Source organism: Lebetimonas sp. JS085 (assembly GCF_000523295.1).
Lineage (GTDB): Bacteria > Campylobacterota > Campylobacteria > Campylobacterales > Nautiliaceae > Lebetimonas.
In genome coordinates, this window is record NZ_ATHR01000003.1 from 1 (window position 1) to 40,513 (window position 40,513).

At 32.0% G+C, this 40,513-nt stretch carries 47 protein-coding genes; 36 read left to right on the forward strand and 11 right to left on the reverse strand.

Annotated elements, in window-relative coordinates; all coding sequences use genetic code 11:
• Positions 1-81 precede the first annotated feature (81 nt).
• Positions 82-354, reverse strand: a complete 273-nt coding sequence (locus DZ68_RS0109120) for a putative sulfate exporter family transporter (protein ID WP_024788289.1) — start codon at positions 352-354, stop codon at positions 82-84.
• A gap of 97 nt (positions 355-451) precedes the next feature.
• Here DZ68_RS0109120 and DZ68_RS0109125 point away from each other — a divergent pair, with 97 nt between their 5' ends.
• Genes DZ68_RS0109125 through DZ68_RS0109135 form a run of 3 tightly spaced genes read left to right on the forward strand, consistent with a single transcriptional unit; the run spans position 452 to position 2,219 of the window.
• Positions 452-1,324, forward strand: coding sequence for a LysR substrate-binding domain-containing protein (locus tag DZ68_RS0109125; RefSeq protein ID WP_024788290.1), 873 nt, complete (start codon positions 452-454; stop codon positions 1,322-1,324).
• On the forward strand, positions 1,321-1,743 hold the full coding sequence (locus DZ68_RS0109130; protein WP_024788291.1) for a hypothetical protein: 423 nt from the start codon (positions 1,321-1,323) through the stop codon (positions 1,741-1,743). Before DZ68_RS0109125 ends, DZ68_RS0109130 begins: the two co-directional genes overlap by 4 nt.
• A complete protein-coding gene (locus tag DZ68_RS0109135; RefSeq protein ID WP_024788292.1) occupies positions 1,740-2,219 on the forward strand; it encodes a permease in 480 nt (159 codons plus the stop codon). The genes DZ68_RS0109130 and DZ68_RS0109135 overlap by 4 nt, the downstream gene beginning before the upstream one ends.
• Here the strand turns inward: DZ68_RS0109135 and DZ68_RS0109140 are convergent.
• Positions 2,216-3,175, reverse strand: coding sequence for a radical SAM protein (locus DZ68_RS0109140; RefSeq protein WP_035907612.1), 960 nt, complete (start codon positions 3,173-3,175; stop codon positions 2,216-2,218). The genes DZ68_RS0109135 and DZ68_RS0109140 overlap by 4 nt on opposite strands.
• Positions 3,176-3,242: 67 nt before the next feature.
• On the opposite strand from DZ68_RS0109140, the gene DZ68_RS0109145 reads away from it, so the two are divergent.
• Genes DZ68_RS0109145 through DZ68_RS0109170 form a run of 6 tightly spaced genes read left to right on the forward strand, consistent with a single transcriptional unit; the run spans position 3,243 to position 6,676 of the window.
• Positions 3,243-3,596 (forward strand): diacylglycerol kinase, encoded by a 354-nt coding sequence (locus tag DZ68_RS0109145; RefSeq protein ID WP_024788294.1) that lies wholly within the window; start codon positions 3,243-3,245, stop codon positions 3,594-3,596.
• 1 nt (position 3,597) lies between these two features.
• Positions 3,598-4,734 (forward strand): MFS transporter, encoded by a 1,137-nt coding sequence (locus DZ68_RS0109150; protein WP_024791046.1) that lies wholly within the window; start codon positions 3,598-3,600, stop codon positions 4,732-4,734.
• Positions 4,715-5,146, forward strand: coding sequence for a hypothetical protein (locus DZ68_RS0109155; protein ID WP_024791047.1), 432 nt, complete (start codon positions 4,715-4,717; stop codon positions 5,144-5,146). The genes DZ68_RS0109150 and DZ68_RS0109155 overlap by 20 nt, the downstream gene beginning before the upstream one ends.
• A gap of 31 nt (positions 5,147-5,177) precedes the next feature.
• Positions 5,178-5,444: a DUF2018 family protein gene (locus tag DZ68_RS0109160; protein ID WP_024788297.1), complete on the forward strand. Its 267-nt coding sequence runs from the start codon at positions 5,178-5,180 to the stop codon at positions 5,442-5,444.
• Entirely contained in the window at positions 5,437-5,814 is a 378-nt protein-coding gene (locus tag DZ68_RS0109165; RefSeq protein WP_024788298.1) for a hypothetical protein, read from the forward strand. The genes DZ68_RS0109160 and DZ68_RS0109165 overlap by 8 nt, the downstream gene beginning before the upstream one ends.
• 1 nt (position 5,815) lies before the next feature.
• The gene (locus DZ68_RS0109170) at positions 5,816-6,676 is read left to right on the forward strand and encodes a polyprenyl synthetase family protein (RefSeq protein ID WP_024788299.1); all 861 of its coding nucleotides are present in this window, start codon (positions 5,816-5,818) and stop codon (positions 6,674-6,676) included.
• On the opposite strand, the gene DZ68_RS0109175 is transcribed toward DZ68_RS0109170, so the two are convergent.
• Complete coding sequence (locus DZ68_RS0109175; protein WP_024788300.1) at positions 6,669-7,331, reverse strand: ParA family protein; 663 nt, start codon at positions 7,329-7,331, stop codon at positions 6,669-6,671. The two genes, DZ68_RS0109170 and DZ68_RS0109175, sit on opposite strands and share 8 nt — an antisense overlap.
• 110 nt (positions 7,332-7,441) lie before the next feature.
• Between DZ68_RS0109175 and ppk2 (DZ68_RS0109180) the strand changes: the two genes are divergently transcribed.
• The 5 genes from ppk2 (DZ68_RS0109180) to DZ68_RS0109200 all read left to right on the forward strand — a co-directional run bounded on the left by ppk2 (DZ68_RS0109180) (position 7,442) and on the right by DZ68_RS0109200 (position 11,799).
• The gene (gene ppk2 / locus DZ68_RS0109180) at positions 7,442-8,347 is read left to right on the forward strand and encodes a polyphosphate kinase 2 (RefSeq protein ID WP_024788301.1); all 906 of its coding nucleotides are present in this window, start codon (positions 7,442-7,444) and stop codon (positions 8,345-8,347) included.
• Positions 8,348-8,455: 108 nt separating this feature from the next.
• Positions 8,456-9,439: an anthranilate phosphoribosyltransferase gene (gene trpD / locus DZ68_RS0109185; protein WP_024788302.1), complete on the forward strand. Its 984-nt coding sequence runs from the start codon at positions 8,456-8,458 to the stop codon at positions 9,437-9,439.
• A 13-nt stretch (positions 9,440-9,452) separates the two neighbouring features.
• A complete protein-coding gene (gene tsaE, locus DZ68_RS0109190) occupies positions 9,453-9,866 on the forward strand; it encodes a tRNA (adenosine(37)-N6)-threonylcarbamoyltransferase complex ATPase subunit type 1 TsaE (RefSeq protein ID WP_024788303.1) in 414 nt (137 codons plus the stop codon).
• Positions 9,851-10,570 (forward strand): LPS export ABC transporter ATP-binding protein, encoded by a 720-nt coding sequence (gene lptB / locus DZ68_RS0109195; protein WP_024788304.1) that lies wholly within the window; start codon positions 9,851-9,853, stop codon positions 10,568-10,570. The genes tsaE and lptB overlap by 16 nt, the downstream gene beginning before the upstream one ends.
• Positions 10,567-11,799: an RNA polymerase factor sigma-54 gene (locus DZ68_RS0109200; RefSeq protein WP_024788305.1), complete on the forward strand. Its 1,233-nt coding sequence runs from the start codon at positions 10,567-10,569 to the stop codon at positions 11,797-11,799. The genes lptB and DZ68_RS0109200 overlap by 4 nt, the downstream gene beginning before the upstream one ends.
• Here the strand turns inward: DZ68_RS0109200 and ybeY are convergent.
• Entirely contained in the window at positions 11,782-12,195 is a 414-nt protein-coding gene (gene ybeY / locus DZ68_RS0109205; protein ID WP_024791048.1) for an rRNA maturation RNase YbeY, read from the reverse strand. The genes DZ68_RS0109200 and ybeY overlap by 18 nt on opposite strands.
• Positions 12,196-12,273: 78 nt before the next feature.
• Between ybeY and queC the strand changes: the two genes are divergently transcribed.
• From queC to DZ68_RS0109235, 5 genes are all read left to right on the forward strand, one after another.
• Complete coding sequence (gene queC / locus DZ68_RS0109210) at positions 12,274-12,945, forward strand: 7-cyano-7-deazaguanine synthase QueC (RefSeq protein ID WP_024791049.1); 672 nt, start codon at positions 12,274-12,276, stop codon at positions 12,943-12,945.
• A 104-nt stretch (positions 12,946-13,049) separates the two neighbouring features.
• On the forward strand, positions 13,050-13,889 hold the full coding sequence (argB, locus tag DZ68_RS0109220; protein ID WP_024788308.1) for an acetylglutamate kinase: 840 nt from the start codon (positions 13,050-13,052) through the stop codon (positions 13,887-13,889).
• A 9-nt stretch (positions 13,890-13,898) separates the two neighbouring features.
• Entirely contained in the window at positions 13,899-14,267 is a 369-nt protein-coding gene (gene fliW / locus DZ68_RS0109225) for a flagellar assembly protein FliW (protein WP_024788309.1), read from the forward strand.
• Positions 14,268-14,295: 28 nt separating this feature from the next.
• Complete coding sequence (locus DZ68_RS0109230; protein ID WP_024791050.1) at positions 14,296-16,320, forward strand: ATP-dependent helicase; 2,025 nt, start codon at positions 14,296-14,298, stop codon at positions 16,318-16,320.
• A 97-nt stretch (positions 16,321-16,417) separates the two neighbouring features.
• A complete protein-coding gene (locus DZ68_RS0109235) occupies positions 16,418-17,620 on the forward strand; it encodes an MFS transporter (RefSeq protein ID WP_024788311.1) in 1,203 nt (400 codons plus the stop codon).
• On the opposite strand, the gene DZ68_RS0109240 is transcribed toward DZ68_RS0109235, so the two are convergent.
• The gene (locus tag DZ68_RS0109240) at positions 17,606-17,944 is read right to left on the reverse strand and encodes a NifB/NifX family molybdenum-iron cluster-binding protein (protein WP_024788312.1); all 339 of its coding nucleotides are present in this window, start codon (positions 17,942-17,944) and stop codon (positions 17,606-17,608) included. The genes DZ68_RS0109235 and DZ68_RS0109240 overlap by 15 nt on opposite strands.
• 18 nt (positions 17,945-17,962) lie before the next feature.
• Positions 17,963-18,691: an NAD-dependent deacylase gene (locus DZ68_RS0109245; protein ID WP_024788313.1), complete on the reverse strand. Its 729-nt coding sequence runs from the start codon at positions 18,689-18,691 to the stop codon at positions 17,963-17,965.
• 39 nt (positions 18,692-18,730) lie between these two features.
• Here DZ68_RS0109245 and DZ68_RS0109250 point away from each other — a divergent pair, with 39 nt between their 5' ends.
• Complete coding sequence (locus DZ68_RS0109250) at positions 18,731-18,970, forward strand: hypothetical protein (RefSeq protein WP_024788314.1); 240 nt, start codon at positions 18,731-18,733, stop codon at positions 18,968-18,970.
• Here DZ68_RS0109250 and DZ68_RS0109255 read toward each other — a convergent pair.
• Positions 18,967-19,977, reverse strand: coding sequence for an NAD(P)-binding domain-containing protein (locus tag DZ68_RS0109255; protein ID WP_024788315.1), 1,011 nt, complete (start codon positions 19,975-19,977; stop codon positions 18,967-18,969). The genes DZ68_RS0109250 and DZ68_RS0109255 overlap by 4 nt on opposite strands.
• A 208-nt stretch (positions 19,978-20,185) precedes the next feature.
• On the opposite strand from DZ68_RS0109255, the gene DZ68_RS0109260 reads away from it, so the two are divergent.
• The 7 genes from DZ68_RS0109260 (at position 20,186) to DZ68_RS0109290 (ending at position 28,132) form a co-directional block, all read left to right on the forward strand.
• Positions 20,186-21,421 (forward strand): glutamate-5-semialdehyde dehydrogenase, encoded by a 1,236-nt coding sequence (locus DZ68_RS0109260; RefSeq protein ID WP_024788316.1) that lies wholly within the window; start codon positions 20,186-20,188, stop codon positions 21,419-21,421.
• Between the two features lie 102 nt (positions 21,422-21,523).
• A complete protein-coding gene (locus tag DZ68_RS0109265; protein WP_024788317.1) occupies positions 21,524-22,426 on the forward strand; it encodes a phosphatase in 903 nt (300 codons plus the stop codon).
• Between the two features lie 60 nt (positions 22,427-22,486).
• Complete coding sequence (locus DZ68_RS0109270; protein WP_024788318.1) at positions 22,487-24,184, forward strand: acetolactate synthase large subunit; 1,698 nt, start codon at positions 22,487-22,489, stop codon at positions 24,182-24,184.
• Positions 24,181-24,642, forward strand: coding sequence for an acetolactate synthase small subunit (ilvN, locus tag DZ68_RS0109275; RefSeq protein ID WP_024788319.1), 462 nt, complete (start codon positions 24,181-24,183; stop codon positions 24,640-24,642). The genes DZ68_RS0109270 and ilvN overlap by 4 nt, the downstream gene beginning before the upstream one ends.
• Before the next feature lie 103 nt (positions 24,643-24,745).
• Complete coding sequence (gene lpxD, locus DZ68_RS0109280; protein WP_024788320.1) at positions 24,746-25,714, forward strand: UDP-3-O-(3-hydroxymyristoyl)glucosamine N-acyltransferase; 969 nt, start codon at positions 24,746-24,748, stop codon at positions 25,712-25,714.
• Positions 25,715-25,796: 82 nt separating this feature from the next.
• Positions 25,797-26,969: a cysteine desulfurase family protein gene (locus DZ68_RS0109285; protein WP_024788321.1), complete on the forward strand. Its 1,173-nt coding sequence runs from the start codon at positions 25,797-25,799 to the stop codon at positions 26,967-26,969.
• A 197-nt stretch (positions 26,970-27,166) separates the two neighbouring features.
• Positions 27,167-28,132 (forward strand): iron-sulfur cluster assembly scaffold protein NifU, encoded by a 966-nt coding sequence (locus tag DZ68_RS0109290; RefSeq protein ID WP_024788322.1) that lies wholly within the window; start codon positions 27,167-27,169, stop codon positions 28,130-28,132.
• Between the two features lie 6 nt (positions 28,133-28,138).
• Here DZ68_RS0109290 and DZ68_RS0109295 read toward each other — a convergent pair whose 3' ends face one another.
• Positions 28,139-29,698: an L-aspartate oxidase gene (locus DZ68_RS0109295; RefSeq protein ID WP_024791052.1), complete on the reverse strand. Its 1,560-nt coding sequence runs from the start codon at positions 29,696-29,698 to the stop codon at positions 28,139-28,141.
• A gap of 42 nt (positions 29,699-29,740) precedes the next feature.
• Between DZ68_RS0109295 and DZ68_RS10560 the strand changes: the two genes are divergently transcribed.
• Genes DZ68_RS10560 through DZ68_RS0109315 form a run of 4 tightly spaced genes read left to right on the forward strand, consistent with a single transcriptional unit; the run spans position 29,741 to position 33,181 of the window.
• Positions 29,741-30,412 (forward strand): plasminogen-binding N-terminal domain-containing protein, encoded by a 672-nt coding sequence (locus DZ68_RS10560; RefSeq protein WP_024788324.1) that lies wholly within the window; start codon positions 29,741-29,743, stop codon positions 30,410-30,412.
• A 1-nt stretch (position 30,413) separates the two neighbouring features.
• The gene (locus DZ68_RS0109305; protein ID WP_024788325.1) at positions 30,414-31,796 is read left to right on the forward strand and encodes an FAD-binding oxidoreductase; all 1,383 of its coding nucleotides are present in this window, start codon (positions 30,414-30,416) and stop codon (positions 31,794-31,796) included.
• Positions 31,797-31,840: 44 nt separating this feature from the next.
• Positions 31,841-32,596, forward strand: coding sequence for an exodeoxyribonuclease III (xth, locus tag DZ68_RS0109310; RefSeq protein WP_024788326.1), 756 nt, complete (start codon positions 31,841-31,843; stop codon positions 32,594-32,596).
• 9 nt (positions 32,597-32,605) lie between these two features.
• Entirely contained in the window at positions 32,606-33,181 is a 576-nt protein-coding gene (locus DZ68_RS0109315) for a DedA family protein (RefSeq protein WP_024788327.1), read from the forward strand.
• Here DZ68_RS0109315 and DZ68_RS0109320 read toward each other — a convergent pair.
• From DZ68_RS0109320 to DZ68_RS0109330, 3 genes are read right to left on the reverse strand one after another with little or no spacing between them, the layout of a single operon-like run.
• Complete coding sequence (locus tag DZ68_RS0109320; RefSeq protein ID WP_024788328.1) at positions 33,174-34,076, reverse strand: hypothetical protein; 903 nt, start codon at positions 34,074-34,076, stop codon at positions 33,174-33,176. The two genes, DZ68_RS0109315 and DZ68_RS0109320, sit on opposite strands and share 8 nt — an antisense overlap.
• Positions 34,063-34,347 carry a Dabb family protein gene (locus tag DZ68_RS0109325; RefSeq protein ID WP_024788329.1) on the reverse strand — a complete coding sequence of 95 codons (285 nt, stop codon included), beginning with the start codon at positions 34,345-34,347 and terminating at the stop codon, positions 34,063-34,065. Before DZ68_RS0109325 ends, DZ68_RS0109320 begins: the two co-directional genes overlap by 14 nt.
• A complete protein-coding gene (locus tag DZ68_RS0109330) occupies positions 34,344-35,510 on the reverse strand; it encodes a pyridoxal phosphate-dependent aminotransferase (protein WP_024791053.1) in 1,167 nt (388 codons plus the stop codon). The genes DZ68_RS0109325 and DZ68_RS0109330 overlap by 4 nt, the downstream gene beginning before the upstream one ends.
• 87 nt (positions 35,511-35,597) lie before the next feature.
• On the opposite strand from DZ68_RS0109330, the gene ppk2 (DZ68_RS0109335) reads away from it, so the two are divergent.
• The 5 genes from ppk2 (DZ68_RS0109335) to DZ68_RS0109360 all read left to right on the forward strand — a co-directional run bounded on the left by ppk2 (DZ68_RS0109335) (position 35,598) and on the right by DZ68_RS0109360 (position 40,183).
• Positions 35,598-36,506: a polyphosphate kinase 2 gene (gene ppk2 / locus DZ68_RS0109335; RefSeq protein WP_024788331.1), complete on the forward strand. Its 909-nt coding sequence runs from the start codon at positions 35,598-35,600 to the stop codon at positions 36,504-36,506.
• A 508-nt stretch (positions 36,507-37,014) separates the two neighbouring features.
• The gene (locus DZ68_RS0109345) at positions 37,015-37,953 is read left to right on the forward strand and encodes a DNA adenine methylase (RefSeq protein ID WP_035907623.1); all 939 of its coding nucleotides are present in this window, start codon (positions 37,015-37,017) and stop codon (positions 37,951-37,953) included.
• A complete protein-coding gene (locus DZ68_RS0109350; RefSeq protein ID WP_024791054.1) occupies positions 37,925-38,821 on the forward strand; it encodes a type II restriction endonuclease in 897 nt (298 codons plus the stop codon). Before DZ68_RS0109345 ends, DZ68_RS0109350 begins: the two co-directional genes overlap by 29 nt.
• Positions 38,818-39,351, forward strand: a complete 534-nt coding sequence (locus DZ68_RS0109355; RefSeq protein WP_024791055.1) for a hypothetical protein — start codon at positions 38,818-38,820, stop codon at positions 39,349-39,351. The genes DZ68_RS0109350 and DZ68_RS0109355 overlap by 4 nt, the downstream gene beginning before the upstream one ends.
• Positions 39,344-40,183 (forward strand): site-specific DNA-methyltransferase, encoded by an 840-nt coding sequence (locus DZ68_RS0109360; protein WP_024788334.1) that lies wholly within the window; start codon positions 39,344-39,346, stop codon positions 40,181-40,183. The genes DZ68_RS0109355 and DZ68_RS0109360 overlap by 8 nt, the downstream gene beginning before the upstream one ends.
• The last annotated feature ends 330 nt before the right edge of the window (positions 40,184-40,513 follow it).

Below are 40,513 nucleotides of genomic sequence, written 5' to 3' on the forward strand. Positions count from 1 at the left end.
AGATGTGTATAAGAGACAGGATAATAAATGTAAAAGTTACAATCATAGTAGATGCGAAAATTCCAGGAATTCCTACAGCCGCTATGTTTGAAATGTGATTCTGAATCCGTAAAATATGATAGCGGCCCTAAGCAGGGTTTTTGTTGAAAAATTAATTCCAGGATTCCATTCTTGGGGCAGATGATTTCTCAAGGTATTTGCATAAAAAGCTCCTATAACTATACCTATAATCAAAGGTGAAAGTCCTAAATTTTTAAAAAAAGAAAAACTTGCAATATACCATGCTGCAGTTGAAAACAGCCCCACAAATAAAATTCCGTTTAGTGTATGGGGTAATTGGGTTTTTGTAAACATATAACTCCTTTTTTTTTGTGAAATTATAAATATTTGTTTTAGGTTTAAAAAATTAAAAAAATTTGTTAAAATAATTAAAAAAATTAATGGATAAAAAATGACCCTTAAAGAATTGAATATATTTTACGAACTTTGCAAATATAATTCTCCTAGTGCGGTTGCCAAAAGATTAAATATTTCTCAAAGTGCGGTATCACTTGCATTAAAATCCCTTGAAGAGGATTTGGGAGTTAATTTATTTAACAGAATCGGAAAAAAACTTGTTTTAAATGAATACGGCCGTGTTTTTAAAGAAAAAACATATAAAAATTATACCGAGTTAATAGATGCCAAGCATCTTTTCAATGAAAATAATTTAATAGGAGAAATGAATATTATTGCCAGTAAAACCATAGGAAGTTTTGTTTTACCTGAAATTATTTATAAATTTAAACAAAATTATCCCAAAATTTCAATAAATAAAAAAAATGAAAATTCAAAATTTATTGTTAATTCCATTCTTGAGGGAAAAAGCGATTTTGGTTTTATTGAAAGTGAAATTGAAAATAAAAACATAATCAGAGAAAAAATCGGGGAGGACAGGCTGATAATTGTAAGCAGTGATAAAAAATTAAAAAAAGAATACTTTATAGATGAACTTTTCAATAAAAGATGGATTTTAAGAGAAACTGGTTCCGGTACAAGAGAAATGTTTTTAAATGCAATTTATGATATCGATTTACCTGTTTTTTATGAAACAAACTCAATAAGCGAAATAAAAATGCTTTTAAAAAATCCTGATGTAATAACCTGTATTTCCGAATATGCTGTTAAAGAAGAAATAAAAAGAGGTGAATTATTTAAAATAAAAATAAAGAATTTAAATTTAAAAAGGGATTTTTATCTTGTTTATCATAAAAATAAAATAAAAACCAAAATATTCGAAAAATTTAGTGAATTTATAAAAAAGAATTTAAAGACCATTCAATGAAAAGATTTTTTTTTATTTTAAAAAATTCTTTTAAAGAGCTAATTTTTATGCTCCCTCTTTTTTTAGCAGTAATCGGGCTTGTGGGGCTTTTTCAGGTTTTTGTATCAAAAGATTTATTGGCTTCTTTTTTTAGCGGAAATCCTGTAACGGATACGCTTAGCGGAACTGTTGCGGGGGCTGTGGCCGTGGGGCAGGCGATTGTCAGTTATATTATAGGCGGAGAACTGTTAAAAGAAGGGGTCTCAATGTATGCTGTGAGCTCTTTCATTCTGGCATGGGTAACTCTTGGTATTGTCCAGCTTCCGGCGGAAGCTGAGATTTTAAGTGTTAAATTTACAGTTTACAGAAATCTACTCTCCTTTATTTTTACCATTATTGTTTCTGTGTCTGTTGTATTGACACTAAAGTCAATAAATTGAATTTTCGTGGAATAAAATTTTTAACAAGTGTTATAGTTGTATATACAATTGTTGCTGTTTTCAATTATGATAAATTTGTTTTTGCTTTGGAAAAAAGTGAAAAAATTTTAATAAGAATAATACCGATTTTATTGGTAGTGGTTTTAATAACGGCTATTATAAATTATTTTGTAAGCCCTAAAAAACTGATTAAATATTTTTCAAATAAAAAAATGGGATATTTTATAGCTTTAATTGCGGGTGTTGTTTCCCACGGTCCAATGTACGGATGGTATCCTCTGATTGAAAATTTGATAAAAAAAGGTTTAAATTACGGATATATTGCAACTTTTTTTTATGCAAGGGCTATAAAAGTTCCGCTTCTTCCTGTTATGCTAAATTATTTCGGCTGGAAATTTACTTTTTTTATTTCTTTGTATACACTGATTGCGGCACTGATGGAAGGGCTGATTATTGATAAAATTTTTAAGAATTAAACAGCTTCTTTTTTTAAAATTCTTGAAAAATAATAATGGTTGTTGTAAAAAGTTTTTTTTATTAACTGTTTTTTTATAAGATTTTCAACATTCTGCCATGAGGCATTGGATTTTTTTAAAAATTTCTCAAGTGCGTCTTCTCTTATCGGATGCACTGATGTAATGGCAAGGATGTCTTTTTCAAAATCATTTGTATATGTAAAATTATCTCCTTCGTATTGAACTAAAAGTTCGGTGTTTAACCCGTAATCATTGAAAATTAAATATGCTCTGTTTATATCTTCTTCATCCGGAATTTGAATATTATTTTCTGCCGGAGGTCTTATTGGAATTGAAATATAGGCTTTATTAGGATTTAAAGTTTTTATAAATCCGGCTGTTTTTTTAAGGGATTCTTCATCGTCATTTATGTTTTTTACAAGCATTGTTTCGGTATTTAATAAACCTTTGTATTTTTTTGAAAAATCAATATATCCTTTTTTTATATCTTCAAAATTCAATTTTCCGTGGGGTCTGTCTATTTTTTTCCAGACGGATTTAACTGCGAAATCAACTTTTAAACTGACCCACTCAAATTGCATTAAATCGTTTTGCACATCTTCCCTGTACATTAAAGAACCGTTGGTTATTATTGCAAGTTTTATGTTAAATTCTTTTAAAAGGTTCGCTTCTTTGGCTAGATTTATGTCTAAAGTAGGTTCTCCGTCGGGCACAAATGCAAGATAATCAATTTTTTCGTTTTTTTCTTTTAAAGAAGAAATCCTTTTTTTTGCACTTAAATAAATATCCTCAGGATTATAAAAAGATTTTCTTTCAATGCTCATTTTTAAAGTGTTTCCCAGCTGGCAGTAAATACACGCATATGAACATATTTTTGCAGGAATATTGTTTATTCCCAGACTTCTTCCAAGTCTTCTTGAAGGAACAGGCCCGTATGTCAGTTTGTTTATATCCATTTTTAAGCTTTCAAATTTTTAATATTTAAAATTATAACATAGTATAATTTCATAAAAAAAGAAAAAAATGAAACCGAAATATTCTTTAAAAAACAATTTTTTATATGCAATGGACGGTGCAAAAGAAGTATTTAAAGAAGTTTCTTTCAAAATAGAAATATTCTTTTTTGTTTTGATGAGTGTTGTATTGGTAATACTTCCTTATCCTTTGTGGGCGAAAATATTTATGTTTTCAAGTATGCTTTTCCCGGTTATTGCGGAAATTTTTAACACAGCTATAGAAAAAACGGTCGATTTGGCAAGCGAAGATTTTCATCATTTGGCGAAAAAAGCAAAAGATATTTCCGCATTTGGGGTTTTTGTAAGTGTTTTTATACCTGTTTTTGTCTGGGGAGGGTTTATAATTTATTTTTGGAGTTAAAATGATAAATAAAAATATTGTGGCTTTAGGGTTTGTAAGTTTTTTTACGGATATGGCAAGCAGTATGGTTACTTCTATTTTGCCTCTTTTTATTGTTTACGTTTTAAACGAAGGTGTTGATAAACTGGGATATGTCGTTGCAATTGCAACTTTTGTGTCATATATTTTCAGAATTTTTTTTGGTTTTTTATCCGACAGATATCAGATTGTAAAACCGTTTGTTGTTACAGGTTATATAATTTCGGCCGTTACAAAACCTTTGCTTTATTTTTCACATACTTATAAAAGCATAGCCCTTTTAAGGGCTCTTGAGAGAATGGGAAAGGCGATAAGGGCGGCGAGCAAAGACAGTTTAATCAGCGCTTACAGCGGAGCTAAAAGTGGAAAAAGTTTCGGTTTTCATAAAATGCTTGACGTCGCGGGTGAAATGAGCGGGGCTGTGATTGCTTTTTTGGCTCTTTATTATCTGGGGAAAAATGAAAATATTTTCAGGGATATTTTTGTATTTACATTGATACCGGGAATCATAGCGGTAATAATTGTCGCTTTTTTTGTGAATGACGCCCCGTACAAAAGAAAAAAAACAGAATTTGATTTTTCAAAAGACAGAAAACTTCTTGGAATTTTAGTTATATATTTTCTGTTTATTTTTTTTATGTTTAACGATTCGTTTTTTATAATAAAAGCTAAGGAAGCAGGAATTGATATGGCTTTTATTCCTTTATTTATAGTGCTTTATAATTTTACTCAGACAGTTTCAAGTTATTATTTTGGAATTCAGATAGATAAAATCGGCAGTAAAAGTATTTTGTCTATAGGTTTTGTATTTGGAATTCTTTCTATGCTTATGCTTTTATACAATGAAATTGTTTTAGCTTTTATATTTTTGGGTATTTTTACGGTTTCAAGCTTAAATGCAATAAGGAGTTATATTTCAAAGTTTGCAGTGAATAAATCAACCGTTTATGGTATATTTTACGGAGGTGTCGCAATAAGCGGAGCTCTTGGGGCAGGTGTTATAGGAAATATCTGGCAGTTTTTCGGGGAAATGAAAGCCCTTTATTTTTCCTTAACAGGTTTATGTGTTGTGTTTTTATATTTTATTATAAAGGAGATTTATGTTAAAACCGATAATTGAACATCAAAAAGAGATAAAAGATATTTATAAAAAAATGAAATTTTTAAGGGATAATTTTAATTTGGAAAATCAGGATGCCTTTTATGAAGAATTAATGGATTTAATTAAAGATATAAGAAGTGAATTAGATTATCATTTTAATTTACAGTTTTATTCTGTTACAAATGAAAAAGCTAAAAAATTTGTTTTGAAAAACAAATTAGTAAGGGATATCCTTTTTAGGATGCTGGATTTTATGAAAGCAAAATGTGTGGAAAAAAGTATGGATGCGTTTTTGAAATTTGATGATTTTGAAGAAATTTTAAGGGCTTATTTTAAAAAAGAAAAAGGTCTTTTTATTCAGGAATTAAAATCGGTTTTAGATGAAAAAGAAATAGAAGAAATTGAAAATAATTTGCAAAAATTGATTTAATATGTTAAATTAAATAAAAAAAAGGTTTATTATGAATGATTTTTTTGATGAAAACAAAACACCCAAAGACAAATTTTTTGAAATTGTTTTTAATGCAAATAAAAATTTAGTAATTGACGAATTGGAAGACGTGTTCAAAAGGCTTGCAGCATTGGAAATTTTGGCTGAAGAGAGTTTTGGGGATGAAGTGGATCAAAAAATAAACGAGGTTGTTTTCAATAAATCTGATGAATTTGAAGAGATGCAAAATGATTTGTATATTGATACCATGTCAAAGATTCTGACAAAAAATGAATAAAATTTTTTTATTATTTTTACCTCTTTTTCTTTTGGCTGTGCCTCTCAGATTCCCGCATACTGTTAAATTAAAAAAAGACCAGCTTTTTAAAATGGATGTTTATTATTTAAAGAAAGTTTATCCGTTTGAGATGAGATGGACTTTATATATCAACGATATTATTACCGTTTTATACAGATATGATAATTTTCCAGGACAGGTTGAGCTTCAGCAGGTTTTTTCCCAAAACGCATTTAAAGTTCCCGTTGCCAAAATTCCCGATAATTATCCATATTTTTATATAAAATTTGACGGTTTTAATGGTAAAATTGCAATATTTACAATATATCTGTTTAACGGTAAAAAAGTAAAAGCGGATTTAAAGGAATAAAATGTATTTTGATATTTTAGATGATATGTTTAGGGATTTTGAAGAATATAAAGATATACAAAAAGGAAAAGGCGTCAGGGGTAAACTGATAACAATTATAAACCCTGAGGCTGAAAAACTGGCCGCTGTGGTAGAAGCAGTGCATTTGGCAAGTTTATTGCATGATGATGTGATTGACGAAGCCGACATACGAAGAGGTGTGAAATCCATTAATGCAAAATACGGGGAATTTAGTGCTGTTATGCTTGGGGATATTATTTATTCAAGGGCTTTTTACGAACTTGTTGATTTTGGTGAAAAAATAGCCAAAATTATTTCAAATGCAGTATATTTGCTTTCTCAGGGAGAGCTTGAAGATGTGAAACTCTCAAACAAAATAAACCTTGATAAAAATAAATATATGCAGATGATTTATAAAAAAACAGCTTCATTGATTGAAGCGGCATGCAGGGCGGCTGCACTTACAAAAGGTTTTGATGAAAACGATTTCGGATTGTACGGTAAAAACATAGGGCTTGCTTTTCAGATAGTTGATGATGTTTTGGATATTACCCAGGATGAAAAAACGCTTGGAAAACCAAATATGCATGATTTTAAAGAAGGAAAAACCACGCTTCCTTATATTTATCTGTTTGAAAGATTAAATAATGAAGAAAAAGAAAAATTGGTTTCACTGTTTAAAAAAGATTTAAATGAAAATGAAAAAAACTGGATAAAAGAGAAAATGCAAGAGGATTTGATTATAGAAAAATGTCTGCTGGAAGCCAAAAATTTGGTGGACAGTGCTAAAAAAGCAATTGAAAAATATAATATACAAAAATTAGAAATTCTGGCGGATAAAATTGTAAACAGGTCTAAATAATCTCTTTTAAAAGTTTTTCATAGGCTCTTGATATTTTGTCTTTGGGATATTTTTCCACTACGCTCATTTTATCAACAGCCATTCTCTCGATTCTTTCGTCTTTTGGAATATACGTTTTAAGATACTGTGATTTAGGAAGCTTTAAAATACATTTTATAATTTCCCTGTGCGTGGGCTTTCTTTCAAAGGCGTTTACAAAAAGTTTAATGTTTTTATTTAAATTCTCTTTTACCAGCTGGTTATAAGTCCTTAGTGATAAAATATTGGGAAGAACCGGAACAATTACAATGTCCGAATATTTTACGATGTCTTTTGTAAGGGGGCTTAAAACCGCAGGGGCGTCTATGATTATTATATCATATAAGTTTTTTATGTCCTGAAGTATTGTTTTTATCGAATTTTTATATCTTTCAAGTGAAGTGTCTGCTGGAATTATGTAGATATTGCTGTATTTTGTATTTTTGATTATTTTTTCTACAGGCTTTTTATAAATTTTTCTTTTTTTCGGATTTTTATTAAAAAAATAACTGCTAGCTCCCTGAATGTCTAAGTCCCATAATAAAACTTTACTGTTTTTGGCAGCCGCATATGTTAAATTAACAGATGTTGTGGTTTTGCCCACGCCTCCTTTTATATTATAAATGGCTATAATCAATAAAATCCCCTTTTTAAAAATTAAAAGTATAAAGTGACATTTTTTCATTTTTCAATTTTAACTTTTCACTTGTTAATTGGTATAATATCAAAAAATACCGGGGGTTGTAAATGCAGGAAATTAACATAAATGAAATTAAAAATCCGGAATATGTATTAGTCGGCAATAAAAAAATGAAACTGGATGATTTGATAAATGATTATGTTGAGTTAAAATATTCCAATAAAAAAGCGTTAAAAAAATATTTGCAGGAACAGCAGTTAAAGCCATATCAGGCCGAGCTTATAAAACTGCAAAATTATTTGGAAGAAAATTCTGTAAGAATGGTTGTTTTGTTTGAAGGAAGAGACGCAGCGGGAAAAGGCGGGACTATTAGAAGAATTGTCAGATATATGAACGAAAAACACTACCGTGTGGTTGCCCTTGGTAAACCGAGCGATGTTCAAAAAACCCAATGGTATTTTCAAAGATATGTAGAACAGTTTCCAAGAGGCGGAGAAATGGTATTGTTTGACCGTAGCTGGTACAACAGGGCAATGGTTGAACCCGTTTTTGGATTTTGCACTCAGCAGCAGTATGAAACTTTTATTGAAGAATGCCCTATGTTTGAAAAATCCCTTGTAATGGAAGGGACAATTTTAGTTAAGATATATCTTTCAATTTCAAAAGAAGAACAGGCTAAAAGGTTTGAGAAAAGAAGAAGAGACCCTTTGAGGCAGTGGAAACTAAGTGAAATAGACCTGCAGGCACAGGATAAATGGGATGAATTTACAGAAATGAAATATAAAATGCTAAAAGCAACTCACACGCATTACGCCCCTTGGACTGTTATCAGAAGTGATGATAAGCATTTGGCAAGGTTAAATGCTATGAAAGTAATTTTAAATGCCGTTGATTATAAAGAGCGCAACAATGAACTTAATTATGTGCCTGATGAAGGAATAGTCGTAAGCGGTGCAAGGGAAATTGAGATTATGGAAGCGGACAGAATCAGAAGCGGAAAGTTTGTAAGCTAAATTGAGAGTGAAAGTGTGAAAATGGTGAAAATAGTGAATGGTGAATGGTGAGTGGTGAGTAGCCAAGTTGCCAAGTTCCAAGTTAAAAATTTTTAATAAGGAGAATAAATGGAGTATAATGAGGCAAGAGAAAAATTTGAGAAACTTTTTAATAATGAAATGAGAGAAGATGAAGCAAAAGATTTTTTGATTGAACTCTATAAAAAAGGGGAAAGCCCCAGCGAAATAGCCGCCGCCGCTGATGTTATGAGAGAGCATTCCGTTAAACTCCCTGTGAGTGATGAACTAAGAGACAAATTAATTGATATTGTAGGAACGGGCGGGGATAAATCCAACAGTTTTAATATTTCTTCCACAACAGCCCTTTTAATATCATCTCTTGGAAGTGTTGTGGCAAAACACGGAAACAGAAGCATTACAAGTAAGTCCGGAAGTGCGGATATGCTTGAAGCTTTAGGAATTAATCTTAATCTGACTCCCCAAAATCAGGTAAAAATGTTAGAAGAGGCTCACTTTACATTTATTTTTGCAATAAATCATCATCCGGCAATGAAATATATTATGCCAATTAGAAAAAGTTTGAGTCATAGGACTATTTTTAATATTTTAGGTCCTCTTACCAATCCCGCCGGAGCAAAAAAATATTTGTTAGGAGTTTTTTCTCCCGATTTTGTGGAAAAAATTGCATCAGCCTTAACTCTTATGGATATAAATTCGGCTATGGTTGTAAGCAGTCTTGACGGAATGGATGAAATTTCAGTTGCAGCGCCAACCAAAGCTGTTTATTATAACGGGGTTAAATTAGAGGATTTAACAATCAGACCTGAAAGTTTTGGAATCAACGGGAAAAAAGAAGATTTAGTAGGAGGAGATGCAAAAGAAAATGCAAAAATCACCAGAGGAATTTTAGAAGGAGTTATAAAGGATGCTAAAAGAGAAGCAGTTTTATTAAATGCCGGTGCCGCACTTTTTGTAGACGGAAAAGCAAAATCAATTGAGGAAGGTTTAAATTTGGCTGCCGAAGCGATTGACAGCGGCAGGGCTGTAAAACATCTTAAAAAAATAATAGAAATCAGCAATAAACTAAAATAATGGAAAATGTATAATGGAAAATGGAAAATTTGAGATAAAAACAATTGAAGATTTAAAAAATGTAATTGATTGTATAAAAAATAGTGGTAAAAATATTATTATTTTAAGCGGGACTCTTGGAAGCGGAAAAACCACACTTGTTAAAGAGTTTGTCAAAAGGATGGGTATAAAAGAAAATGCCACTTCCCCCACTTTTGCTATTCAAAATATTTATGAAGGCATAATTTTTCATTATGATTTATACAATAAAGGTGTAAATGAATTTTTAAGTCTCGGGCTTTTGGATGAACTTGAAAAAGAGGGATATCATTTTATCGAATGGGGAGAAGATTTAACCCCTGTTTTGGAAAGTTTCGGAATTGAATATCTTTTTATAAAAATTACGATAGATAATGATAAAAGGCTTTTTGAATGTCAAAACTTATAGCAAAAAATCTTAAAAAATCTTTTAAAAAAAATTTAATTATAAAAGGTGTCAGCATTGAGGCTAAAAGAGGGGAGGTTGTAGGATTACTCGGGCCTAACGGTGCCGGAAAAACAACAACTTTTTATCTAATCTGCGGACTTTTAAAACCTGATAGCGGGGAAGTTATTTATGAAAACAAAGATGTGACAAAACTCCCTTTATATAAAAAAGCCAGGTTAGGTATCGGTTATCTGCCGCAGGAGAGCTCAATTTTCAGGGATTTGAGTGTTGAAGATAATTTATATATTGTTGCGGAAGAATATTATGACAAAAAAGAAAAAGAAAAAGTGGTGGAAGATTTGCTTGAAAAATTCAATATTGAGCCTATAAGAAAAAGAAAAGGTATAAATTTGAGCGGAGGTGAAAGAAGAAGGGTGGAAATAGCAAGGGCTCTTGTCGTAAAACCCAAATTTCTGTTTCTTGATGAGCCTTTTGCCGGGGTGGACCCTGTGAATGTAAATGACATTAAGCATCTGATAACTTTTCTTTCAAAGGAAAATATCGGTATAATTATTACAGACCATAATGTCAGGGAGACGCTTTCAATATGCGACAGGGCCTATGTTTTAAAAGACGGACTTATATTGACTGAGGGCAAAGCCGAAGAAATTGTATCTCATAAAGAAGTCAGAAAAAGCTATTTGGGAGAGGATTTTTCTTTATGAAATTAAAAACAAAAATAACAAATAAACTTTCTACAAAACTGCTGAATTTTTTACCGTTTTTAAAAGCAAGCGTAGATGATTTGTTTGAAGAAATAAATGAAATTTCAAAAGAAAATCCTTTTTTGGAGGTTAAAAACAAAAGATTTATTACAATCAGTAATCTTAAAAATGCCAACACTGACGAAATAGAAGCTTTAACCACTTCTAAATCTACTTTATATGAAACATTGATAAAACAGATAGAAAATTCCCACTTTTTCCCTACACAGAAATCAAAAAGCATTGCTTTAGAAATTATCCAGGATTTAAACAATGAAGGTTATTTTGAAGGTGATATTAAAAAAATAGCGCAAAAAACAGGTGTGGAGCCTGAAAAAGTGGAAAAAATAAGAAAACGTTTTATTTATCTACAGCCCTCAGGTGTAGGTGCAAAAGATATGAAAGAAGCTATGCTTTTTCAGATTGAAACTCTGAATATAGATGAAAAGGTATATAGACTTTCAAAAGCCATAATAAAAGATTTGGAGCATATAGACAGATATGTTGATGAAGATGGTTATGAAGAGAGTTTAAAAGTAATAAAACAGCTTAACATTATTCCTGCGGGTGAATTTTTTAAGGACGAGGAAATTATTCCTGAAATTATAGTTTTAAATAATGACGGAAATCTGGAAATAAAACTAAATGACGAACATTATCCCGAAGTAAATATAAATAAAAAAGAATTAAACAATGAATATGTAAAAGAAAAATTTAAAGAGGCGAGAAATATAGTCGAAGCACTTGAAATGAGAAAGGAGACTTTAAAAAAAATTGCCCTTATGATTGTTGAGATTCAGTATGAATTTTTCTTAGGCGGAGTTATAAAACCCATGAAAATAAAAGATTTGGCTGATGAGTTGGGATATGCGCCTTCCACTATCAGCAGAGCTATTGCAAACAAATATCTTTTATGTGACAAAGGTACAATACCTCTTAAAAATTTTTTTTCTTTCGGCCTGGATGAAGAAATTTCAGCAAGACAGATAAAAGAAGAAATAAAAGAGCTTATTAAAAATGAAAATAAAAGCAAGCCTTTAAGCGACGATAAATTAACGGATATTATAAATGAAAAATATAATCTTAATTTAGTAAGAAGGACTATTTCCAAATACAGGGACGCCCTTGAAATCCCCAGCTCCAGAGAGAGGAAAAAACTTTATAAAATCAATTTAGCTTCTAACAATTAAACTTTCAGGCAGATTGAATTTTTTAATTATTTCAGCCTCTTTTTGTCTCATCTCCCCGTTGTCAATTTCATGATCATATCCAAGCAGGTGCAAAAGCCCGTGGATAAAAAGCAGTGTTATTTCTTCATCAATTGAGTGACCAAAATTAACAGAGCCTTCTTTTGCCTTATCAATTGAAATTACAATACTGCCAAGTGGCATACCGGGAATATTTTCAAGAGGAAAACTTAATACATCTGTGGGTTTATCCAGTTTGCGGTATTCTTTATTTAAAGCTTTAATTTCATTATTATCTGTTAAAATCAGTTCTATATCTTTATCTGTGAGATATTCATAAACCGGTTTTAATTTGTTTATATTAAAATTATAATTACTCCTGTTGTCAAAATCTATCATTATTTTCCTTTTTTTAGTAAAATTATAATAAATAATGTAAATTTTTGATTAAGGCAGTGTTTAATATTAGGAGTAAAAATGAAAAAAGCCGTTGTAATTTTGAGCGGTGGAATGGATTCCACTACAGCTTTGTTTATTGCAAAAAAAGAAGGATATGACATAATACCTGTTCATTTTAATTATGGACAAAGAACCCAAAAAAGGGAATTAAAAGCATTTAACGATATTTGTGAATTTGCAAAAATTACCAATAAGTATATAATTGATTTGCCTTTTTTTACCCAAATCGGGGCAAGCGCCCTTGTGGATACACATCTTGAAGTGCCGACGGAGGGGATAAAACCCGGAATTCCGATTACATATGTTCCGTTTAGAAACGGTATATTTCTTTCAATTGCAGCAGCTATTGCGGAAAAAGAAAAAGCATGCGCCGTTTTTATAGGGGTTGTGGAGGAAGACAGCAGCGGTTATCCGGACTGCAGGGAAGATTTTATAAAAAAAATGCAAAATGCAATTAATGCCGGAACGAAACCTGAAACCGTTATTGAAATTAAAACCCCTTTAATTCATCTAAAAAAAGAAGATATTGTAAAAGAAGCCATTAAAGTCAATGCGCCGCTTGAACTTACCTGGAGCTGCTATAAAAATGAAGAGGAGGCCTGCGGAGTATGCGACAGTTGCAGACTAAGGCTCAAGGGCTTTGAAAAGGCGGGAATAAAAGATCCTATTAAATATAAAACGAGTTTGTAATGGTAAGCAATTTAATATTTAACAAAAAAATAAGAAATAATTTATTTAAACAGTTTTTTAAAGAAATAAAAGAATTTATAGATTTCATTTTTTAAAGGGATAAAATGCAAAAAAAGATAAAAACGGTTGAAACACTTCTTGACGCCCTTCCTTTTATAAAGGAATTTTACGGAAAAACAATTGTTATAAAATACGGCGGTGCGGCTCAGATTGACGAAAGATTAAAAGAGAGTTTTGCCATTGATATTACTATGCTTTATATGGTCGGGATAAAACCTGTTATTGTCCACGGCGGAGGCAAAAGAATTACGGAAATTTTAAACGCCCTGAATGTAAAAACTGAATTTAAAGACGGAATAAGAGTTACTACAAAAGAATCAATAAAAATTGCCGAAATGGTATTAAGCGGTGAAATTAATAAGGAAATAGTGAATATGTTAAATCAGCACGGGGCAAAAGCAATAGGTATAAACGGAAAAGATATGTCTTTTATGAGGGCTAAATCTTTAATGGGATACACCGGAAAAATTACTTCGGTTAACGGGGTTTTTATAAATAAATTGGTTTTGGAAAACTTAATTCCGGTAATTGCGCCGATAGCGGCAGGGGAGAGTGCAACTCATCCGGGATATAATATCAATGCAGATACCGCTGCAAGTGAAATAGCCGCTTCCCTTAAAGCTAAAAAAGTGATATTTTTAACGGATACGCCCGGAGTTTTGGATAAAGAGAAAAATTTAATTTCTTCTCTTACAAAAGAAGAAATAGAAAATTTAAAAAAAGACGGCACAATTGCCGGAGGAATGATTCCAAAAGTTGAAGCTGCACTTGATGCAGTGGAAAAAGGGGTTGAAAAAGCCCATATTATAGATGGGCGAATAGAGCATTCCATTTTGCTTGAATTATTAACAAGCGAAGGAATAGGGACAGAAATTAAAAATTAAGGAGAAATGATGAAATTTTCAGTTAAAAAACCGATTTTTGGATTTGAAAAAATAAACGAAGTGGAACTTCAAAAGATTGATGAAACGTTTGCAGTTTTAAAAGATGTTAAAGGGAATGTTTTATTTACATTGATTAATCCTTTTATTTTAAAAAATAATTTTGATTTTGAAGTGCCAAACGATGTAAAAGTACTTTTGGATTTGAATGAAAATTCTGATATAGAAGTGTTTTGCAATGTTGTAATGAAAGAGCCTATTACAGAAGCGGTTGTTAATTTTAAAGCCCCTTTTATTTTTAATAAATCAAACAAAACCTGTTCCCAGATTATTTTAGATAATGAAGGTTATGCAAAAATAGGAGAATTTATAAAAGAATAATAGTATAATTCCACCAAAAAGGGTGCTTTTGCCTTTATCGAAATTAAATAAAGAACAATTTGTCGCCGCAAGCGCTCCGCTTGGTCATAATTTGGTAATAGCGAGTGCCGGTACGGGAAAAACTTCAACAATTATAGGAAGAATCGCATATCTGCTTCAAAACGGTTTAAAACCGGAAGAAATACTGCTTTTAACCTTTACAAACAAAGCCGCAAATGAAATGAAAGAAAGGGTTTCTCGCTTTATTCCGAGTGCTAAAAATATTGAAGCAGGAACATTTCACGCCGTAAGTTACAGATGGTTAAGGAAATTAAATAAAAATATAGTATTAAAAACACCTAAAGATATGAAGATTTTATTCCGTTCTATTTATGCAAAAAGGGATTTTAACAGAATATTGGGGGAAGAAAAGCCTTACAGCGCCAATTATCTTTTTGAACTTTATTCTATGTTTTTAAATTCAAATGAAGAAAATTTTGAGAATTTTTTAGAAAAAAAAGCACCCAGCCAGCTTGAATATTCAATTGTTTATGAGGATATATTTGAGGAATATGAAGAAATTAAAAAAAAACATAATCTTGTTGATTTTGATTCATTGTTAATATATATGATTAATGAGCTCAAAAACGGAATTGAAAATCCATATACGGAGGTATTGGTTGATGAATACCAGGATACCAATCCCCTACAAAACGAATTTATAGAAAATGTTAAAAAAAATCTTTTTTGTGTCGGGGATTACGACCAGAGTATTTATGCTTTTAACGGAGCGGATATTAATATTATTTCCACGTTTGATGAAAGATATGATGATGCAAAAATTTTTACACTGACGAAAAATTACAGAAGTTACGGGGAAATTTTATCAATTGCAAATAAAGTGATAGCCTATAATCCGAGAGTTTATCCAAAAAGTTTGGAAGTGACAAGGGGATATTCGGGAGAATTTCCAAAAGTATTGATTTATAACGATACGTTTGAGGAATACAGAGACTTAGCAAACAGGATTTTAAATTCCACTACTAAAAAAGACGAAACAGCGGTACTTTTTAGAAACAATTCATCGGCAGATGCAATAGAAGCTATTTTAAGAGAAAAAGGAGTTGAATGCAGGAGAAAAGGCGGGGTCGGTTTTTTTGAATCAAAAGAAATCAAAATAACCCTTGATATGTTATATTTTATTTTAAATCCCAAAGATATTATGTCTTTTATTCATATAGTAGAAAATGCAAAAGGAATAGGAAATTCCATCGCAACCGATTTATTTGAGGCTTTGAGTGTTTTGGGAAACGGAAATGTGATAGAAGGGTTTTTAAAACCGGATTTGAATAAAAAAATATTTACAGCAAAAAAGACATCTTATCAGTTGGGTCTTTTTGATGATTTTATAGAACTGGGGAGTTTAAGCAGATTTAAAAATTTGGGATTTGAGGAAAAATTTTTGGAAAATCCTATTTTAAAACATCCCAAACTTGGAATTGAAGGGGCCGAATTTTTATATAATTTTTATCTGTTTTTAAAAAGAATAAAAATTTTAAAAAACCCACATTCTATTTTTAATGAACTTATTCGTTCCAAAATATTTGATCATATAATTTCAAATTTGGCAAAAGAGCGTTCCCGTGACAAAAACGGAAAAATAGATACAGCTTTGTATGACGAAAAAAAAGATGCAATAAAAAGAAAAGTGGAAATTTTAAAAAATTTACTTAAAAATTATTCATCATTGGAAAAATTTATAAATGCATTGGTGCTCGGGGGAAATGAAATGAGCGAAGGCAGGGGTGTCAATTTATTAACGGTGCATGCAAGTAAAGGATTGGAATTTAAAGAAGTTTATATCGTGGATTTAATGGAAAAAAGATTTCCGAATATCAAACTTTCAAAACCGGCAGGGGGAATTGAAGAAGAAAGACGCCTTTTTTATGTAGCCGTAACAAGGGCGAAAGATAAACTTTTTTTTATGCTGGCAAAAAGAGACAGAATTAAAAATATACAATACGCTCCAAGCAGATTTTTAAGTGAGGCGGGATATAATATAAGTGAGTGGTGAGTGGTGAGAGGTGAGTGGTGAGTGGTGAGTGGTGAGTGGTGAGCCTGCCCGGCCGATTGAAAAGCGGCGGGGTGGTGAGTAAATATGAAAGGAAATAATGAATTATAAAGAAAATAATATAAAAAATATACTGCACGGATTTTTTTTGGCAGTTGCAATGAGCGTGGCCGAGCCTTCGACTATTTTACCTCTTATTGTCCACCATTTTAGCCAGAGTGTTATACTCGTGGGTATTTTTACTTCTCTTTTAAGGGGAGGGGCGATAATTGTTCAGCTTTTTGCGGCTTTTTATGCACAGAGTTATAAAATAGTAATGCCTTATATGAGAGGTGTTTTTTTTGTAAGGTTTTTAAGCTGGTTTTTAATAGGTGTTGTAATTTTATTTATAGGAGATAAAAATCCTTCTCTTACATTGCTGCTTTTCGGAATACTTCTTTTTGTTTTTTCTTTTTCGGCAGGATTTGGGGCTGTGTATTTCAGTGAGATAATAGCAAAAATTTTTAATAAAACCGAGCGCGGTAAATCAATGGCAAACAGACAGTTTTTTTCCGCCGTAGGTGCAATTATTAGCGGCGGGATTGCAGGATGGGTGCTTAATACATTCGAGGCGCCTCAAAGTTACGGATTTCTTTTTATGGTAAGTGCTTTTTTGTTCGGTATAGGTGTTTTTGCATTTTCAACCATAAAAGAACCTGTTAAAGAAAATATAAGAATTAAAGAAGAGAGTTTTTTTAAATTTTTGAAAAATTCATATATTTTTTTAAAAACGGACAAAGCACTTCAAATTCAGATATTAACTATTCTTTTAAGTTATTCTGTTTTATTTGCGCTTCCTTTTGTAATTTTAAAAGCCAAAAGCTCCATACATTTAACCGGCTGGATTGTGGGAAGTTTTGTCACTATACAGATGTTTGGGGCACTTTGCGGCAATATAGTCTGGAAAAAACTGGCCCCTTTTTATAAGAAAATTATTTTATCTTCTTATACATTGGTAATTACGGCTTTTATAATTGCAATGTTTGCTAAAAATATTGTAAGTTATGCTGCTGTTTTCTTTTTAATAGGTTTTGCAATGGACGGGTTTAAAATAAGCGGTATGAATCTGCTTTTTGAAATAGCCCCTGAAGATAAAAGACCCATATATGTGGCAATTCAAAACACAATAACTTCAATAGGGCTCTTTTTTGCCATCCCGGGAGGAATAATCCTTAAATATTTGGGATACAATGTTTTATATATGTTTAGTATTTGTATGCTTTTAATAGGTCTTTTATTTGCAACAAAATTAAAAGCCGAGTAATATATCCTCTATTTTGTCTGAATCGGTAATTTTATATTTTATTGAGAAAATTTCCAGATTATCGAGCATTCCCTCTCCTAAACTTTTTGCAATTAACATTTCAATGCCGAATGATTTTAAATATTTTGGAATTATTTCTCCTGTATGAAGGCCGTTTTCACCGCATTCTTTTTTCTTTATTTTTTCTTTTTTTACAATTTCAAACATAGGGTTTTCTATTAATTTTCTTATATTTGTATCAGTGTCTATTATAAGAAAATATTTACAAAAAGGAATATATTCGCAAATGGTTTTTTCATTTGAAGTAGGAATGGCGATTTTCATTTTTTCCCTTTTTTGATGTTATATTAGCAGCTTTTGTAATTTTTCACAAGCTTTGGTTGCTTTTAGAGGAATATAAATATTTGTTATAGTATTGGTATAAGTTGATTTATCCGGATTTATTTCAATAATTTTAGCACCGTTTTCTTTTGCTAAATAAGGTATCTGACTTGCAGGCATTATTTCCCCTGTTGTTCCGATAATAATCATTAAATTGCACTTTTGGGCAAGTTCTATGGATTTTTCAAATGCTTCTTTTGGTATAGGCTCAGAAAAAAATACGAAATCCGGTTTTAAAATTCCTCCGCATTTTGGACAGAGCGGCGGTAATTTATCCAAAGATATTTTATTTGAATCATATTTTGTTTTACATTTTATGCATTCCAGTTTTTTAGTAGTGCCATGAAATTCAATAACATTTTTGCTTCCTGCATCTTGGTGCAGATTATCTATATTTTGTGTAATTATACCTTTTAGTTTTCCCAAGTTTTCAAGTTTTGCAAAGCAGTAATGGGCAATGTTCGGTTTGGCGTTATACATATAATCGTAAAATATTTCTTTTATGTATTTCCAGCTGATATCAGGATGATTTAAAAAGAAATCCATATCCAAAATTTCAGGATTATATTTACTCCATAAGCCGTTTGGCCCTCTAAACGGCGGAATACCGCTTTCAACAGATATACCCGCACCTGTGAACGCAACTGTGTAATTGGAAGATTGAATTAATTCTGCCGCCTTTTTTAGCATTTTGTCTCCTTATGATATAATTTCTAAAAAAGGATTGATATGCTGAAAGATTTTATCAAAAAAATGACCGAATGGGCTTTGGAAAAAGAAGAAGAAGCTGCAAAAGAATGTACCATACCAATGGAGCAGATTGAAAAAGAGTTAGAAATCTTAAAAGAAAAAAGAGACGAACTTAAACAAAAATGTGAAGAACAGTTAAATGAATTAGATGAACTAATAAAAAGAGTAAATAAAATCAAATCTATAGAAATTTTAAAATGCGTTGCCAAAAAAAATTAAAGTTTTTTGGCTATATCTTTGAGAGCAAGATGTGCATGGTTAAATGCCAAAGCTATACTTCCGGCACTTGTAACAACATCTCCTATTGTATATAATCCTTTTATATTTGTTTCCATTGTTTCGGGGTTATAATGAGGCTCACCCCATTCATTTAGTTTAATTCCGCTGTTTTTTAAAAAATCTACCGGGCTTGTTCCGCCTAAGGCATAAACAACTCTGTCAAAAATTTCGCTTGTAGAATCTTTATAATTTACTTTTACTCTTGGAGGAGTGACATCATCATTTTCCACAGGTTCCACGCTTTCTATATCCACACCAAGTTTTGAATGAATTTTCCCTTCGTTTATATATTTTTCAACCATATCTTTATTTGTAGGGTTCATTCTGGTAATTTTATCTCTTCTGTAATTTAATGTGACATCGCATCCGATATTCATATCCACAAGGCCGTATGCGTACTCCCCGGCTGTATCTCCGCCACCGACTATCAAGACTTTTTCACCAGGTTGTACTTTATCAAGGTTAAAATTAAGTCTTGGTCTTATAGCTCCCGGGAATTTATAAGCCGGTTTATTCGGTTTTCCCATTCTTCCTATTGAAATTATTACATTTTTTGTAAGAATTGCTCCGAGTTCATGGTCTGTCGCAACGGCAAAAATATCATCACATATTTTTTTAACTGCATATACATGGTGATTATAATAAAATCTGCCTTCGATTTTATTCTCTTTTATTTTTTTGTCCATCTGGGCTAAATATTCTTCTTTTGAGCATTCTTCAAAAGTTACGTTTCCGATAAATTCAAATTTTTTACCCTGCCAGTCTTTGTCAACTCTTTTCCCCGGTTTATAGAATTTTCTAATCATGTCGTTATGATTGTCGGCTTTTTCCACAATCATAAATTTATTTATACCCGCAAGTTTTGCTTCTATAGCACTTGCCACACCTCCGGGACCAGCTCCTATAATTATTAAATCATATAATTTATCACATGAATTTTGAGGCATTTATGCTCCTTTTTTTTTCTTTTATTATAACTCAATTGTTTATCAATGTTTCAAATATTCTCAATTATTAATTTTTATGTGTAAAAAAGTAACGGTTTTTAAAAAGTAATATATTTTTAAAAATTTAATGAATAAATATTCATTATTTTACGGGCTTTTTTTATTAAATTTTTAATTATGGTAAAATAATATATAAAAAAGGATTAATATGGAAGAAGTGTTACAAAAAGTAAAAGAAGCAAGCAGAATAACGGCAACCTTAAAAGCGGATATAAAAAGAAAAGTTTTAAAAGAAATGGCTGATGAAATTGAAAAAAACAAAGAAAAAATAATAAATGCAAATAAAAAAGATTTGGAATATGCTCAAAATGCCAAACTTTCAAATGCACTTATTGATAGACTTTTATTGAATGAAAAAAGAATAAAATCAATGGCTGGGGCACTCAGGGATATTGCCAAATTAAAAGACCCTGTGGGAAGAATAATTGACGGTTGGGTTTTGGATAACGGCCTTAGGATTGAAAAAGTAAAAATTCCCATCGGTGTAATAGGTATAATTTATGAATCCCGTCCAAATGTTACAAGCGATGCCGCAGCACTTTGTTTTATGAGCGGAAATGCATGTATTTTAAAAGGCGGAAAAGAGGCTATGCATTCAAATATAATTATTATTGAGCTACTTCAATATGTTTTGGAAAAAAACTCACTTCCAAAAGATGCAATTTCCTTAATACCGGATTACAGCAGGGGAGGGGTCAGCACTCTTATAAAACAGGATAAATTTGTAGATTTAATTATTCCAAGGGGAGGGGAAAAATTAATAAAATTTGTAAGTGAAAATTCAAAAGTTCCAGTAGTCAAACACGATAAAGGTCTGTGTCATGTATATGTCCATAAAGATGCTAAATTGGATGAAGCTATAAATATATGTATAAACGCAAAAGTCCAAAGACCGGGCGTTTGTAACGCAATGGAGACATTATTAGTGGACAAAGAAATTGCAGGAAAATTTTTGCCTAAAATAAAAGAGGCAATGGAAAATGAAGGGGTTGAGCTTAGAGGTTGCGAAATTACATTGGAATATATTGATATAAATAAAGCCACAGAAGAAGACTGGTTTGCAGAATATTTGGATAAAATACTCTCAATCAGAATAGTTGATAATGCAAAAGATGCGATTGAACATATTCAAAAATACGGTTCAGGGCACAGTGACAGTATTATAACAGAAAATTATTCCGTGGCGGAAGAGTTTTTAAACAGGGTTGACAGTGCCTGTGTATATGTGAATGCATCTACCAGATTTACAGACGGGGGTGTTTTCGGATTTGGGGCAGAAGTAGGTATTTCAACAAACAAGCTTCACGCAAGAGGCCCTATGGGGATAGATGATTTAACAACATATAAATATAAAATTTACGGAAACGGGCAGGTTAGGGAATAGTGAAAATGGTGAAAGTCTGCCCGGCCGCTTGAAAAGCGGCGGGTTGTGAGTGTGAATTATGAGTGATGAATTTTGAATTATAAATTAAATTGAAAGGTAAAAATGATAGCAATTGATTTAGGAAGTAACACTATTAGGGCTATTAAATATGATTGTGCTACAAATGAAAAGCTGAAAGAATTTGAAAGAATTATAAAAACAGCCGACAGGCTGGTTGAGACAGGCCAAATCTCCGACGAGGCAATAAATAGGATTATAGATGCTATTAAAGATATAAAAAAAAGATTTGGTGAAGATAAGATAAAAGCTGTGGCGACGGAAGCTTTAAGAAGCGCTAAAAATAAAGAATATGTGTTAAATAAAATAAAAGAGGCAACAGGTGTGGAATTTGAGATAATCACTCCTTTTGAGGAGGCAAATTATACGGCGGTTGCGGTAGAAAACTGTTTAAAAAAATGTGGATTTGAAAATGAAAGATTTTTTTTGATTGATATAGGTGGAGGCTCTACCGAATTTATATTAAAAAATAAAGACAATATAATGGCTGAAAGTTTTAAATTAGGGATTGTAACTTTTACACAAAAATATAAAACACCTGACGCAATAAAAATAGCCGTTAAGAAAAAGGCCAAAATTTTTAAAGATTTTATAGACCTTGCATTTTCAACATACAAAAAACCAAAAAATTTTGTTGCAAGCAGCGGAACCCCGACTTCCATAGCGGCTTTGAAAAAAGGTATGAATTATAATACATACGATCCGGAAAAAATAAATGGAACTGTTATAACTTTGGCGGATTTGGATTATTGGGCAGATAAACTTATGAAAATGGAAATGAAAAAAAGAGAGAAATTAGTGGGTGTTGGCAGAGGTGATTTGATAATTACCGGAATTTATATATTCAGGGAAATTTTCAAACTCACCAAATACAAAGAATGTATAGTGTGTGATGACGGTGTGAGAGAAGGAGTTGCAATAAGTGAATGTAAAATGGAAAATAAATGATGGAAAATGAAAAGTGTAAAATTAAAGAAAATTGATATAATTTCATAAAAAAGGCAGTAAATGAAAATGACGGGTGCTCAAATGGTAATAGAAAGTTTGATAAAAGAAAATGTTGAGGTTGTTTTCGGATATCCGGGCGGGGCAATAATGAATGTATATGACGAAATTTATAAACAGAAATCTTTTCAGCACATTTTAGCCAAACACGAACAGGGTGCCGTTCATATGGCAGACGGTTATGCAAGGGCAACGGGTAAAGTAGGGGTTTCAATGGTTACGAGCGGTCCGGGAATTACAAATGCCATTACAGGAATTGCCACTGCATATGCAGATTCTATTCCTCTTGTAATTATTTCGGGGCAGGTTCCCACCACGGCAATTGGGACCGACGCTTTTCAGGAGGTTGATGCTGTCGGAATTACAAGACCTGTCACAAAACATAACTTTTTAGTAAAAAACGTAGAAGATTTAGCATATGTTATTAAAGAAGCTTTTTATCTTGCAAGAAGCGGAAGACCTGGACCTGTACATATAGATATTCCAAAAGACGTAACCGCCGCCAAAACATTTTTTAAATATCCTGAAAAAATAGATTTAATAACTTATAAACCTACATATAAAGGCAATGCAAGAGCCATTAAAAGAGCGGCTGATGCTATAAAAAAAGCAAAAAAACCTGTATTTTATATAGGCGGTGGTGCAGTACTCAGCACAGCGGCTGATATTATAAGAGAAATAGTCAAAATAACAAAAATACCGGCAGTCGAGACATTAATGGCAAGAGGTGTTTTGAGATTTGACTGTCCGTTTCTTTTAGGAATGGTTGGAATGCATGGGACATTTGCTGCAAATATGGCTATGAATGATGCCGATTTGATAATTTCCTTAGGGGCCAGATTTGATGACAGGGTTACAGGAAAAATAGACGAATTCGCTAAAAATGCAGATATTGTTCATATTGATATAGACCCCAGTCAAATAGGTAAAGTGGTTAAGACCAAATATCCTATAGTAGGGGATTTAAAATTAGTACTCGAAGATATGATGCCGTTTTTGGTAGAGGGTGTAAAACCTGAAAAGTTTGAAGAATGGCGCGAAATTTTAAACAGATATAAAGAACTTTACCCTTTGGCTTACAATGACAGCGATGAAGTAATAAAACCTCAATGGGTAATACAAAAAACCGGTGAAATTGTTCCCGAAGATGTAATAATTACTACCGATGTTGGTCAGCATCAGATGTGGGCTGCCCAGTTTTATCCGTTTACAAAGCCAAGACAGATGATTACAAGCGGAGGTTTGGGAACAATGGGATACGGTTTTCCGGCAGCGCTTGGAGCTAAAAGAGGGGTTAAGGAAAAACTGGTTGTTAATTTCAGCGGTGACGGAAGTATTATAATGAATATCCAGGAAGTTTTAACAGGATACAAATATAATCTGCCGGTAATAAATATTATTTTGAATAATAATTATCTTGGAATGGTAAGACAGTGGCAGAGTATGTTTTATAATGACAGACTTAGTGAAACCGATTTAAGCGATGTTCAGGCCGATTTTGTAGAACTTGCCGAGAGTATGGGCGCAGTAGGTTACAGGGTTAGTAAAAAAGATGAATTTATCGATGCATTAAACGACGCTTTAACTCAAAATAAAGTGGCATTTATTGATGTTCAGGTTGACAGAAGGGAAGATGTGCTTCCAATGGTGCCGCCTAACAGCCCTCTTAAAAATATGCTTGTATTTAAGGAAGACAAATGAAAAGAATAATATCTGTAATAGTTGAAAATGAACACGGAGTTTTGGCAAGAGTGGTGAATATGTTTGCTGCAAGGGGATATAATATTACATCATTGACAGTAGCCCCGATTCCAAACACCGAGTTTTCAAGAATGACAATAATGAGTGAAGGTGATCCAAAAGTATTTGAACAAATTGTTAAACAGCTTTATAAGTTGATTCCGGTTTATAAAGTAATTGAAAGCAGTGATTTTATAGAAAAAGAAATGACAATGGTTAAATTTTCGATAGAAAACAATCTCTCAGATATCGATGCACTTGCCAGATGTTATAACGGAAGTATAAGCAATGTCGGGGAAAAGCATGTGATTGTAAGTGTTGTTGACAGACCCGAGAGAATTGATAATTTTTTAAAGGCAATTAAAAGATTTAAACCTGTTGATATTGTCAGAAGCGGTGTCAGTGTAATTGAAAGATAAAATAGTGAGTAGTGAATAGTGAATATAAAGGATAAAGAAATAATAAATAACGGATATGAAAAAATAAAAATAGGAAAGTAAAAATATGGCAAAAGAATGTAAAATGGCAAATGAGATTAAAGAGTTTAATTTAAAAGAAATATGTAAATATTTGGATATTGACTGTCCGGACAGTGATAAAAAAATTATTGGAATAAATACTTTGCATGACGCAGGGAAAAATGAAATAAGTTTTTTGGAAAATAAAAAATATGAAAAATTTTTAAAAAATACAAAAGCGGGGGCTGTTTTAGTAAGAGAGGAAGATGCCAAAAAATTACCTCAAAATATAATTCCTTTAATTACAGAAGAACCGTATTTAAAACTGGCCCTTCTTACAAAATTGTTTGTTTTTGCCCCATGGGAAAACGGAGGATATCAGATAAATAAAGATGCATTAGTGGACAGTTCCGTTAGGATTGGAAAAGGTGCAAGAATAGGCAAAAATGTTGTAGTTATGCCAAATGCCGTAATAGGCCCTTACGTTGAAATAGATGAGGGAAGCACAATTTACCCGAATGTAACTATTTACAGGGATACAAAAATAGGTAAAAACGTAACAATTCACGCAGGAAGTGTTATAGGAAGCGACGGATTTGGATATGCGCATACAAAAGAAGGAAAACATATAAAAATATATCATTTGGGAAAAGTTGTAATAGAAGATGATGTTGAAATAGGGGCAAATACCACTGTTGACAGAGCGGTATTTGGTGAAACACTGATAAAAAAAGGTTCTAAAATAGATAATCTTGTTCAAATAGGACATAACTGTGAAATAGGCGAATATTCCATTTTGGTTTCACAAGTCGGGCTTTCAGGTTCTTCCAAACTTGGAAGAAATGTCATAATGGGCGGACAGAGTGCAACCGCCGGTCATCTTGAAATTGCTCCGTTTACTACAATTGCAGCAAGAGGAGGTGTTACAAAAACTATAAAAAATCCCGGAATTTACGGAGGATTTCCTTTAATGCCCCATAAAAGCTGGTTGAAACTGCAAGCAATTCTTTCAAAACTTCTAAAAAAAGATTGATTTTTTATTTTTTTTGATATATGTCAATTTTTTTTTACCTTCTTTATATTACAATAAGAAAAACTTATAATAAGGGTGTAAAATGAAAGTATATTTGGATAATAATTCCACAACACCAATGGATGAAAAAGTAAAAAAGATATATTGCCAAAGCAGCGATATTTTCGGGAATGTAAATGTTATTTATGATTTGGGAATAGAGGCAAGAGAGGCCATGAACAAAGCATATGACATTATTTATCCCGGAATTGGCGCAAGTGACGAAGACGATATTTTAATTACCTCTTCCACAACGGAGGGAAACAATGCCGTTATTAAAACTTTTTTGGATGCCTATCTTAAAGGAAGTGAAAAAAAACATATAATTACAACTATTGCAGAACACAGCTCAATAAAAGCGCCATGTGCTTATGCAAAAACTTTGGGGATGGAGGTTACATATCTTTATACCGATGAAAACGGAAGAATAAGGCTTGATGAACTGGTTGATGCAATAAGAGATGATACTGCTCTTATTAGTGTATTATTTGCAAGTAATGAAAGCGGTGCGATTCAACCTATTAAAGAGATTGGAGAAATAGCAAAAAAATATAATATCCCTTTTCACTGTGACGGAGCCCAGGCTATAGGAAAATCGAGGGTTAATGTAAGAGAACTCGGAGTTGATTATTTTACATTTTCGGCTCATAAATTTCACGGACCAAAAGGAATTGGAGGATTATATATTAAAAAAGGCGCTCCTTTTGTCAATTTGATACACGGGGGAAATCAAATGGGAGGAAAAAGAGGAGGCAGTGTATACTTAAACGGAATGGTTGCAATGGCTGAAGCTTTAAGATTGGCAAATGAGCATTTGGATGAAATGTACACAAAAGTTTCTTCACTCAGAGATAAACTTGAAGATGCAATTTTACAAATTCCTGACACTAAAACATATGTAGATAAAAAACAGAGGCTTCCAAACAGTGTAATTGCATCATTTAAGGGAATTGAAGGTGAAGCTATGCTATGGGATTTGAATTTAAATAAAATATATGCTGCAACAGGAAGCAGCTGCTCAAGTGAAAGGCTTGAAGGAAGCGAAGTGCTTGAGGCTTTGGGGGAAGACCCTGAAATAGCACATACCGGTATAATTTTTTCATTAAGCAGATTTACGACTGAAGAAGAAATAGATTATGTAATAGAAAAGTTACCAAAAATTGTTGAGAGACTAAGAAGCATATCAATGTCATATGCCAAGGTGAAACCTAATTAATAGTGAGTAGTGAGTAGTGAGTAGTGAGCCTGCCCGGCCGCTTGAAAAGCGGCGGGGTGGTGAGTAGTGAATGGAAAAGCGAATTTATTCGCTAATAATTATATGAGACTAAAGCCTTATCTCCAATATGAATATGTTTTAGAAGTTACGAATTTATTCGCACAAATTGAATTTAAATTTTTATACAAGGAGTAATAATGGGTAGAAACGATTTAATAACCGGAAATGTCTGGGAACAGTATTCAAATAAAGTGATTGAAAGAATGAATAATCCGAAATTTTTGGGAGAATTCAGTGAAGAAGACGCTAAAAAAAGAGGGGCAAAATTGGTGGTTGCCGATTTTGGAAGTGAAGCGTGCGGGGACAGTGTAAGACTTTACTGGCTGGTTGATCCTAATACAGATAAAATAATTGATGCGAGATTTAAATCTTTCGGATGCGGAACGGCGATAGCCTCTTCGGATATGATGACAGAACTTACCATCGGTAAAACAGTGGATGAGGCTATGAAAATTACAAATCTGGATGTTGAAAAAGCATTGAGGGACGAACCGGACAAACCCGCATTTCCACCTCAGAAAATGCACTGCAGCGTAATGGCGTATGATGTAATTATTGAAGCGGCGGCCAAATATAAAGGTGAAGATGCAAAAAAACTTAAAAACAGTGAAATAGTCTGTGAATGTGCAAGGGTTACAAGAGGAGAAATCGAAGAAATAGTAAGAAAACATAATGTAAAAACTATTGAAGAGCTTCAAAAATACACTGACGCCGGTACATATTGCAAAAGCTGTGTAGCACCCGGGGGACATGAAGAAAGGGATGTTTATCTGGTGGATATTATAAAAGAAGTACAAGAAGAAATGAAAAAAGAAAAACTTCAAAAAGGGGCTGAGTCTCAAAAATTTGAAGATATGAGTCTGGTTAAAAAAATTAAAGCGGTTGAAGAGATACTTGATAAAAAAATAAAACCGGCTTTAGCAATGGACGGAGGAAGTCTGGAACTCATTGATGTAAAGGAAAACGGCGATAAATTTGAAGTGTATGTAAGATATCTCGGGGCATGTGCTTCATGTGCCAGTGGAATGGTTACTTTGATGGGAATTGAAGAAGAATTGAACAAAAGTTTAAATACAGATAAAATAAAAGTTATACAAATATAGGAGGATTTAATCCTCTAATTTTGTAATTGTATGGTGGTTAAATGAGAAGTCTTGTTCTGGGAAGTCAAGTCTAAAGTGCGCACCTCTGCTTTCTTCCCTGTAAAGTGCCGCTTTTGCCAAGGCTTTAGAAATATCAATTGCATTTACACATTCCAATTTTTCTTTTAAATTTGAATCTTTTTCATCATTTTCATTTAAAGTATTTTTGATGGTTTTTAATTTTTCGAGTGCTTTTTTTATTGCATATCCGTTTCTTAAAATACCTACTTTTTTAAATAACAGTTCGCCTATTTCATGTTTTATTTTTTTTGCATCTATTTTTGTGCTTTTTAATTTGTTTATTAATTCTATGTCTTTTTGTATTGTATCATCCGGTATGTCGACAAATGTTTTTTGCCTGAAAGAATATTTAACGGCTTCGTATCCTGTGATTTTTCCAAATACAGCCCCTTCACTTAAAGAATTGCCTCCAAGCCTGTTTGCACCGTTTACACCGTTATTTCCCGCTTCTCCGGCATAAAAAACACCTTCTATGCTTGTAAAACCGAATGTGTCCGTTTTAATACCCCCCATGGTATAATGGGCTAACGGATTTAAAGGAATCGGCTCTTTGCTTATATCTATTCCTTTTAGTGATTTAACTCTTTTTTTAAGATTAATAAGCTTTGTATTTATTATCTCTTCATCTATCATTGTCAAGTCCAGATATACTTTTTTGCCTTTATTTAATTGTTTTACTATTGCACGGGTAACAAAATCTCTTGTATTGAGTTCATCTACAAATTCTTTCCCGTCGCTGTTTATAAGTTTTCCTCCCTCCGCTCTTGCAGCCTCGGAAATTAAATAGTTTGTCCCTTCAAGACCAGTCGGATGAAATTGTATAAATTCCAAATCCATAGCTTCCAGCCCGGCTCTAAGCCCCATTGCTACTCCGTCGCCCGTTGCATCTGTAATATTTGTAGTATATCCTCTGTAAAGCCCCGCATATCCTCCTGTTGCGACTATAACCGCTTTTGCTTTTATTATTTTTATTTCTTCATTGGTTTCATCTAAAAATGTGGCCCCTGCAACTTTCCCATCGTTTATTAATAAATTAATTGCAAAATGATTTGTAATACTCGGAATATCAAGTTCTTTTATTGTTTTACTCAGTGCTTTCATAATTGCGGGACCTGTAGCATCGGCTGAGAAACATGTTCTTTTGAATTTTGTTCCGCCAAAGGGTCTTTGGGCAAGTCTTCCATCGGGAAGTGTGGTAAAAGGAACTTTGTATTTTCTGTGCAGATTTCTGATTACCTGAGGGGCGTTTTCGCAAAAAATTCTGACTGCTTCTTCTTCCGCCAGTCCTATACCGCTTTTTAATGTGTCTTCTATGTGATGTTCAATTGAATCTCCGTCTTTCATATTATTAAGAGCGGCGTTTATTCCGCCTTTTGCCATAAATGAATTGTTGGCCATTGGGGATTTTTTTGTAACAATTGCAACATTGCTTCCAAGTTCTTTTGCTTCAATGGCAGCCATCATTCCTGCAATTCCGCTGCCAATTACCAAAATATCATATTGCATCAGTTTCCTTTTTGATATAATTGTACCAAAAAAAGGTTTTTAATGAAGAGGATTTTAATCTTATTTGTTTTAATAAGCTCTTTAATGGGTTATGAAGTTACAATTAAAAGTATACAAAATGATAAAATAAGTGTAGACAAATATGTAAAAAAGGGCGTAAGTGGAATAGTTTTGTGTCCTTATGAAAATAAAAATATAATTTGTGCGAAGGCCACACTTTTTGGCACCGAAGGTAAATTAAGTGTTTATGATAATTTGGAAAACGACTCTTTCGCTCTTCCTGTAGCCATACCAAAACCCGGTGATAAAATCATCCTGGCAAAAAATTACAACAGAATAATGATTATCGCCCCAAATCAGCAAAGTTATTTAAAAGCCAAAGAGTTATTTAAAAATAAAACACTGATTTCTCCTGATATTTTTGCGACATTTTTGGAAGAAAATCCGACTAGGGATGATTTTATAAATTTTGCAAAAAAGATGGATATAGGTTTGTATGCTTTTGTTTTGGATAAAATATATCTTGTGGATTCATACAGCTTTTATGCCATAAAAGAGTTTTCAGCTGAAAAAAATTATAAATACACCGAGCCTTTTTTTGTAACCTATCCAAATTTTCATATAGAGGGAAATGTTTTTTCAAAAGTTAAAAATCTGTTTAAACAAAGTATCGGTTCGTATGCCAAATATTACAAAAGTTTAATAAAGGAATAAAATGATTGAAAGCAGACATATAGAGAATTTAAAAAACATTGTGGGTGATGATGATATCAAAACAGACAAAGCTCATTTAAGGGCGTATTCCTATGATGCCACAAAAGAACATTTTTACCCAGATGCGGTAATATTTCCTGAAAATGAAAAAGAAATAAGTGAAATTTTAAAATATTGCAATAATAATAAAATAGCTGTAATTCCAAGAGGTGCGGGAAGCGGATTTACAGGCGGGGCGCTTCCGGTAAACGGAGGGATTATACTGGCTGTGGAAAAATATATGAATAAAATAATTGAAATTGACGAAAAAGATATGGTTGCTGTTGTACAGCCTGGTGTTATTAATTCAGAGCTTCAAAAAGAAGTGGAAAAAAGGGGTCTTTTTTATCCGCCGGATCCCGCAAGTATGGATTATTCCACAATAGGCGGAAATGTGGCTGAAAATGCAGGCGGGATGAGAGCTGCAAAATACGGACTTACAAAAGATTATGTAATGTGTCTCAGGGCTGTTTTACCAAACGGGGATATTATAAGGGCAGGGAAAAGGACAATAAAAGATGTAGCCGGATATAATGTGGCGGGAATATTAATAGCAAGCGAAGGAACTTTGGCCGTATTGACGGAAATAACGCTGAAACTGCGTCCAAAGCCTAAAATGAAAAAAACATATATGGGAATTTTTGAAAATGTGGTAGATGCAATGAATGCCGTTTATAAATCCCTTTCATCCGGGGCTGTTCCTGTTGCCATGGAATTTATGGATTCTCTTGTTGTAAAAGCGCTGAGGGAAAAATTAGGGGTTAATCTGCCTGAATGGGCCGGGGCTTTACTTGTAGGCGATGTTGACGGGAATGTCGAGGAAGAAATTGATTATCAATTAAAAATTTTGGAAAAATCATTTAAGCAAAACGGGGCTAAAGAATTTATTGCAACGGCAGATAAAGAAAAATCAGAAGAAATATGGTTTGCAAGAAGGAATGCAAGTCAGTCTATTACAATATACGGAAGTAAAAAATTAAATGAAGATATATCCGTTCCAAGGAGTAAACTTCCGGATGCACTAAAAGGAATAGAAGAAATAGGGAAAAAATATAATGTAACAATTCCCTGTTTTGGGCATTCCGGGGACGGAAATATCCATGTAAATGTAATGGTTGACGGTGAAAATGAAGATGAGGTTAAAAGGGGTTATAAAGCGGTGGAAGAAATTTTTAAACTTGTTATTTCACTTGAGGGTACACTCAGCGGGGAGCACGGAATAGGTCTTAGCAAGGCTCCTTTTATGAAACTTGCATTCAGTGCGGCTGAAATGAATCTGTTTAAACGAATAAAAAATGCATTTGATCCAAACGGAATACTTAATCCTGGTAAAATGGGAATATAAAATAGTGAGTAGTGAGTAGTGAGTAGTGAGTAATAAGGAGTGAAATGAAATTATGTACTTTTAATGTAAATTCTATAAGACAAAGAGAAGAAATTGTAAAAAATATTATAAATGAATATAATGTGGATGTTATATGTATGCAGGAAATTAAAACCGAAGAGGATAATTTTCCAAAATTCGACAATATGCACTGCATTATTCACGGTCAAAAAAAATTAAACGGTGTGGCGACATGCAGCGTTTTTGAAATTGAAAATTATCAAAAAGGTTTTGAGGGAGAACTTAGCGAATCGAGATTTATTTATACATTGATTAATAATATTCATATTATCAATATTTATGCGCCTCTGGGAGACAATTACGGCGAAAGGTTTGAATATAAAATTTATTTTTATAATAAACTGTTTGAATTTTTGAAACGATTTGATTTAAACAAGCAAAAAGTTTTAATATGCGGTGATTTCAATATATCACATACATCTCTTGATGTCTGGGACGAAGAAATCTGGGACGGTGAAGTGACCCATTTACCAGAAGAGAGGGCAATTTTGTCTAAATTTTTAGACAGCGGATTTATAGATGTTATAAGAAAAAAACATCCTAATGAAAAAGTCTTTTCATTTTACGATTACAGAGGCGCCGCGGTTTATAAAAACGAAGGGCTCAGGCTTGATTATATATTGGTGAGTGAGCCTCTTTTTGAAAAATTTAAAGATGTGGAAATTTTAACCGAAATCAGGCGAAAAAGAAAACCGACTCCATCTGACCATGTGCCGTTAGTTGCAGAATTTGATATTTAAAGGTTTAGGTTGTTAAATGAAATAATAAACTTTTTGGTGAATTTTGCTCATTCTTTAGGATATATAGGTATTTATTTTTATATGCTTTTAGTCGGCACTTTTATACCGGTTCCAAGTGAGCTTGTTTTACTGCCGGCCGGATATCTTGCGGCAACAGGTAAAATGAATCTGATCAGTGTTTGGTTATGCGCTGCACTCGGCAGTTTAAGCGGCGCTCTTGTAAATTATTTTTTGGCAAAATTTTTGGTAAATAAAATCTTAAAAGACAAACCTGTAATAGAAAAAGTAACAAAATTTTGGAAAAATCATGGAAAAATTTCCGCCTTTTTAGCTCCTCTTACTCCCGGACTTGGACAGTATATTTCTATTCCCGCCGGTTTATCCCATATGCCGCTTAGATGGTTTATTCCTCTTACTTTTTCGGCAAATCTGATATGGACCGGATTTTTAATAATGGTAGGTTTTTTATTTGGAACCGGAGAAAAAGCGCATAAAAGTGCTGTCTTCGGAAGTTTGATTTTACTCGGAAGTGTGATAATTATAGCCACTGTTTATGTGTTCAGTGAACTGAAAAAGACTAAATAAATCTTTTTATGTCTTCTCCGGAATATATAATAATTTCAGCTTTTATATTTTTAAGTTTTTTTTGAATCAATTCAGTTAGTCTTTTTTGTGTTTTATTTAAGTCCATTTTTTCAGGTTCTATAAAAATTATTACAATTTTATTTTGATAATGATAAATTTTGTCACTTCTTCTTATATTGTTTTTTAATATTTTAGAAATTTCTTTTATCGTCTTTTCAGAGGGGATATTCTCAGAAATAATTTTCAGCAGTGCAAAATTTTTCCCGTATCTTTGATATCTGTTTTGCAAAACATTAAGAGTTTCTTCCAGATGATATAAATTATAAAGTTTACTTACAGGATTTTTAAGTGTTTTTATATTCAGACTTTTACTTATTACACTGTAAACAATATAAATACTCACAAGTGTTGTAAGTACTGAAATTATGGATATTAAAATTATAAAAAACAGAATTTTTTGTGTTTTATTCTCCATTGCCTTTGCTATATAAATTACAAGAGGGTCTGCCGTTTCCCAGCTTTGTTCGCTTAAAATATATAATTTGTTTTTATTTTTAGTTTTTTTTATTTTTTCCCAGTTGTTTTTTAAACTGTAAAAATTTTTCTTAAAAAAATCCATAGCTTCATATGGAATGATGTCTTTATAGATGTTTTCAACATCTGAATATTTATTGTCAATATATTTTTTTACGTCTTTGATTTTTTCTTTATCTTTTCCTATCAGCGCAAGTTTGCAGTATCTTTGTGTTCCTCCCCTTATTTGCCCCAGTTCATTTATAATGTATGCATTTTTTATTTGATTGTTTTGTACTAAATATATTACAGAAAAAGAATTAACAAGAATAACTAAAAAAATAAAAAAAAGAAGAAAAATTATTGTTTTAGTGTGTTTCATAATCCACAACTCTTCTTTCGAGTATAAAAGGCTTTATGAAATCAATGATTTCCAAATGTTTTGGATGTGTGGCGTAAATTTTTAAATCTTCAATGTTTTTCACTTCGGTAATTACGCAAAAATCACTGGAATTTTCATCAAATTTTATATCAATTCCCACTTCTATATGTTTAATTTCTTTAATCAGATTTTTTAAATTTTCTATTTGTTTTTTAAACTCCAAAAGGGGGGCATTTTTTTTTGTTTTAAAAATAACTACATGTCTAATCATAATATTTCTTTTACAAATTCTTCTATTCTTTTTATGCCTTTGTTTATAGTTTCAAAATCGGTTGCAAATGAAAATCTGAAATATCCCTCACTTCCGAATCCAAGTCCCGGAACCACGGCAACGCCTTTTTCTTCAAGCAAATCAAGGGCAAAATTCATTGAATCGTTTACAATTTTTTTATGATTTACAAAAATATAAAAAGCGCCCTGCGGTTTTATGGCACTGAGCCCCTCAATTGAATTGAAAGCCTCGTATACAAAATCTCTTCTTCTTTTAAATTCATTTACCATTTTTTTTATATCTTCGTCTGCTTTTCCAAGAAGTGCCGGAATAGCCGCTTTTTGTGTTATTGTGTTTATATTTGATGTGCTTTGTGATTGAAGGGTTATCATTTTTTTTACAAGCTCTTTGTTTTTACTTGCACAGTATCCGAATCTCCAACCCGTCATTGCATGGGATTTAGACAGGCCGTTTACGGTAACAGTTCTTTTATACATATCTTCATTTATACTTGCTGCTGCAACAAATTCCCCTTCATAAATCAGTTTTTCATACATTTCATCACTTATAACCCAGATATTCGTTTCTTTTAAAACTTCGGCAATGGCACTTAATTCTTTTTTTGAATATATACTTCCTGTGGGATTACTCGGAGATGTAAGCATTAATGCCTTTGTCTTTGGTGTAATTGCTTTTTTTAACATATCAGGCGTTATTTTAAAATTTGTTTTTTCATTTGTCTGGATTATAACAGGTGTCCCTCCATGATATTTTACAAGCTCGGGATATGTAACCCAGTAAGGAGCCGGGATTATTACCTCGTCACCTTCATCCACAATAGCTGCAAATATGTTAAAAAGGGATTGTTTTGCCCCGTTGCTTACTATTATTTCATCCATTTCGTAGTCCAAATGGTTATCTCTTTTCAGTTTTATTTTTATAGCTTCCAAAAGTTCCGGAATTCCGGCAACATTTGTATATTTTGTAAATCCTTCGGTAATGGCTTTTATTGCTTCATATTTAATAACTTCAGGTGTGTCAAAATCAGGTTCTCCCGCACTGAAAGCCAAAATATCCCTGCCCTGGGCTTTTAGTTCCCTTGCTTTTTGGGAAATTGCTATTGTTAATGAGGGAGAAAGTTTTTGTATTCTTTTACTGAACATTATATGCCTTTTTTTAACAAAATTATAGCAAATTAGGATAAATTGTGTGCTATAATAAATAAAAGATATTAAATAACAAGGAGAAAAATGAAAACGATAATGCAGAGTTTAGAAGAGCTTAAAAAAAATATTGAAAATCCGGAATTAAAAACAAAAATAAATTTGGTTGAAGATGCATTTAGAAAATTAAGGACAAAATCCGGTCTCAGCGGGCTGGTTAAAAAGAAAAAATTAAGAAAAATTTTAAAAACAGTTGAATATGAAGAGGAATTAATAAGATTACAAATAGAACTGATTAAACTTCAAAACTGGGTTTTTGAAAATAAAAAAAGAGTTATGATTATTTTTGAAGGAAGGGACGCCGCAGGAAAAGGCGGAGCTATTAAAAGATTTGCCGAGCATTTAAATCCAAGAAAATACAGGGTTGTGGCTCTTCCAAAACCTACAGAAGTTGAATCGGGGCAGTTTTATTTTCAAAGATATTTCAGACATTTGCCGGATCCCGGTGAAATAGCTTTTTTTGACAGAAGCTGGTACAACAGGGCGATTGTTGAGCCTGTTTTCGGATTTTGTACAAAAGAGCAGTATGAAAAATTCATCAGAGAAGTCCCGGAAATGGAAAATGCCCTAATAGATGACGGAATCATATTAATTAAATTTTGGTTTTCTATTTCAAAAGAAACCCAAAAAAGAAGATTTGAAGAGAGAATGAGGAATCCATTAAAACAGTGGAAACTCTCTCCTGTTGATAAAAAAGCCCAGGAGCTTTGGGATCAGATAACATATTATAAAGAGGAAATGTTTTCCAAAACACATACCAGCTATTCGCCTTGGATTATTGTAAATTCCAATGATAAAAAAACCGCAAGGTTAGAGAGTATCAGATATGTGCTTTCCCAGATTCCTTATGAAGGTAAAGAAAAGGCAAAAGTTTCACTCCATCCTGACCCGGATATAGTCCAAAGATATCACAGAAAAAATATTCAATTGGATTAATCAGCGGTTTTTAAGGGCTTCTAAATAATCCCTGTATTTTTTTTCTATTTCCTCTGATTTCCTCAATTTTAGAAAAATAAAAATATAATTTATAAGCATTTTGTGAGGTAAAACTTAAAAAGTAGGTGTTTCATTTACAGAAAACAGGAATAAAACACTCTTTTTCCTATTTTGGATTAGCAAATGAGATTTACCTACATCTGGGATGAAAATGAATTTGATTTTTGCTTTTTTTTATGATATATTTGTTATATTAAATAATAGTAAACTTTTATAGACACAAAAGTTTACCGATGATGAAATTTATATTCATGTAAGTACAAAAACCTTTTAGAATAAAAATAATTCATTTGACAGTTTCTTTAGGAGAATGCGAGATATGAATAAAAAAACAAAAAATAACGCTCATTTAGAGGGAAGCATATACAAACATTTTGCTTATCTTTCTAATAAATCATATCTAAACAGTTTGAATATGAACAAGTTAGGCACAATAAAAAAAACACAGATGGATAATATAAAACAAATAGATAAAATAGTAAAACCGTTTATAAAATGGGCCGGTGGGAAAACACAATTATTAGATGAAATTAATAATCTAATTCCTGATTACATTAAACAAACTCAATTTACATATATTGAGCCGTTTGTTGGTGGAGGTGCTGTTCTGTTTTGGATTTTACAAAAATACCAAAATATTAAAAAAGCGATAATCAATGATATAAATGCAGATTTAATCAACGCTTACAAAACAATAAAAGAAAATGTTGAAGAATTAATATCCATTTTAAAAATATGGGAAAAGGAATACCATTTGTTAAAAGACAAACCCGAAGAAAAAAAAGAATACTATTATACAAAGAGAACTTTATTTAATAGTAGAAAATCTGATAAAACAATTCAAGCGGCACTGTTTATATTTCTTAATCGAACTTGTTTTAACGGTTTATATCGTGTTAACAGAAAAAATGAATTTAATGTGCCAATTGGAAGTTATAAAACACCAATGATTTGTGATGAAAAAAATTTAAGAGCCGTAAATAAAGTTCTTCAAAAAGTAATTATATTAAACGGTGATTTTGAAGAAACGTTGAAATATGCAAAAGGAAATACACTGTTTTATTTCGATCCACCTTATAAACCTTTAAGCAAAACATCAAGTTTTAATTCTTATGTAAAAGATGAATTCGATGATAACGAACAAATAAGGCTTGCTAAATTCTGTAAAAAAATTGATTTACTCGGATATCAATGGATATTAAGTAATTCAGATGTTAAAGGAAAAGATTCAAATAACAATTTCTTTGATGAGCTGTATAGTGAATTTAAGATAAAAAGAGTTTTAGCAAGAAGGAATATTAACTCAAAACCAAATAAAAGAGGAGAATTAACAGAATTGTTAATTACAAATAATGCTTATGAAAAAATTATGTCAATTGCTCAATAAAACAGAAGATGAACTTTTTGAAGAGATTACATCATCTTTTAAAGATAAGATTACACAATGGGATTATTTTGTAAACTGGAAAAAAGTTTTACAAAATATTGAGCCCATTGAAAAAGAACTGAATTTACTTAACTACCTTATTGGCAAAAAGAAATTACACAAAGAAACAGTTGATTTATTGCTGAAATACCCCGAAACAATTAAAGCAATTCCTTTGCTTCTTGCAATTAGAGACAAATCGTTGGAGGTCTTGATAGATACAAGAAATTTTATTTATCGAGAATTTAATTTTTCAAAGAAAAGTTATTCAAAAGATGAAATAAAAATATTTTCTGATTTCATATTAAAAAGTGGTTTGGGAGAGCTTTTAAAAGATAAGAAAATTAAGAATTTGGTTGATTATGCAACCGGTGTTGAAGTCGGTTTGGATAGTAATGGCAGAAAAAATCGTGGAGGAACTTTAATGGAAAATATTGTGGAAGAGTTTGTAAGAGATACAACAAAAGAATTAAACATTAAATATATGCCACAAGCGACCGCAAAGAAAATTAAAGACAAATGGAATATTGATGTTAAAGTTGATAAGTCATCAAGAATTATTGATTTTGCTGTTAACAAAAACGGTAAGCTTTATTTTATCGAGGTTAATTTTTATGGTGGCGGGGGTTCCAAACTTAAATCTACTGCAACTGAATATATTAGAATGAATGATTATTGGAACAACCAAGGCATTGAATTTATTTGGATAACCGATGGAGCCGGCTGGAAATCAACTTTAAAACCATTGAGAGAATATTTTGATAAAGCGGATTATCTTTTGAATTTGGAAATGTTAAGAAACGGAGTATTAAAAAGGATATTGGAATGAAAAAAAACTACTACACACATTCTGTTGATTTAAAGAAAATTGAGATAAAAAATAAATCACGAGAAGAATTTGTGAAAATTCTTGAAAAAATAGAATACCGAGGTTATGAAGTCGAACAATTAAAAAATGGAAATAAAATTGTTATTACAAAACCTGGTGGAAAGACAGTTTACGGACGACCTAAAAAAGAAGACTTTCTCGTTTTTATTTATAATCCGAAAGAAAGTGGATTATGGCAAATAACACATAAACAGATATTCCAAGATATTGAAGAAAAATCGCAAGAGAATAAAAAACTCACTATCGAACTTATTGATTTATTAGAACGAGTAAAAAATGGTGAAGAACCAAATGAATTTATAGAAGAAATTGACCTATTAAAATTTAATACTGGAGAAAGTCCAGAAGCTCTGTTAAAGGCTTATAAATGGATTTGGGGGCAAGAAGATGTAAACTATCCAAATGGTGAAGGACGTGAGATGTCGTGGAAAAGTATTGAAGAATTTAGAGAAAAAATTAAAAATGATTAAATCTTATTTTAAATCAAAAGATAAAAAATTTATCTTATTACACGGAGATGTATTTGAATTATTACCGCAATTTGATTTCAAGTTTAATATGGTTTTTGCCGATCCGCCATATTTTTTATCAAACGATGGTTTAACCATAAAAAACGGGAAAATTACCAGTGTTAATAAAGGGAAATGGGATAAATCTAAAGGTTTTGAATATATAAATGATTTTAACCGCAGATGGCTAAAACTTGTTCGAGATAAAATGAAAGATGACGCTACTATTTGGATAAGTGGCACTATGCACAATATTTTTAGTATCGGACAGATTTTAACAGAATTAGATTTTAAAATTCTTAACATAATTACTTGGCAAAAAACAAATCCACCGCCAAACTTTTCGTGCCGTTATTTTACACACTCAACAGAACAAATCATCTGGGCGAGAAAAAATACAAAAGTTCCACATTATTTTAACTATGAATTGATGAAAGAAATCAACGCTGGTAAACAAATGAAAGATGTTTGGACATTACCAGCCATAGCAAAATGGGAAAAATCGTGCGGAAAGCATCCAACACAAAAACCGTTATCCGTATTAACAAGAATAATTCTTGCTTCAAGTAAACGAGGAGATTGGGTTTTAGATCCATTTACCGGAAGTAGCACTACCGGAATAGCTGCAAATTTGTTAGAAAGGAAATTTTTGGGAATTGATATTGAGGATGAATATCTTAAAATAAGTAAAAACAGAAAACTTGAAATAGAAAACAAACAAATCTTTAATAAATACCACAACAAATTACAAAACTTTATAAATATCAAAAAATTCACAACCCTCAACTCTTAAAAGGTAATTAGGTCTTAATGTCAATTCATATCAGAAAAAAATAGTTTTATTTTTTCTGCTTATTCTTTTGTGTTCTAAATTTGAATAGGAAGAAGTCTATACATCTTTTGAAAAAGATGTCAATAAGAGTATCCGGATATAGTGGCCCCATCAAAAAAACTGTGTAAATCCTAATATAGATGTTGAGAGATGATAAAATAAAAAAATAAAAGTAAAGGATTTACACATGAGTATTTTAAACATTGAAGAATATAAAAGAAGATTAAAATCAGGAAATCCAGTGACAATTGAAGAGCTTGAAAATGAATTAAAAAATTTAATCAAAGAGAT

What these genes read in the sequence shown, in the direction of transcription:
- DZ68_RS10560 (WP_024788324.1), top strand. Translation starts at nt 29,741, where the DNA reads ATGAAGAGGATTTTAATCTTATTTGTTTTAATAAGCTCTTTAATGGGT.
- trpD (WP_024788302.1), top strand. Translation starts at nt 8,456, where the DNA reads ATGGAGTATAATGAGGCAAGAGAAAAATTTGAGAAACTTTTTAATAAT.
- ybeY (WP_024791048.1), bottom strand. Translation starts at nt 12,195, where the DNA reads ATGATAGATTTTGACAACAGGAGTAATTATAATTTTAATATAAACAAA.
- DZ68_RS0109145 (WP_024788294.1), top strand. Translation starts at nt 3,243, where the DNA reads ATGAAACCGAAATATTCTTTAAAAAACAATTTTTTATATGCAATGGAC.
- DZ68_RS0109250 (WP_024788314.1), top strand. Translation starts at nt 18,731, where the DNA reads ATGCTGAAAGATTTTATCAAAAAAATGACCGAATGGGCTTTGGAAAAA.
- ppk2 (WP_024788331.1), top strand. Translation starts at nt 35,598, where the DNA reads ATGAAAACGATAATGCAGAGTTTAGAAGAGCTTAAAAAAAATATTGAA.
- DZ68_RS0109200 (WP_024788305.1), top strand. Translation starts at nt 10,567, where the DNA reads ATGAAATTAAAAACAAAAATAACAAATAAACTTTCTACAAAACTGCTG.
- xth (WP_024788326.1), top strand. Translation starts at nt 31,841, where the DNA reads ATGAAATTATGTACTTTTAATGTAAATTCTATAAGACAAAGAGAAGAA.
- DZ68_RS0109345 (WP_035907623.1), top strand. Translation starts at nt 37,015, where the DNA reads ATGGATAATATAAAACAAATAGATAAAATAGTAAAACCGTTTATAAAA.
- tsaE (WP_024788303.1), top strand. Translation starts at nt 9,453, where the DNA reads ATGGAAAATGGAAAATTTGAGATAAAAACAATTGAAGATTTAAAAAAT.
- DZ68_RS0109270 (WP_024788318.1), top strand. Translation starts at nt 22,487, where the DNA reads ATGAAAATGACGGGTGCTCAAATGGTAATAGAAAGTTTGATAAAAGAA.
- DZ68_RS0109125 (WP_024788290.1), top strand. Translation starts at nt 452, where the DNA reads ATGACCCTTAAAGAATTGAATATATTTTACGAACTTTGCAAATATAAT.
- DZ68_RS0109320 (WP_024788328.1), bottom strand. Translation starts at nt 34,076, where the DNA reads ATGAAACACACTAAAACAATAATTTTTCTTCTTTTTTTTATTTTTTTA.
- DZ68_RS0109120 (WP_024788289.1), bottom strand. Translation starts at nt 354, where the DNA reads ATGTTTACAAAAACCCAATTACCCCATACACTAAACGGAATTTTATTT.
- DZ68_RS0109285 (WP_024788321.1), top strand. Translation starts at nt 25,797, where the DNA reads ATGAAAGTATATTTGGATAATAATTCCACAACACCAATGGATGAAAAA.
- queC (WP_024791049.1), top strand. Translation starts at nt 12,274, where the DNA reads ATGAAAAAAGCCGTTGTAATTTTGAGCGGTGGAATGGATTCCACTACA.
- DZ68_RS0109360 (WP_024788334.1), top strand. Translation starts at nt 39,344, where the DNA reads ATGATTAAATCTTATTTTAAATCAAAAGATAAAAAATTTATCTTATTA.
- DZ68_RS0109140 (WP_035907612.1), bottom strand. Translation starts at nt 3,175, where the DNA reads ATGGATATAAACAAACTGACATACGGGCCTGTTCCTTCAAGAAGACTT.
- DZ68_RS0109245 (WP_024788313.1), bottom strand. Translation starts at nt 18,691, where the DNA reads ATGCTAAAAAAGGCGGCAGAATTAATTCAATCTTCCAATTACACAGTT.
- DZ68_RS0109290 (WP_024788322.1), top strand. Translation starts at nt 27,167, where the DNA reads ATGGGTAGAAACGATTTAATAACCGGAAATGTCTGGGAACAGTATTCA.
- DZ68_RS0109150 (WP_024791046.1), top strand. Translation starts at nt 3,598, where the DNA reads ATGATAAATAAAAATATTGTGGCTTTAGGGTTTGTAAGTTTTTTTACG.
- DZ68_RS0109130 (WP_024788291.1), top strand. Translation starts at nt 1,321, where the DNA reads ATGAAAAGATTTTTTTTTATTTTAAAAAATTCTTTTAAAGAGCTAATT.
- fliW (WP_024788309.1), top strand. Translation starts at nt 13,899, where the DNA reads ATGAAATTTTCAGTTAAAAAACCGATTTTTGGATTTGAAAAAATAAAC.
- lpxD (WP_024788320.1), top strand. Translation starts at nt 24,746, where the DNA reads ATGGCAAATGAGATTAAAGAGTTTAATTTAAAAGAAATATGTAAATAT.
- DZ68_RS0109165 (WP_024788298.1), top strand. Translation starts at nt 5,437, where the DNA reads ATGAATAAAATTTTTTTATTATTTTTACCTCTTTTTCTTTTGGCTGTG.
- argB (WP_024788308.1), top strand. Translation starts at nt 13,050, where the DNA reads ATGCAAAAAAAGATAAAAACGGTTGAAACACTTCTTGACGCCCTTCCT.
- DZ68_RS0109265 (WP_024788317.1), top strand. Translation starts at nt 21,524, where the DNA reads ATGATAGCAATTGATTTAGGAAGTAACACTATTAGGGCTATTAAATAT.
- DZ68_RS0109325 (WP_024788329.1), bottom strand. Translation starts at nt 34,347, where the DNA reads ATGATTAGACATGTAGTTATTTTTAAAACAAAAAAAAATGCCCCCCTT.
- DZ68_RS0109255 (WP_024788315.1), bottom strand. Translation starts at nt 19,977, where the DNA reads ATGCCTCAAAATTCATGTGATAAATTATATGATTTAATAATTATAGGA.
- DZ68_RS0109355 (WP_024791055.1), top strand. Translation starts at nt 38,818, where the DNA reads ATGAAAAAAAACTACTACACACATTCTGTTGATTTAAAGAAAATTGAG.
- DZ68_RS0109155 (WP_024791047.1), top strand. Translation starts at nt 4,715, where the DNA reads ATGTTAAAACCGATAATTGAACATCAAAAAGAGATAAAAGATATTTAT.
- DZ68_RS0109305 (WP_024788325.1), top strand. Translation starts at nt 30,414, where the DNA reads ATGATTGAAAGCAGACATATAGAGAATTTAAAAAACATTGTGGGTGAT.
- DZ68_RS0109240 (WP_024788312.1), bottom strand. Translation starts at nt 17,944, where the DNA reads ATGAAAATCGCCATTCCTACTTCAAATGAAAAAACCATTTGCGAATAT.
- DZ68_RS0109350 (WP_024791054.1), top strand. Translation starts at nt 37,925, where the DNA reads ATGAAAAAATTATGTCAATTGCTCAATAAAACAGAAGATGAACTTTTT.
- DZ68_RS0109160 (WP_024788297.1), top strand. Translation starts at nt 5,178, where the DNA reads ATGAATGATTTTTTTGATGAAAACAAAACACCCAAAGACAAATTTTTT.
- DZ68_RS0109170 (WP_024788299.1), top strand. Translation starts at nt 5,816, where the DNA reads ATGTATTTTGATATTTTAGATGATATGTTTAGGGATTTTGAAGAATAT.
- DZ68_RS0109260 (WP_024788316.1), top strand. Translation starts at nt 20,186, where the DNA reads ATGGAAGAAGTGTTACAAAAAGTAAAAGAAGCAAGCAGAATAACGGCA.
- ppk2 (WP_024788301.1), top strand. Translation starts at nt 7,442, where the DNA reads ATGCAGGAAATTAACATAAATGAAATTAAAAATCCGGAATATGTATTA.
- DZ68_RS0109330 (WP_024791053.1), bottom strand. Translation starts at nt 35,510, where the DNA reads ATGTTCAGTAAAAGAATACAAAAACTTTCTCCCTCATTAACAATAGCA.
- ilvN (WP_024788319.1), top strand. Translation starts at nt 24,181, where the DNA reads ATGAAAAGAATAATATCTGTAATAGTTGAAAATGAACACGGAGTTTTG.
- lptB (WP_024788304.1), top strand. Translation starts at nt 9,851, where the DNA reads ATGTCAAAACTTATAGCAAAAAATCTTAAAAAATCTTTTAAAAAAAAT.
- DZ68_RS0109235 (WP_024788311.1), top strand. Translation starts at nt 16,418, where the DNA reads ATGAATTATAAAGAAAATAATATAAAAAATATACTGCACGGATTTTTT.
- DZ68_RS0109295 (WP_024791052.1), bottom strand. Translation starts at nt 29,698, where the DNA reads ATGCAATATGATATTTTGGTAATTGGCAGCGGAATTGCAGGAATGATG.